Genomic DNA, 56,586 nt, shown 5'->3' with positions numbered 1-56,586 from the left:
CGCCTCCTCCGGGGACATCGCCGCGCTCGTGACGGCGGGCTGCGCCCTGGCGTTGCTGGGCATCGTCACCATGGCGGTCGTCTCCGGCCTGATGTACGCGACGGTCCCGGCCGTGCTGCAGGAGGCCGTCCTGGGCAGGCCCGTCGCCTTCGCGGCGGTATGGCACAAGGCCTGGGCCCACGTCGCCCCTGTGATCGGCACCCTGATCCTCACCTCCCTGGTCGCACTGGTGCCCGTGCTGCTCGTCATGGGGGTCTTCATCGCGGCGATCATCAGCCTCCTCACCATGGACAGCGGCGGTGGCGCCGCCGTCGCCATGTCGCTGGGCGTCATCGGCGCCCTGGTGACCGGGCCGCTCGCGGCCTGGATCTGGATAAAGGTCTGCCTGGCCCCGGCGGCCGTGGTCTTCGAGGGCCGGCGGCCCATCGCCGCGCTGCGCCGCTCGTCCGAACTGGTGCGCGGCGACTGGTGGCGGATCTTCGGCATCACCCTGCTGGCCGCCGTGATCGCGGGCACGGCCGGTTATGTCATCCAGATACCCTTCTCGGTCCTCGGCCTGTTCCCCAGCATGATCGGGACCGCGTCGCTGGACAACGATCCGAGCCCCACGGCAGTGATGGTGGCGATGAGCGGCTACCTGGTCGCGACCCTGCTGGGGCAGCTCGTGAGCCAGATCATCTCGACGACCTTCCCTCAGCTGGTGACAGGCCTGCTCTACGTCGACCGCCGGATACGCACGGAGAACCTGGGCCCGGCACTGGCCGAGGCCGCCGGCGTGCCCGCACAGGGTCCGGCGCCCGGGCCGTACGGAGGTGGCGCCCCGCAGTGGTGACCCGGCCGCCGGCAGGAGCCCGCGGCCGCGCCGGGGCGACGTCCGCCGGAGGTGAACGCACCGGCCGGACTTCCCCTGGCCCGGGCGCGAGCAGCCGCCCGAGGATCAGCTGTTCGCCAGCTGCTCGCGCAGCACCGCGTTCACGGCTACGGGTTCACGGCCGATCAAGGTGGCCAGTGCCGGGTCGACCGTCGCGAACTCGCCGGCACGGCTGGCTGTGAAGATGCCCAGCAACCGCTCCGCGGCCTCCGCGGGAACTCCCCGGCCCACCGTCTGCTCCAGGAACCGGTCGTCGGGTGCGGTGACCCTGGCGAGGGCGCGGCCCGTCACCTCGGTGGTTATGCCGACGAGGTCGTCGAAGGTGAGCGCCTGACTCCCGGTGAGCGGCGGCGTCGGGCCGTCGAAGCAGCCCTCGTCGGCCAGGACGGCGGCGGCCGCCTCCGCGAGGTCGGCATGGGCGGTCCAGCTGACCGGCCCGTCGGCAGGGAGCACGAGCCGGCCGGACTCCATGGCGTGGCCGATGAAGAGCGCCGCGCTGGCGGCGTAGAAGCCGTTACGCAGCGAGGTCCACGGCACACCGCAGGCACGCAGCGCCTCCTCCGTGGCGGCGTGGTCGCGGCATGCCTGGAAGTGTGAGGACTCGGCGGCCCCCATCTGACTGGTGTAGAGGATGCGACGGGCACCCGCCGCGACAGCCCCTTCGATCGCGACGCGGTGCTGCTCCACGCATTCGTCGCCCATCTTGTCGACAGAGACGATGAGCACCTGGGACGCGCCCTCGAAGGCGTGGGCGAGGCCGGCGGCGTCGGTGAAGCTGCCCTGCCGCACCCGCACCCCCAGGTCGGCCAGTGCCTTCGCCTTCTGCGGGTCACGGACGCTGACGCCGACCTGGTCCGCCGGCACGCGCGTGAGCAGCCTCTCGACGATCTGCCGCCCCAGCTGCCCGGCGGCTCCGGTCACAATGATCATGATGCGCTCCCCTACGTGGCAATGAATCGGTTCCGATGGAACCACAACAACGTTACCACCGATACTAACGATGGAACCAGCCAATCGGTATCATCGATACTAACGACGGAACCACCAAGGCGGTATCGTTGATGCATGGCATCACCTTCACGCGACAGGGACGGCGCCACCGCCGCCAGGCCCGGCACAGCGCCCCCAGGCCGTGAGCAGACCCGGCAGCGGGTCATAGAGGCCGCCGTCGACCTGCTGACGCGTGGGGGCCGCGACGCGGTCACCACCCGCGCGGTCGCGGATGCCGCGGGCCTTCAGCCGCCGGCCATCTACCGGCTGTTCGGCGACAAGGACGGGCTGCTCGACGCCGTGGCCGAGCACGGATTCGCCGCGTTCATCGCCACCAAGCACATCGACCCCGACCCCCGGGATCCCATCGAGGACCTGAGAGCCGGCTGGGACGTCTCGATCGAGTTCGGCCTGGCCAACCCCGCACTGTTCACCCTGATGTACACCGATCCCACCAGGACGGACTCGGCCGCGTTCAGGACCGGCATGGAGATCCTCATGGGCCGCGTCCGGCGCCTCGCCGCGGGCGGCTGGCTGCGCGTCGACGAGGAGATCGCGGCCCAGACCATCCATGCCACGGCTCGCGGCGCGGTGCTCACCTGGCTGTCCCTGCCCGAGGCAAGGCGCGACCCCGCCCTGTTCACCACCCTGCGGGAGGCCATGGTCACCGCGGTCACCAACCACCAGCCGGCCGTGCGGGAAGCGGGCCCCGCGGGCGCCGCCCGGGCCCTGCGCGCCGTACTGCCCGAGCAGACGCCGCTCAGCAGCGCGGAGGGACATCTGCTGAGGGAGTGGCTGAACCGCCTCGCCACCGAGGACTGACCGGCGAAAACGAAGGACGGCCCCCGGCGCAGTGCCGGAAGCCGTCCTGGAACGTCCTGGATCAGACGTTGAAGCCGAGCGCGCGAAGCTGCTCGCGACCGTCGTCGGTGATCTTGTCCGGTCCCCACGGCGGCATCCAGACCCAGTTGATCCGGAGCTCGTTGACGATGCCGTCCGTCGCGGACTTCGCCTGGTCCTCGATGACATCGGTCAGCGGACAGGCCGCGGACGTCAGGGTCATGTCGAGGGTGGCGATGTTGGCGTCGTCGATGTGGATGCCGTAGATCAGGCCCAGGTTGACGACGTCGATCCCCAGCTCGGGGTCGACCACGTCGTACAGCGCCTCGCGGACCTCCTCCTCGGAGGCCGGCTTGGTGGTGAGAGTCTCGTTGTCGCTCATGCGGTCTTCCCTTCGGACAGCGCCTGCGCCGTCGCGTCCTTCCACGCCATCCAGCTCAACAGCGCGCACTTGACCCGGGCCGGGTACTTGGAGACACCGGCGAACGCGACCGCGTCCTCCAGCACCTCCTCCATCGCGTCGTCCGGCTCCAGCTGGCCCTTGGACTGCATCAGTTCCAGGAAGGTCTCCTGGATCTTCTGCGCCTCGCCGAGCTGCTTGCCGACGAGCAGCTCGTTGAGCACGGAGGCGCTGGCCTGGCTGATGGAGCAGCCCTGGCCCTCGTAACTGACGTCGGCGATGGTGTCGCCGTCGTACTTCACGCGGAGCGTGATCTCGTCGCCGCACGTCGGGTTGACGTGGTGCACCTCGGCGTCGCCGTCCCGCAGGCCACGCCCGTGGGGGTGCTTGTAGTGGTCCAGGATCACTTCCTGGTACATGGAATCAAGCTTCACCAGTCAACCCTCTGCCGTCTAACCGAAAAAGTTCCGCACGTGCTCGAGCCCGTCCACCAGGGCGTCGACCTCGGCGGGCGTGGAGTACAGATAGAACGACGCTCGCGTCGTCGCAGGAATTCCGTACCGCAGGCAGACGGGCCGTGCGCAGTGGTGTCCGACGCGGACGGCGATGCCCTGCTCGTCGAGCACCTGACCCACGTCGTGGGGGTGGATGTCGCCGAGCGTGAAGGAGATCGTCGCCCCGCGGTCCTCGGCCGTGGCCGGACCGATGATCCGCAGGTCGGGGACCTCCAGGAGCCGGCGCACCGCGTACTCGGTGATGGCCTGCTCATGGCGGTGGATGTTCTCCATGCCGATGGCCGAGAGGTAGTCCACGGCCGCGCCCAGGCCGACGGCCTGCGCGATCGGGGGCGTACCCGCCTCGAACTTGTGCGGCGCGGGGGCGTACGTCGACGAGTGCATCGACACGGTCTCGATCATCTCGCCGCCACCGAGGAACGGCGGCAGGTCCTCCAGGAGCTCCTGCCGTCCCCAGAGCACACCGATACCCGTCGGGCCGACCATCTTGTGGCCGGTGAAGGCCACGAAGTCGGCCTGCAGCGCCTGCACGTCGAGCACCATGTGCGGGGCGGCCTGCGAGGCGTCGATGCAGACCAGCGCGCCGACCTGCTGGGCACGGCGGATGATCTTCTCGATCGGGTTGATCGTGCCCATGATGTTGGAGACCAGCGTGAAGGTGACGATCTTCGTCTTCTCCGTGATGATCTCATCGATGTTCGACAGGTCCAGCCGGCCGTCGTCCGTGATGCCGAACCACTTCAGCTTCGCGCCCGTGCGCTGCGAGAGCAGCTGCCACGGCACGATGTTGGAGTGGTGCTCCATCTCCGTGGTGACGATCTCCGTGTCGCTGTCGACCCGATAGGGCTCGTCCGCCCAGCCGAGCATGTTGGCGACGAGGTTGAGCGACTCCGAGGCGTTCTTGGTGAAGATCACCTCGTTGCGGCTGGGTGCGTTGATGAAGGCCGCGACCTTGTCGCGCGCACCCTCGTACAGCGCGGTTGCCTCCTCGGCGATGGTGTACACACCGCGGTGGACGTTGGCGTTGTGCCGCTCGTAGTACTCGTTGAGCGCGTCGAGAACCTGACGCGGCTTCTGCGAGGTCGCCGCGGAGTCCAGGTAAACGATCTTCTTGCCGTCGTGGACCGTGCGGTCCAGGATCGGGAAGTCCTTGCGGATCGCCTCGGTGTCGAGGAGGCCGGAGAGCCCCTGTCGGGCGTCAGTCACGCGACCGTACCTCCTGAGTTCGCTCCGCTCACGGGGCCACCCTTCGTGTAGGCCTCGTAGCCCTCGTTCTCCAGCTTGTCCGCGAGCTCGGCGCCGCCGGAGGCGGCGATCCGGCCGTTGGCGAAGACATGCACGTAGTCGGGCTTGATGTACTTGAGGATGCGTGTGTAGTGCGTGATCAGCAGGGTGCCGACCTCGCCGGACTCGCGCACCCGGTTGACGCCTTCGGAGACGGACTTCAGCGCGTCGACGTCCAGGCCGGAGTCGGTCTCGTCGAGGACGGCGATCTTCGGCTTGAGGAGCTCCAGCTGAAGGATCTCGTGGCGCTTCTTCTCACCGCCGGAGAAGCCCTCGTTGACGTTCCGCTCGGCGAACGCCGGGTCCATCTGGAGCTGGGTCATCGCCTCCTTGACCTCCTTCACCCACGTCCTCAGCTTGGGAGCCTCACCGCGGACGGCGGTGGCGGAGGTGCGCAGGAAGTTGGAGACCGAGACACCGGGGATCTCGACCGGGTACTGCATGGCGAGGAACAGGCCGGCGCGGGCCCGCTCGTCCACGGACATCTCCAGGACGTTTTCGCCGTCCAGGGTCACCGTGCCACTCGTGATCGTGTACTTGGGGTGACCCGCGAGCGAGTACGCGAGGGTGGACTTGCCGGACCCGTTCGGGCCCATGATGGCGTGGGTCTCGCCCTGCTTCACGGTCAGGTCGACGCCCTTGAGGATCTCCTTCGTGGCGTTGTCGGCCTCGACGGAGACGTGCAGGTCGCGGATTTCAAGCGTTGCCATGGGTGACTCAGGACTCCTGGGTGACGGAGACGAGCACATCGTCCCCTTCGATCTTTACGGGGTATACGGGGACGGGGCGCGTCGCGGGAAGACCGGACGGCTTGCCGGTGCGGAGGTCGAAGCTCGATCCGTGCAGCCAGCACTCGATCGAGCAGTCCTCCACCTCGCCCTCCGACAGCGAGACGTTCGCGTGCGAGCAGATGTCGTTGATCGCGAACACCTCGCCCTCGGAGCGGACGACGGATACCGGCGTGCCGTCGAGCTCCACCCGCTTCGGGGTGTCGTCCTCCAGCTCGCTCAGCGCACAGGCTCTGACGAAGGCCATCTCAGACCGACGCCTTCAGCTCGGTCTCGATCTTGTCGAGGAGACGGGCTTCGACGTCCGGCAGACCGATCTGCTGGACCAGCTCGGCGAAGAAGCCGCGCACGACGAGCCGGCGGGCCTCCTCGGCCGGGATACCGCGGGACTGCAGGTAGAACAGCTGCTCGTCGTCGAAGCGGCCGGTCGCCGAGGCGTGGCCGGCGCCGACGATCTCGCCGGTCTCGATCTCCAGGTTCGGTACGGAGTCGACACGGGCACCGTCGGTCAGAACCAGGTTGCGGTTCATCTCGTAGGTGTCGGTGCCCTCGGCCGCGGCCTGGATGAGAACGTCGCCGATCCAGACGGCGTGTGCGCCGTCGCCCTGCAGCGCGCCCTTGTAGGCCACGTTGGACTTGCAGTGCGGGGCGTTGTGGTCGACCAGGAGGCGGTGCTCCTGGTGCTGGCCCTTGTCGGTGAAGTACAGACCGAAGAGCTCCGCCTCGCCGCCGGGGGCCGCGTAAGCGATCCGCGGGTGGAGGCGGACCACGTCGCCGCCGAAGGTGACGACGATGGACTTGAAGGAGGCGTCCCGGCCGACCAGCGCGTTGTGCTGACCGACGTGGACGGCCTTCTCGTCCCAGTCCTGGACGGAGACGACGGTGAGCTTCGCTCCGTCGCCCAGGACGTAGTCGATGTTGGCGGCGAGCACCGCGTCACCGGTGTGGTCGATGACGACGACAGCCTCGGCGAAGGCTCCCAGCTCGATGACCTGGTGGCCGTAGGCCACACCGCCCTGGCCGTGCACGGCGATCCGGACCGGCTCGGTGAGCACGGCCTCCTTGGCGACCGTGACGACCGAGGCCTGCTGGAAGGACGAGTACGCCTGCGCGGCGACCCGGTCCACCGGGATGCCCGCCTTGCCGAGGCGGGCGTCGTCGCGGCCGACGGTCTCGACCGTGACGCCGGAGGGCGCCTCGATGACGACCTTGACACCGTCACCGGTGGCGACGGCGGTGCCGTCGTGCAGACCGCGCAGCCGCTCCAGCGGCGTGAACCGCCACTCCTCCTCGCGGCCGTGCGGGACCGGGAAGTCCGCGACGTCGTAGGACGGAGGGGCGCTCATGCGCGTGGCGACGGTGGACTCGGCCGCCACCGCGATGGAACCGGCGGTGGTGGAACCCACCGATGGGGGTCCCCCCGCTCGGGCGGAGCCGAGAGTGGGGGAATTCTGAGCCTCAGCCATGGCTGTCGTAGTGCTCGCTTTCTCAGTCAGGAACTCTGGGGACGCGTTCGGCGGGCGTACTAGCCGACCGAGCCCTCCATCTGCAGCTCGATCAGCCGGTTGAGCTCCAGGGCGTACTCCATGGGCAGCTCCTTGGCGATCGGCTCCACGAAGCCGCGCACGATCATCGCCATGGCCTCGAACTCCGTCATGCCGCGGCTCATGAGGTAGAAGAGCTGGTCCTCGGAGACCTTGGAGACGGTCGCCTCGTGACCCATCGACACGTCGTCCTCGCGGACATCGACGTACGGGTAGGTGTCGGAGCGGGAGATGGTGTCCACGAGCAGCGCGTCGCACAGCACGTTGGACTTGGCGCCCGGCGCACCCTCGCCGATCTCGATGAGACCGCGGTAGGAGGTGCGGCCACCGCCTCGCGCCACCGACTTGGAGACGATGTTGGAGGAGGTGTTCGGAGCCATGTGGACCATCTTGGCGCCGGCGTCCTGGTGCTGGCCCTCGCCCGCGAAGGCGATGGACAGGGTCTCGCCCTTGGCGTGCTCGCCCATCAGGTAGACGGCCGGGTACTTCATGGTGACCTTGGAGCCGATGTTGCCGTCGACCCACTCCATGGTCGCGCCCTCGTACGCCACGGCGCGCTTGGTGACCAGGTTGTAGACGTTGTTCGACCAGTTCTGGATCGTCGTGTAGCGGCAGCGGCCGCCCTTCTTCACGATGATCTCGACGACTGCGGAGTGCAGCGAGTCCGAGGAGTAGATCGGCGCGGTGCAGCCCTCGACGTAGTGGACGTAGGCGTCCTCGTCGACGATGATCAGCGTCCGCTCGAACTGGCCCATGTTCTCCGTGTTGATACGGAAGTAGGCCTGGAGCGGGATCTCCACGTGCACGCCCTTCGGCACGTAGATGAAGGAGCCACCGGACCACACGGCGGAGTTCAGCGAGGCGAACTTGTTGTCACCGACGGGGATGATGGTGCCGAAGTACTCCCTGAAGAGCTCCGGGTGCTCCTTGAGCGCGGTGTCGGTGTCCATGAAGATGACACCCTGCGCCTCGAGCTCCTCGTTGATCTGGTGGTAGACCACCTCGGACTCGTACTGCGCGGCGACACCGGCGACCAGGCGCTGCTTCTCCGCCTCCGGGATACCGAGCTTGTCGTACGTGTTCTTGATGTCCTCGGGCAGGTCCTCCCAGGACTCCGCCTGCTTCTCCGTGGACCGCACGAAGTACTTGATGTTGTCGAAGTCGATGCCCGACAGGTCCGAGCCCCAGTTCGGCATGGGCTTCTTGCCGAACAGCTTCAGGCCCTTGAGCCGGAGCTTCAGCATCCACTCCGGTTCGTTCTTCTTCTCCGAGATATCGCGGACGACAGCTTCGGACAGGCCGCGCTTCGCCGTCGCGCCTGCCGCGTCGGAGTCGGCCCAGCCGAATTCGTACGTGCCCAGGCCATCGAGCTCAGGGTGGGCAGTCTCCGTAGGGAGCGTCATGCGGGGTTCCTCCCGGCCGTACTTGCAGATGCTGATGGGGTGGTCTGTGGTGCCGTGGGGCTGCTGCGCGGAACGAACGTCGTGCACACACCGTCGCCGTGGGCGAGGGTGGCGAGACGCTGCACATGGGTCCCGAGCAGGCTGGAGAAGAATTCGGTCTCCGCCTCGCACAGCTGCGGGAACTGCTCGGCTACGTGCGCGACCGGGCAGTGGTGCTGGCAGAGCTGCTCGCCCTGCTGTTGACCCGGCGCGCTGCGCGCCGTAGCAGCGTACCCGTCGGCGGACAAGGCCTTGGCGAGGGCCTCGGTGCGCGCCTCGGGGTCCGCGGCCTCGATCACGGCGCGGTACGCCTCGGACTGGGCGGCCATCCTGGCGCGGGCGAAGGCGACGAGCGCCTCGTCCCCCGCCGTCTCGGCGATCCAGCGCAGAGCGTCCGCGGCGAGCTTGTCGTAGGACTGGTCGAACGCGTCCCTGCCGCAGTCGGTGAGGGCGAACACCTTGGCCGGACGGCCACGGGTCCGCGCCCCGTAGACCCGCTGCTCGCGGGCCTCGGCCACATCGTCCGAGACGAGGGCGTCCAGGTGACGTCGCACGGCGGCCTGTGTCAGACCGACGCGCTTCGCCAGATCGGCGACGGTGGACGGGCCGTGGTCCAGGATGGAGCGCGCGACCCGGTTGCGCGTCGAGCGCTCTCCGGTCGCGAGTTCCTCCTGAGGAGCCTCGCCAACGTATTTCACAACGCCATTGTTGCGTAATTCCTCGGGGCGTGACAACCCGCCGATCGGCCGGGTGCGGTGCCCTTCATCACTTAGGTAGACCTAAGTTGACCTGCGAAAACAGACGATCACAGCAGGCTGTCGCAGGTGGGCGCTCTCCGGACCGGCCCTCGGCCGAACCGCCGGGAACGCTCCGGGAACCTCGGGGAACCCGGCGCGCCGGACCCCTCACGTGCCAGCCTAGACTTGCCCGCCATGAGCAGCGAGCCCGTCGTACAGGCCAGGGGCCTTGTCAAGCGGTACGGCACCAAAGCCGCCGTCAACGGCCTCGATCTGGTGGTCGCGGCGGGTGCCGTGACCGCGGTCCTCGGCCCCAACGGCGCCGGCAAGACCACCACGATCGAGACCTGCGAGGGCTACCGCATGCCGGACGAGGGGTCCGTACGGGTCCTGGGCCTCGACCCGGTCGCGGACGCCTCCGCGCTCCGCCCACGTATCGGCGTGATGCTGCAGTCCGGCGGCGTCTACTCCGGCGCACGCGCCGACGAGATGCTGCGCCATATGGCGAAGCTCCACGCCCATCCGCTGGACGTGGGCGCGCTCATCGAGCGTCTCGGACTCGACAGCTGCGGCCGGACCACCTACCGCCGGCTCTCCGGCGGCCAGCAGCAGCGCCTCGCTCTGGCGATGGCCGTCGTGGGCCGCCCCGAGCTGGTCTTCCTCGACGAGCCGACCGCGGGTCTCGACCCGCAGGCCCGCCGCTCGACCTGGGACCTGATCCGGGAGCTGCGCGCCGACGGGGTGTCGGTCGTCCTCACCACCCACTTCATGGACGAGGCCGAGGAGCTCGCCGACGACGTCGCCGTCATCGACGCGGGACAGGTCATAGCCCAGGGCAGCCCGGACCAGCTGTGCCGCGGCGGAGCCGAGAACACCCTGCGCTTCACCGGCCGCCCCGGCCTCGACCTCGGCTCGCTGCTGAAGGCGCTGCCCGACGGCAGCGAGGCGGCCGAGCTCACCACCGGCGCTTACCGCATCACCGGGCAGATCGATCCGGAGCTGCTGGCGACCGTGACCTCCTGGTGCGCCCAGCACGGCGTGATGCCGGACGGCATCGCGGTGGAGCGGCACACCCTCGAGGACGTCTTCCTGGAACTCACCGGCAAGGAGCTGCGCGCATGAGCGCCGGTACGTACGCCCCGCGCCCCGGCGCCGCCCCGCTGCCCCGCATGATCGCCGCCCAGGCCGCGCTGGAGACGCGGATGCTTCTGCGCAACGGCGAGCAACTGCTGCTCACGGTGGTCATCCCGACACTGCTGCTCGTGCTGTTCAGCGCGGTCGACGTCGTCGACACCGGGACGGGTGATCCGGTGGACTTCCTGGCGCCCGGCATCCTCGCGCTCGCGGTGATGTCGACCGCCTTCACGGGCCAGGCCATCGCCACCGGATTCGAACGCCGCTACGGAGTGCTGAAGCGCCTGGGCGCCTCGCCCCTGCCCCGCTGGGGCCTGATGGCGGCGAAGACCCTCTCGGTACTGGTCACGGAGGTGCTGCAGATCGTCCTGCTGACCGTGATCGCCTTCGCCCTGGGCTGGTCGCCCGAGGGGAATCCGTTCGCCGTACTGCTGCTCCTGGCACTGGGCACCGTGGCCTTCTCCGGGCTAGGGCTGCTGATGGCGGGGACGCTGAAGGCCGAGGCGACGCTGGCCGCGGCCAACCTGGTCTTCCTGTTGCTGCTGGTCGGCGGCGGGGTCATCGTGCCCCTGGACAAGTTCCCGGACGCCGCACAGTCGGTCCTGGGCCTGCTGCCGATCTCGGCGCTCTCCGATGGGCTCAGGGACGTCCTCCAGCACGGCGCGGCGATGCCCTGGGGCGACGCGGCGGTCCTGGCCGTCTGGGCGGGCGTGGGGCTGGGCGCGGCGGCGAGGTTCTTCCGCTGGGAGTGAGCGGCCGGCCTCCGAAGATGTCCGGGCTCAGCCGGAATGCCCACCCCTCGTGAAAACATGCACAAGCCGTTCCCTACGATGGTGCGCGTGGAAACCCCCATCTCCCCCATCTCCTACATCGCCAAGCGCTGGACGCCGTCGCTGAGGACGGCCAAGCGTGCCGCGCTCTCCGCGGTGGTCATGAGCGTGTTCATCATCATCACCGGCGGCGCGGTCCGGCTGACCGGTTCCGGTCTGGGCTGCGACACGTGGCCCAAGTGCACCGACGACAGCCTCTTCGCGACGCCGGAGCAGGGTCTGCACGGTGCCATCGAGTTCGGCAACCGGATGCTCACCTACGTCCTGTCGGCCGCGGTCGGCTGGGCGATCATCGCGGCACGCTCCCTGAAGCCCCGTCGGCGCGGTCTCACCCGGCTGGCGTGGTCGCAGTTCTGGCTGGTGATGGGGAACGCCGTCATCGGCGGGATCACGGTCTGGGCCGGCCTCAACCCGTGGTCGGTGGCCGGGCACTTCCTGCTCGCCAACTGCCTGCTCACGGTGGCCGTGATCACCTGGGTGCGGATCGGTGAGGGTGACGGCGCACCGCGCCCGCGCGCACCGCGCCCGGTGCGGCAGCTGTCCTGGGCCGTCGTCGCCACGACGGTCGTCCTGATCGTGCTCGGCACCACCGTGACCGGGTCCGGCAAGCACGCAGGTGACAGCAGCGACGTACCGCGTATGCCGTGGGACTGGAGCTCCGCCGCCCACATCCACGCCATCGCCGCCTGGATCGTCTGCGCCCTGGCCCTCGCGATGTGGTTCGCCCTGCGCGTCGTCGACGCCCCCGCCGACACCCGGGCCCGCGCCCGCGATCTGCTGATCGTGCTGGTGGCTCAGGGCGGCATCGGATACGTGCAGTACTTCAACGACGTGCCCGAGCTCCTGGTCGGCCTCCACATGCTGGGCTCGGCCCTGCTGTGGATCGCGGTGCTGCGCCTGCTGCTGTCGCTGCGCGAGCGTCCGGCGGCCGAAGCGGGCGCTCCCGCACCGGCGTCCGGGGAAGAGCTGCCGGAGCCCGCAGCCGCGCACTGAGCGCCCCTCACGTACGCACTTGGCCCCCGGCCGACGAGTGGACGGGGGCCAAGGCGTACGTGTACGGCTCCGGGCCTCAGCCCTTGTTGTCGTTGGACGGGCCGCCGACCTGGATGCCTGCCATCCGGGACCACTCGTACGGGCCCGTGCGGACCTTGGCCGCGAATTCGCCGTCGAAGTCGTCGTGGACCGTGATGCCCGCCTTCTGCGTGGCGCTCTCGGCGACGGCGAAGGAGGGCGCGACCAGGTCGCCCCAGCCGCCGTCATCGCCGACCAGCACGATGCGGGTACCCGTCCGGCCGAGGTAGGCGAGCTGCCCCTCGGCGCCGCCGTGCGCCTTGGCGAAGGCGCCGATCTGCTTGGCGAGCTTCGCAGCCCTGCGCTCCGCGCGGGCCGCGTGCTTGCTGTCGTCCGACTGCTGGGTCCGGGGTTCTGCGGTCTCTGCCATGAAGTCTCCTAGCGAGGGGACCACCGGCCCCAGCCGGTGGGGGAATCGCTTCCCTGGTCGTAGTGATTTGCGCTCATCCCGCAAGGGATCGGTTCGGGCTGGACCGCGGCCTTCGGGCTGGAAGCCCTCTCCCCCGGGTGGAGGAGCGGAGTCACGAACAGGATGCTACCGACGAGTACGAGTAGCGCACACGCCGACGGGCGGGGTAGTGGCCGAAGCCACACCCCGCCCGTCGGCGTAGTGCTGCGTGCCGGCGACTACCTCAGGAAGGGGTCCACCGCGACGGCGACGAAGAGGAGCGAGACATAGGTGATGGACCAGTGGAACAGCCGCATCTCCTTGAGCTTGCTGCCCGTCACCCCGGACTTCGCCCTGTTCTGCAGGCCGTGCGCCTCCCAGAGCCAGAAACCACCGGTCAGCAGCGCCACCGCGGTGTAGAACCAGCCGGTGTAACCCAGCGGGGTGAGCAGCAGCGAGACCGCGACCATGACCCAGCTGTAGATGACGATCTGGCGGGCCACCACTTGGTTGGAGGCGACGACCGGAAGCATCGGGATGCCGACCCGGGCGTAGTCCTCCTTCACCTTCATCGACAGCGGCCAGTAGTGCGGCGGCGTCCAGAAGAAGATGACGGCGAAAAGGATCACCGCGGCCCAGGACATCGAATTGGTCACGGCGGACCAGCCGATGAGCACGGGCATGCAGCCGGCGATTCCGCCCCAGACGATGTTCTGCGAGGTCCGGCGCTTCAGGAGCATCGTGTAGACGACGACGTAGAACAGAAGTGCGCCGAGCGAGAGGGCCGCGGAGAGCCAGTTGACGAGGAGCCCGAACCAGAGCGTGGAAATCACCGCCAGGGCGATTCCGAAGGCCAGGCACTCTCTGGGGCTCACCATCCCCGTGACCAGCGGGCGCTGGGACGTACGGTCCATCAGCGCGTCGATGTCGCGGTCGATATACATGTTGAGCGCATTGGCACCGCCCGCGGAGAGATATCCGCCGATGGTGGTGGTAACTACGAGCCAAAGATCGGGCACGCCCTGAGCGGCGAGGAACATCACCGGAACGGTGGTGATCAACAGCAGCTCGATGATGCGCGGCTTGGTAAGAGCCACGAATGCCTTGATGCGGGCCCCGAACGGGCGATGGCCCACTGGGCTCGGAGTCAAGGCGACCCCTGCGGGTCGGGACTCGACGGCCGTCACGCACACCCCTGACAGAGAAATCCCAGCAAGCTCCGGGCGTGAAGGCCCAGTAAAGACTTGCGCGAACCAGACCACTGTAGACGTTGGACATACGCCGCCCTTCGCGGGGGTGGGGTCGTGTTGGGGTGGCGCAGAAGTGAACGGAGGCGCTCATACGGGAGGCGAACTCCGCAGGTCGCCCGCACTGTGGAAAGGGCAGAAGTACGGCCTTGGGACGGGGGTAGGCTCGACAATGCCCGGTGCGGTAACCAGTCACCGGTTTACAAACAGTGGAGAGGAGCCCTGACTCAGGGTGAGCACCAAGCCGACCACCACAGACCTCCAGTGGACCGAATTGGACCAGCAGGCCGTGGACACCGTCCGCGTCCTCGCCGCGGACGCCGTACAGAAAGTCGGAAACGGCCACCCGGGTACGGCGATGAGCCTCGCTCCTGCCGCGTACACCCTCTTCCAGAAGGTGATGCGCCACGACCCGGCGGACGCGGACTGGACCGGACGTGACCGGTTCGTACTGTCCGCGGGCCACTCCAGCCTGACGCTGTACATCCAGCTCTACCTCGCGGGGTACGGCCTGGAGCTGGACGATCTCAAGGCGTTCCGCACCTGGGGCTCGAAGACCCCGGGCCACCCGGAGTACGGCCACACCACCGGTGTCGAGACGACGACCGGCCCGCTCGGCCAGGGTGTCGCCAACGCCGTGGGCATGGCGATGGCCTCCCGTTACGAGCGCGGTCTCTTCGACCCGCAGGCGGCCCCCGGCACCTCCCCGTTCGACCACACCATCTGGGTCATCGCCGGTGACGGCTGCCTCCAGGAGGGCATCTCGGCCGAGGCGTCCTCGCTGGCCGGCCACCAGAAGCTCGGCAACCTGGTGCTGCTGTGGGACGACAACCACATCTCGATCGAGGGCGACACGGAGACCGCGGTCTCCGAGGACACCCTGAAGCGCTACGAGTCGTACGGCTGGCACGTCCAGCGCGTGGACCAGCTGCCCAACGGCGACCTGGACCCCGAGGGTCTCCACCTCGCGCTCCTGGCCGCCAAGGCCGAGACGGAGCGCCCGTCGTTCATCGCGGCCCGCTCGATCATCGCCTGGCCCGCCCCGAACGCCCAGAACACCGAGGCCGCGCACGGCTCGGCGCTCGGCGACGACGAGATCGCGGCCACGAAGAGGGTGCTCGGTTTCGACCCGGAGAAGACCTTCGAGGTCTCCGACGAGGTCATCGCGCACACCCGTGAGGCGCTGGACCGCGGCCGCGAGGCCAAGGCCGAGTGGGAGAAGTCCTTCGCCGCCTGGCGCACCGCCAACCCGGAGCGCGCCGCCGACTTCGACCGCATCGACGCCGGCGAGCTCCCCGCGGGCTGGGAGGACGAACTCCCCGTCTTCGAGGCCGGCCACGGGGTCGCCACGCGTGCCGCCTCCGGCAAGGTCCTGCAGGCGCTCGGCGGTGTCATCCCCGAGCTGTGGGGCGGCTCCGCCGACCTCGCCGGCTCCAACAACACCACGATCGACAAGACGTCGTCGTTCCTGCCCGCCGGCAACCCGCTGCCCGAGGCGGACCCGTACGGCCGGACGATCCACTTCGGCATCCGCGAGCACTCCATGGCCGCGGCCATGAACGGCATCGCGCTGCACGGCAACACCCGCATCTACGGCGGCACCTTCCTGGTGTTCTCCGACTACATGCGCAACGCCGTACGCCTCTCCGCGCTGATGCACCTGCCGGTGACGTACGTCTGGACGCACGACTCGGTCGGCCTCGGCGAGGACGGCCCGACCCACCAGCCGGTCGAGCACATCGCCTCGCTGCGCGCGATCCCGGGCCTGAACGTCGTCCGCCCGGCCGACGCCAACGAGACGGCCATCGCCTGGCGCGAGATCCTTCGCCGCTGGACCAAGGTGTTCGGCAAGGGCGCCCCGCACGGTCTGGCGCTCACCCGCCAGGGCGTGCCCACCTACCCGGCGAACGAGAACGCCGCCAAGGGCGGGTACGTGCTCTTCGACGCCGAGGGCGGCGAGGCACAGGCCGTTCTGATCGCCACCGGCTCCGAGGTCCAGCTGGCCGTCGGGGCCCGCGACGAGCTCCAGGCGGCCGGTGTGCCGACCCGTGTGGTCTCGATGCCGTGTGTCGAGTGGTTCGAGGAGCAGGACCAGGCGTACAAGGACAGCGTGCTGCCGCCGTCGGTGAAGGCCCGGGTCGCCGTCGAAGCGGGCATCGGCCTCACCTGGCACCGGTACGTGGGCGACGCGGGCCGGATCGTCTCGCTGGAGCACTTCGGTGCGTCGGCCGACGCCAAGGTCCTCTTCCGCGAGTTCGGCTTCACCGCCGCGCACGTGGCGGAAGCCGCCCGGGAATCTCTCGCCGCCGCCGCGCGCTGACGCGGTCATACGACTAGTAGGAGATGCAATTCTCATGACAGACGCACTCAAGCGCCTCTCCGACGAGGGCGTGGCGATCTGGCTGGACGACCTCTCGCGCAAGCGGATCACCTCCGGCAACCTCGCCGAGCTGATCGACCAGAGCCACGTCGTCGGTGTCACGACCAACCCGTCGATCTTCCAGAAGGCGATCTCCCAGGGCGACGGTTACGACCAGCAGCTCACCGACCTCGCCACCCGCAAGGTGACCGTCGAAGAGGCGGTCCGCATGATCACGACCGCGGACGTCCGTGACGCCGCCGACATCCTGCGCCCGGTCTTCGACGCCACCGGCGGCCAGGACGGCCGGGTCTCCATCGAGGTCGACCCGCGCCTGGCCCACCACACGGCGCCCACCGTCGCCGAGGCCAAGCAGCTGGCCTGGCTGGTGGACCGGCCGAACACGCTCATCAAGATCCCGGCGACCAAGGCCGGCCTGCCGGCGATCACCGAGGTCATCGGCAGGGGCATCAGCGTCAACGTCACGCTGATCTTCTCGCTGGAGCGCTACCGCGAGGTCATGGACGCCTACCTGGCGGGCCTGGAGAAGGCGAAGGCCGCCGGCCTGGACCTCTCCAAGATCCACTCCGTGGCGTCCTTCTTCGTGTCCCGTGTGGACACCGAGATCGACAAGCGCCTGGACGCGATCGGCAGCGACGCGGCGAAGGACGCGAAGGGCAAGTCCGCCCTCGCCAACGCCCGGCTGGCCTACGAGGCGTACGAGGAGGTCTTCGCGGGCGACCGCTGGGCCGCCCTGGACAAGGCGCAGGCCAACAAGCAGCGTCCGCTGTGGGCCTCCACCGGCGTCAAGGACCCGTCCCTCAAGGACACCCTGTACGTCGACGACCTCGTCGCCCCGAACACGGTCAACACGATGCCGGAGGCGACTCTGGAGGCCGTGGCGGACCACGGCGACATCACCGGCAACACCGTTGCCGGCGGCTACGACCAGGCCCGTGCCGACCTCGACGCGATCAAGAAGCTCGGGGTCAGCTACGAGGACGTCGTCCAGTTGCTGGAGGACGAGGGCGTCGAGAAGTTCGAAGCCGCCTGGATCGACCTGCTCAACTCCACCGAGGCCGAACTCAAGCGCCTCGCTCCTTCGGAGGGCTGACCACCTTGTCTGGTGTTCCCGGAGCCAACCCGCTCCGTGACGCCCAGGACCGACGGCTCCCGCGTATCGCGGGGCCGTCGGGCCTGGTGATCTTTGGCGTCACGGGCGATTTGTCCCGTAAAAAGCTGATGCCCGCTGTCTATGACCTGGCCAATCGCGGCCTGCTGCCACCGGGCTTCTCGCTCATCGGCTTCGCACGCCGCGACTGGGAGGACGAGGACTTCGCCCAGGTCGTCCACGACGCCGTCAAAGAGCATGCCCGCACCCCCTTCCGTGAGGAGGTCTGGCAGCAGCTCAGCCAGGGCATGCGTTTCGTCCAGGGCAACTTCGACGACGACGCAGCCTTCGAGACCCTCAAGTCCACGATCGAGGAGCTCGACAAGGCGCAGGGGACGGGCGGCAACTTCGCCTTCTACCTCTCCGTGCCCCCGAAGTTCTTCCCCAAGGTCGTCGAGCAGCTCAAGAAGCACGGGCTGGCCGACCAGAAGGAAGGCAGCTGGCGACGGGCCGTCATCGAGAAGCCGTTCGGTCACGACCTGGAGAGCGCGCAGGAACTGAACCACCTCGTGCACGACGTCTTCCCGCCGAACGAGGTCTTCCGTATCGACCACTACCTCGGCAAGGAGACGGTCCAGAACATCCTGGCGCTGCGCTTCGCCAACACGATGTGGGAGCCGATCTGGAACAGGTCGTACGTCGACCACGTCCAGATCACGATGGCCGAGGACATCGGCATCGGCGGCCGGGCCGGTTACTACGACGGCATCGGCGCGGCCCGTGACGTCATCCAGAACCACCTGCTCCAGCTGCTGGCGCTGACGGCGATGGAGGAGCCCGGCTCCTTCCACCCGAAGGCACTGGTCGCCGAGAAGCTGAAGGTACTCACGGCGGTGGAGCTGCCCGAGGACCTGGGCAAGCACACGGTGCGCGGGCAGTACGCGCACGCCTGGCAGGGCGGCCAGGAAGCGCTCGGCTATCTGGAGGAGGACGGTATCGACCCCAAGTCGAAGACCGACACCTTCGCCGCGATCAAGCTGACGATCAACAACCGCCGCTGGGCCGGTGTCCCCTTCTATCTCCGTACCGGCAAGCGCCTCGGCCGCCGTGTCACCGAGATCGCGGTCGTCTTCAAGCGCGCCCCGTATCTGCCCTTCGAGTCCGGTGCGACGGAGGAGCTGGGTGGGAACGCCCTGGTCATCCGGGTGCAGCCGGACGAGGGTGTCACGGTGCGGTTCGGCTCCAAGGTGCCCGGTACCTCCATGGAGGTACGGGACGTCACGATGGACTTCGCCTACGGCGAGTCCTTCACGGAGTCCAGCCCGGAGGCGTACGAGCGGCTCATCCTCGATGTCCTGCTCGGTGACGCCAACCTCTTCCCGCGCCACCAGGAGGTCGAGCTCTCCTGGAACATCCTCGACCCGATCGAGGAGTACTGGGACAAGCACGGCAAGCCCGCCCAGTACGCGGCCGGCACCTGGGGACCGGCCGAGGCCGACGAGATGCTCGCACGCGACGGACGGAGCTGGCGCCGGCCATGAAGATCGATCTCACGGAAACCACGTCCAGCAAGATCAACCAGTCCCTGGTATCGGCGCGCCGTTCCATCGGCACGCCTGCCATCGGCATGGTCCTCACCCTCGTCATCGTCACCGACGAGGAGAACGCCTACGACGCGCTCCGGGCGGCGAGCGAGTCCTCCCGCGAGCACCCGTCGCGGATCATCGCGGTCATCAAGCGGGTCAGCAAGTCTCCGCGGGCCCGGCGTGACGCACGGCTCGACGCCGAGATCCGGGTCGGTTCCGACGCGGGCTCGGGCGAGACCGTCGTGCTGCGCCTCCACGGTGAACTGGCCAACCACGCCCAGTCGGTCGTCCTGCCACTGCTGCTGCCGGACGCCCCGGTCGTGGTGTGGTGGCCCGAGGACGCTCCGGCGGACCCGGCCAAGGACCCGCTGGGCGCGCTCGCCCAGCGTCGTATCACCGACACCTACTCCGCCGAGCACCCGCTCGACGAGCTGTCGGTGCGCGCGGCGACGTACCGGCCCGGAGACACCGACCTGGCCTGGACACGCATCACGCCGTGGCGCTCGATGCTGGCGGCGGCGCTCGACCAGCAGCCGGCGAAGGTCGTCTCGGCGACGGTCGAGGGCGAGTCCGACAACCCGAGCTGCGAACTGCTGGCCATGTGGCTCGCGGACCGGCTCGGGGTACCGGTGGAGCGCACCCTCTCCGGCGGTCCCGGTCTGACAGCCGTGCGGCTGGAGACCAAGAACGGTGTGATCGTTCTCGACCGGCCCGACGGTTCGCTCGCGACACTCTGCATGGCCGGGCAGCCGGACCGTGCGGTCGCGCTGAAGCGTCGGGAGACGGCCGAGCTCCTCGCGGAGGAGCTGCGCCGTCTGGACCCGGACAACATCTACGAGGCCACGGTGAAGTTCGGCGTGGAGCGCCTCGGCGGGCCCACGGAGCCGTCCTCCGTCGGTACGGGGCAGAAGCGGCCGGAGGCTGCGGGTTCCGCCGCTCCTGCCGCCAAGAAGGCGGCGGCCAAGAAGGCGGCGTCGAAGTGAGTGCTCCGCAGCTCGTCGTGCACCGCGACAAGGAGCTGATGGCTCAGGCCGCGGCGGCCAGGCTGATCACGAAGATCGTGGACGCCCAGACCGCCCGCGGTTCCGCCTCGGTGGTCCTCACCGGCGGGCGCAACGGCAACGGTCTGCTGGCCGCGCTCGCCGGCTCGCCCGCCCGGGACGCGATCGACTGGTCGCGGCTCGATCTGTGGTGGGGTGACGAGCGGTTCCTGCCCGAGGGTGATCCGGAGCGCAATGTCACGCAGGCCCGCGAGGCCCTGCTGGACAAGGTGGAGCTGGACCCCTCCCGGGTCCACGCGATGCCCGCGTCCGACGGGCCGTACAGCGGCGACGCCGACTCCGCGGCAGCGGGGTACGCGGCGGAACTCGCCGCCGCCGCCGGCCCGGAGGACCACGGGCAGGTACCGGCGTTCGACGTGCTGATGCTGGGCGTCGGCCCGGACACCCATGTCGCGTCGCTCTTCCCGGAGCTGTCCGCGGTGCGGGAGACCGAGCGCACCGTCGTCGGTGTGCACGGCGCTCCCAAGCCGCCGCCCACCCGCGTCTCGCTCACGCTGCCCGCCATCCGGGCGGCCCGTGAGGTGTGGCTGCTGGCCGCGGGTGAGGACAAGGCGGAGGCGGCGGAGATCGCGCTGTCCGGCGCCGGGGAGATCCAGGCTCCGGCGGCGGGGGCCTACGGCCGCAGCCGCACTCTGTGGCTGATGGACGCCGCGGCGGCATCGAAGCTGCCGCGGGCGCTCTATCCGCCCGCGTCGGCGTAGAACGAGCAGCGCAGAGGCCGGTCCCGCTCCCCGGAGGAGCGGGACCGGCCTTCTCGCGTGCGGCGCGGGTGGTCCCGCCTCAGCCGGAGACCTCCGGCGCACGGCCGCAGTCGGGCCGGGCCGCCGTCGCGGGGTCGAGGGCGTTGCTCACCAGGCTCAGGACGACGTGGTCGTAGGGGCTGCCCATGTGCCCCGTCCGGTCCCGTGGGCACACGTCCTGGACGGTGATGTTGGTGACCTGGCCCGCGATGTCGCCGGGGCGGAGGTACTGGCGTTCGTAGGGGGTGACGATCCTGTCCCACCGGGTGACCAGAGTGGTGTACCGCACGCCCGGCATGGTGTCTCCGTCCGCGTCGAGCCGGCGGTTCACTGCTGAGCCGATCGTCTGGTCGGCCAGCGCCTGTCCTCCGAATTCGGCGACCGGGGCGAGGATGCGCAGCCGCTGAGCGAGCGTGGCCAGCCCGGACACGGTGCTGCCGTGGTTGGCCGGGGAGATGCCGATCAGGTGGTGCACCTTGTTGCGGCCGGGATCGTCCGGATCGGCGCCGCCCGCGAATCTGAGGTAGTAGCGCGGCAGGATCCCGCCGCCCTGGGAGTGGCCCACGACATCGACCTGGCGCGCTCCCGTCCGGCCGAGAACCCGGTCGACGAAGCGGGCGACCTCCTCGGCGGACCGGGGGACGGCGGCCCTGCCCTTGACGACATCGCCGCGCGGGGCACCGAAGTTGCCGGCGAAGACGCAGTACCCCTCCGCCTTGAGCCGGGGCGAGAGCGCGCTCCAGTTGCTGTAGGCGTTCTCGTACGTGCCGTGGACGAGCACGACCGGCCGGGGGTGCCGTGCGTCCGGTTCGCAGTCCCAGTCGTCGGCGCCCGGAGGCGGTGCGTCGGGATGGTCGACGGAAGCGAGGAACGCCCGCTTCCAGTGCGGGTGTCCGGTCTCCGGTCCGCCTCCGGAGCGGACCGTGCGCGGGGCGAGGCCGTCCGGCTCGGACGCGGCGACGAGGGGGAACAGCAGGCCGAGGGCCGTCAGTACGGCCAGTCGGCGAAACACCCGCCGGCTACGGGGCCTTCGTCCGGTGGGGAAGTCGGGCTCGGTGGTACGGGGACAGGGGACCCGCATGGTGCCTCCCGGATGGATTCTCACGGTGGTGTCAGGGATTCGAGCTGATGGGGTGTCACCCGCAGGGCGGTGACGCACACCGGTCGCCGCAGGGACCGCCGCGCTTTCGGGTGACGCCACCCCATGGACTGTTCACGGAGAGTGATGGTTCGGGTACGGTGACAGAGGTCGTGTGCGGGCCGTCCGCCCGTTCGTCCTCCGACCCAACACGTCATTTCGTGCCCGGCCGCAAGGAGATGGCATGCCCGCGAACTCAGTTGTCTTCGGTGCCGGTGGCTTCATCGGCCGCTCCCTCGTGGTGGAACTCCTGCGCCGCGGCCAGGAGGTCGCCGCCGCCGTGCACGGCAGCGGCGACCGGCTGACGCGATGGCTCGCGGACCAGCAGGTGGACACCGGCCGGCTCACCGTCGTCCGCGCCGACATCACCCGGCCCGGGCTCGGCCTGCCGGAACAGGGCATGGACGAGGTGCGTGACGTGTACAACACGGCGGCGCGGTTCGCCTTCGGCATGGACCCGGCCGAGGCCAGGGCGGTCAACGTGGACGGCGCCGTGCATGTGATCGAGTGGGCCGCCGCCCGCCCGCGCCTTCGCCGGGTGGTGCACATCAGCGGCTACCGCATGGCCGCGGCCGGCGCCGACTCGCCCGACTACCGGCGTGACGGCGCCTACGAGGCGTCCAAACGTGAGGGTGACGCCGCGGCGCGCCTACGCGCTCGCGAGCTGGGGGTCCCGCTGACCGTCGCCAATCCCAGTACGGTGATCGGGCAGGGGCAGTACGTCGGCCTGGCAGACCTGGTCGGGGAGCTCTGGCGCGGCCGCCTCGCCGCACTGCCCGGCGGCCCGGAGATCTTCCTGCCCGTCGTGGCCCTCGACTTCTTCGTCCGGTTCCTGGCCTCCCTTCCCGAGCATCAGGACAGCGCGGACAACACCTACTGGCTGCTCGACGACGCCACTCCCCGGCTGCCACAGCTCGTCGCGTTGCTCGCCGAGCACATGGGCGTGCGGGCTCCGCGCCGTTCCGTTCCCATCGGTCTCCTGAAGCGGCTGCCCCGCGCCCTCACCAGGGCGGACCCCGAAACCCTGTCCTTCCTCTCCACCGACCGCTACGACACGTCGTCCGCGCGGAAGTTCGCCGAATCCTGCGGGCTCGAGATGCCGCCGGTGCGCGATGCCCTGTGCGGCTGGGCCGACGACCTGGTCGCCGCCCGCTTCGGCCGGGTCCTGGCACCGCGCGGTCCGTACGGATTCCAGCAGGTCGGCAAGGACAGGACCTGGGTGACGGGCGACCGGGAGGAGCCGGGCTACGTGTTCCTGCACGGGCTCCCGGTCGACGCCGATTCCTGGTCGCGTGTGGCCGACCGGGTGGACGCCTCCGCACTCGCGGCCGATCTCCCGGGCTTCGGGCGGTCGGCACCCGCCGGGCAGTCACACGACGACTGGCTGGCGGCCCTCCTCGCACCGGTCCGGGGCCGGCCCGTCCTGGTCGCGCACTCCTACTCCTGCGGACCGGCCCTGCGTTACGCGCTGCGGCACCCCGAGCGGGTGGGTGCGCTGGTCCTCGTCTCTCCGGCCTTCCTCCAGCCGGCGTCCTCGTGGCTGACGCGCTCCCCTCTCGCCGTACCGGTTCTGCGCGGGATGTCGGCCGCAAGGCTGGCCGGATCGCTCGGGCTGCCGCACGACGGTTACCTGGAGGGCCCGGCGGCGGACCTGCGGCGAGCAGGGGCCGCGGTCCGGGTGGTCGCCGCCCTGCGCTCGGCGTACGGGCAGCGCGGTGCGCTCCGGAGCGCCCTGCACCGTGTCACGGTGCCGGTGGAACTGATCGTAGGAGCGCAGGATCCGCTGGAGGGGCCGAGCGGGCTGCCGGTCACCGAGATCGCGTCCGCCGGCCACTACCCCCAGCTCACTCATCCCGATGACGTCGCCGGTCACCTCGTCTCGGTGAGGGCGCAGGCAGCGGCCGGCTAGAGGCCGGGCGCGCGGCGGCCCCGGACTCACGTACCAGGGCCCGCCCTTCGGCCGGCCACCGCACGCGGCCCGCGTCCGGTGGTCAGTCACCGCGTGAAGGTCAGCACGACGTTGTGCCCGCCGAAGCCGAAGGACGTCGACAGAGCCGCGGTGGCATCGGCCTTCCGTGGTGCGCCGGTCACCAGGTCGAGTCCGATGCCGTCCCCGACCTCCTCCAGATTGCGTACCGGTGGCACCAGTGATTCCTTGAGCGCGAGCACCGTGAGAATCGCCTCCACGGCCCCCGAGGCACCCAGGAGGTGGCCCGTCGCGGACTTCGCGGCCGTGACCACCGGATGGTCGCCCACCGCGCTCGTCACGGCCCGGGACTCGGCGACGTCGCCCTGGGGTGTGCCGGTGGCGTGCGCGTTGACGTGGCCGATGTCGCCGCCGGTCAGCCCCGCGTCGCGCAACGACTCCTCGATGGCGCGCGCCTGGCCCGCGGCGTCGGGCAGTGTGATGTCGTGGGCGTCGGAGGTGACGCCCGCCCCTGCCAGCGCCGCGTGGACACGCGCACCGCGGGCCCGTGCGAAATCACCCCGCTCCAGCACGACCATTCCCGCGCCCTCGGACATCACGAAACCGTCCCGCCGGCGGTCGAACGGCCTGGACGCCCGGTCGGGTGCGTCGTTGCGCAGCGACAGGGCACGCATCTGCGCGAACGCGCCGAGGGAGAGCGGATGGATGCAGGCGTCGGTGCCCCCGGCCACCACCACATCGGCGCGGCCGGCCCGGATCAGCAGGGCTGCCACCGCGATCGCCTCGGCACCCGAGGCGCAGGCACTGGTCGGGGCATGAGTACCGGCGCGGGCTCCAAGCAGCAGACTGACCACGGCCGAGGCGCCGTTGGGCATCAGCCTCGGGACCGTGTACGGGGACACGGCGCGCTGCCCGCGCTCCCCCATACGGTCGTGCTGGTCCAGTATCGTCAGCGCGCCCCCGATCCCGGTGCCCACCACGACGGCCAGCCGTTCGGGTTCGACCTGCGGCGGCCCCGCGTCGGACCAGGCCTCCCTGGCCGCGACGATCGCCGCCGCCTGGCTGCGGTCCAGCCGGCGCCTCTGCACCCTGTCCACCTCGGCGTACGGATCCTGGAGCATGCCGCCGGCGATGCGGACCGGCAGCCGCGTGACCCAGGGAGCGACGATCGGCGAGATGCCGGACCGGCCGGCCAGCAGTCCTTCCCAGGTGGCCGGGACATCGGCGCCGAGCGGAGTGGTGGCTCCCATGCCCGTCACCAGTACGTCGTCCCTCAGCCGGCCGCGGGAACGCACGGCCTCACCGGCCGTACGCCGCACGGCCGGCCCCCTTGCCGGATCCGTCGGCCGACCATGTGCACGCGCCCAGCCCGGCCACGGTGAGCCTTGCCACCGCGAGCATCAGGTCACGGGTCCCCGCCACCTGCGCGAGGTTCTCGTGGACACCCTGGCCCGCCGGGGAGCCCTCCCCGCCGTTAAATGCATTCGTTTCCACAGTCACACACATACCATCTCCCCATTCCTTTGTACGGATGTGGCTTGAAAATGCCGTAGTCCCCGCACGATGCACGGAATGCCACAGCGGCACAGATGAGTTACCGGCCACGGATTTCTCTCGCCGCAACCACGACCCAATCTATGCGCCGCACCTCCTGTCCACCTCAGCTTTTCTGTCGAATTATCGACTCCCCCTTTTAGCGGACTCTCCCCCATCAGGGGGACACAGGGGGCGCAAGTGGCGGCAGATGGGCGGGTTTCACCCCCTCTGCGCTTACAGTATGCCCAGCTCAGCGCCATGATCAAATTCTTTCTCATTTGTCGTACAATGCCTTCGATTGTTGCTTATTGCCACAACACTCAGGAATGCTGCATAGTGAAGAAAGAGGCTGCAGAGAACAGTTTTCCAGCGCCGACCCCGGACGCCAGTGCACTTCAAAAATAAATCAATGCGCAGTAGGGGCCAGGGCAGCTCACGGATGACTTTCCCGTTCTCCTGCAAAATCCGGAAAGGGAGATTCGTGCCGCACACCATAAGGCCTCAACCATCCTCGGCCGAGGAGCAGGTTCACGTAGTCCGCTGGCCCCTCGAAGCGTCGAAGCTGGAGCACTTCCGGCACAAGGGCGCCCTCCGTCTCCTCGTGATCGAGAACGGCTCGACGCCGCCCGTGTCGACGGACGTGCGGGAGGACTGGGTCCGGTCACCGATCACCCGCGAGGACTTCGCCGCACGTCTCTCGGCCCTGCGCGCCAGAGCCGCGTCGCACGAGGTGCCGGCGCTGGACCACGACGGACTGCTCAGGTACGGCAGCCGGGTCGTACCGGTGTCCCCCACCGAGACATATCTGCTGCGGCCCCTGGTGCAGCGCTTCGGAAGCCTCGTGGGCCGTGACGAACTGCTGACGCTGCTGAGTACACGGGGCAGCACCGCGAGCCGGAACGCCCTGGACCTGCATGTGATGAGGATCCGGCGGCGCGTCCTGCCGCTGGGGCTGCGGGTCCGCACCGCCAGCAGACGCGGTTATCTGCTGGAGGGCCTGGGCTGACCGTGGAGCCCCTGCAGGACGTCGGTCCGGCAGGGGCTCCACGGTCGTGCGGGGCCCTCCGTGCTCAGCACGCCCCGGACGGCGGCGGCCCTGCGCAGGCGCAGAGCGCGGGCGCCAGTCCCGTCCGGTGTGCGTAGATCACCGCGTGCACCCGGTTGCGCAGATGCAGCTTGTCGAGCAGGTTCTGCACATGCGACTTGACGGTGCTCTCGCTGACCACGAGTTCGGCCGACATCTCGGCATTGCTGAAGCCGCGGGCGAGGAGCTGCAGCACCTCGCTCTCCCGGCGCGTGAGCAGCCCGGCACGTGCGCGGTCCGCCTCCGTTCCCGGGCGGCGCAGGGCGCTCGCGGGCCACGGATCCTCACCGCCCGGGCCGTCCCTGAGGCCGGTGGCGGCGTGGACGGCGTATCCCGCCGCGACCATGTGGACGGCGGAGACCAGCTGCTCCGGGGTGGCGCTGCTCAGCACCACGCCCTTGGCACCGGCCCGGAGAGCTTCCCGCGCGATGCCGTCGGTGTCCTGGGCGGTCAGGAGGACCGCCGGCATGGTGTCCCCGCACCGTGCGGACAGCGTGGCGACCATGCCGACGACGTCGAGGCCGGGTGACTGCGCGTCGGCGAGCACCACTCCGGGGCTGAGGCGGAGCACCTCGCGCTCGGCTTCCGCCGCGTCGGCGGCCTCCCCGACCACCTCGACGGCCCGGTCCTGATCGAGGATGGCCCGGATGCCGGTCCGGGTGATGGCACGGCCGTCGACGAGCAGGACGCGGACGGATGCAGTGATCGGTCTCTCCTTTCCTGAGTACTGCGGGAACACGCTGTTCCGGCCCGGACCATCTGCCCGGGGGCGCGGACGGATCAGTCGCGGCGGGTCAGGCCCGGGCGCTCCCGGCGCGGGGGATCTTCGTGCTCGCGTCCTTTCCGGCGGCCCGTGCCGCGCTCGGGCGCCTCGGTGTCGCAAGGACCGCGAGGGCGCCCACGGCGATGAGGCACGCACCGGTCCACAGGGCGGGGATCATTCCGTCGGTGAACCTGCCGGCGGTGGCGAGGTCGCCGTGGGCGGTGAACACGGAGGCCAGCACGGCGACTCCGAGGACACCGCCCAGCTCACGCAGCGAGTTGACCGCCCCCGAGGCCATTCCCCGGTCCTGGGCGTCGACCGAGCTCATCACCAGGTTCGCGGTCGGGGAGAAGTAGAAGGTCATGCCGAGCCCGCACAGGACCAGGGCCGGGACCAGGGACACGTAGTCCACGTCCGGTGAGACGCGGGCGGCGATCCAGCCGAGTCCGCAGGCCTGGAAGGTCAGGCCGATCGCGACGATGGACCGGCTGCCGATCCGGTCGGAGAGGAATCCGACCAGCGGTGCGACGAAGATCGGCACCGCCGTCCAGGGCAGGATGCGCAGACCCGCCTCCATCGGGGAGTAGCCGCGCGGGCCCTGGAAGAACTGGGTGAGGAGGAAGACCGAGCCGAACATGCCCGCGAACATCAGGAGCCCCGCGGCGTTCATTCCGCTGAAGGTCCGGTGGCGGAACAGCCTCATCGGGAACATGGGCATGTCGGTACGCAGCTCCCAGGCGACGAACGCCGTCACGACCAGGGAGCCTCCGGCCAGTGCGGTCAGGACGTGCGGGCTGGTCCAGCCGTCCGTGGGGCCCTGGATGAGGCCGAACACGATGCCGAACAGTCCGGCACCGGCCAGAACGGTCCCGGTGAGGTCCAGCCGGGAGTTGGGGCCACGGCTCTCGGCGAGTTTCCACCGGCCGAGCGGCAGCAGGACGAGCCCGATCGGCACATTGATCCAGAAGATCCACTGCCAGGTCAGGTGCTCGACCATCACCCCGCCGATGAGGGGCCCCATCGCGATCGCCAGGCCTTCGACCGCGCTCAGCGCCCCCAGGACCGCGCCACGGCGGGCCGCCGGAGCGACCGCCGTGAGCAGGGTCAGGTTGAGGGGCATCAGCGCGGCGGCGCCGAGGCCCTGCAGGGCGCGGGCAGCGATGAGCTCTCCGATGCCGGGGGCGAGCGCCGCCGCGGCGGACGCCGCTGTGAAGACGCCCAGACCCACCACGAACATCCGCCGCCGCCCGAACCGGTCGCCCAGGGCGGCGCCCGGGAGCATCAGGACGGCGTAGGTGAGTGTGTAGGCGTTGACGGTCCACTCGAGTTGCTGGATGTCGCCGCCGAGGCTCTCGCGGATCGCGGGCAGGGCGGTGATGACGACCAGATTGTCGAGGGACACCATGGCCACGCCGAGGCCACAGCAGAGGAACGTCCACAGGACGCTCCGCTTGGAGACATGCATGATTGCCTTTTCCTGGAAGGTGGACCGCGGCCGGTCACCGGCGGCGGTCCCACGGGATCCCGCGGGGCCGCCGCCGGTGACGCGTGCGCGGTCGCGTTCAGCGCGCGCCCGGACGGCGCATGAGGCGGAGCATCGGCGGTAGCAGGGCCGCCAGTTCGTACGGCCATCGCAGGCGGGTCAGCCACCGCTCACCGAGCGGCCGGGCCATCTGGTGCACGTCCAGGCCGATTTCGGGGCGTACCCGCTTACCGGCGAGGACGCGTACGGCCATGTGGGAGCTCAGCACCCCGAACGCCGTCGCGGTGTAGGCGACCTGGGGGAAGCTGTAGTCCGTACGCAAATGGTTCGCCCGGATCTCCGCCAGCATCTCGGCCGGCACCCGGCGCAGCGGCACCGCGCGGCGCAGCAGTTCCCAGGTGTCCACGCGCTCGATGTCGGCCAGGGTGATGGCGCCTGCGAAGGGCTCCCGGATGCGCCTGTAGTCGTAGCAGCGCACGTACTGGGTTCCGGCCATGTCCCAGCCGGTGATGAGGGGGAGCCTCCGCTGGACCGCCACGCGGTGCAGCAGGTGTTTCGCCTGCCATCCGTCGGCGGTGGTGACGTCCACCCCGTCGATGATGATCTGGCTGGGCGCGGTGAGCCGCTGCACCGTCGACGGTGTCACCCCCTCGGTGAACACCGTCACCCGGGCGTACGGGTTGATCGACATGATGCGTTCCGCCGCCCCGGCGGCCTTGTTCTGCTCGATGTCGGCGGCGACCGCGCTCTGGCGGTTGAGGTTGTTCAGCTCGAAGGTTCCGGGGTCCGCCACCAGGAAGCGCTGTGCGCCGAGCCGGGTCAGCGGCTCCACGGCCGCACCGCCGATCGACCCGCAGCCCGCCACCAGGATGGTGGCGTCGCGCAGCGCCAGCTGCTCGTCGGCCGAGACCACACCCGCGTTGCGGGTCACCAGCTCCTCGTAGAAGGCGCGGTGCGGCTCCGACTCCCCGCTGCCCGCCGGCGGCAGGCCCGTGTTCTCCGGGATCATGCGGTACCTCCGCGCTGACGGGGGATCATGGAGCCGTCCACCGCCAGCCTGCGTCCGGCGAGCCGGGCGACCATCTCGTGGTACGAGGTCAGGTCGCTGCTGCCGTCCATGTAGGAGCGGACGACGTCGCGGTACCAGGGCAGGTCCTGGGGAACCGGGGCGACGAAGGGCTTGGCGAGAACGCCTTGGTGGTAGATGGGCGCCAGCGGGTCCGACGAGGGCAGGCTCGGGGAGGTGTCCTCGACGACATGGAGGTCGAATCCGGCCAGCCGCAGGTGGCGCAGGGCCACGTGCTCCTTGGCGTCGCCGAGCACGAGACGGATCCCGTCGTCGAGCTGGATCATCGCCTCGCCCATGCCGAGCATGAGGTGCCACGGCACGCGGTCGTGCTGGATCCCGAGGGGCATGGACTGGTCGCGCAGGAAGCGTTTGAGCTCGAAGACCTGGTGGGTTCCCAGGCCGAGGCGCGCGTACTGTCCCAGCAGGTCGATGCCGTGGGCGGCCTCGGTGGGGAACAGCGCCCGCCGTGGTGAGTCCAGGGGCAGGCTCACGGTGTCCGCCGAGCAGCTCAGCCCGACGTAGCCACGGATCCTTCCGGTGCGCGAGCAGAGGGTCACCGTGTGGATGCTCTCCATCCGGCCCGGCCGGGGCAGCGGTTCGTGGTACGCCGCCGTCCGGTAGACGAGGTCGGCCGAGATCCAGCTCAGCCGCAGGTACTGGGCCAGCCGGAAGCCGAGGATGCCTCTGAGGTACCGGGCGGGGAACTGGCTGTCCCGGGCGGTGAGGGTGATCAGCCCGCTGTGTACGTCCTCCGCGTGGTACAGCGGTGTGCCGGCGATCTCCGCCGGCAGCTGCCGGTAGCTGAGCCGCTCGTGGAGTTCGATGATGTCGGCCACGTAGCGCAGGGCGCGGGAGCCCGCGGGGTCCGCGGAGGTCGGGATGGTGGTGCGGGCGGGCCCGTCACCGCCCGTGAACGGGGAGGCGGTGTTCATTCGGCGTCGTCCTCGGCGTAGAGGCTCTCGGTGATCGTGAGCGCCAGGACCTCGGGCGTGCCCTCGTAGACGCGGGTTCCGTAGGCGTCGCGGAGCATCTTCTCCACGCCGTGGGTGCGCAGGTAGCCGCGTGCGCCCACGAGGGAGAGAGCGGCGTCGGCCACGTCGATGGCGGCCCGGTCGGCGAAGAGTTTGGCGACGGCCGGTTCGTAGGCGGGCGGTGGCAGCTGGGTGTCCACGGTGTTCGCCGCGTGCAGATACAGCAGGCGGGCCGCGTCCACCTTGGCGCTCATGCCGGCCAGCTTCGCCGCGGTGAACTGGTGCCGGTGCAGCAGTTCACCGCCCTGGACGCGTTCACCGGCCCAGGCGACGGCCTGTTCCAGGGCGCCGCGGGCGACACCGGTGGAGATCCCGGCGACCGCGGCGCGGGCCATGTTGCTCTGGGCCATGTTGATGGGCATGCCCTCGCCCTCGCCGCCGATCATGTTCTCGGCGGGCACCCGGACCTCGTGGAACTCCAACTCGCTGCCCAGGCAGGCCCGGTAGCCCATCTTGTCGGCGACCGGGCCCCGCACCACGCCCGGGAGGTTCAGCGGCACGATGAAGGAGGTGAGGCCGGTGGCTCCGGGGCTGCCCTCCATGTTCGCGAACACGGAGGCGAACGCGGCGAAGCGGGCGTTGGTGATGAACCGCTTCCTGCCGGTGAGCACGTACTCGTCGCCGTCCCTGCGTGCGGTCATGACGTTGCGGGCGTGCGGCGCGTTGGCCGGAATGATCAGATCGCATCCGGCGTCCTCCTCCGTCACCGCGTTGCACGCGAGCACCGGCTCGTCACCGGAGAAGAGCGGGAGGTAGCGCGCCTGGAGGCGGGGGTCACCGGAGAGCAGGAGCGGGGCCTGGCCGAGCATGGTGGCACCGAAGACGAGTGCGGTGCCGGGGCACACGGCGGCCACTTCCTCGAGGGCGGTGGCGACTCCCAGCATGCCGAGCCCGAGGCCGCCGTAGTCCGTGGGGACGGCGGCCCGGGTCAGACCGATCTCGTGGCCGCGCCGCACCACGTCCCAGTCGAATTCCTCCGCCGGCGCCTGGTCGAGCTGGCGGACCCGGGGCTTCACGGTCTCCTGTGCGAACCGCCGCGCCTCGTCCTTGAGTTGCCGCACATCAGGGGGCAGCACGTCGAAGTTGAGCTCCGGGGAGAGGTCTGCCGGTACGTCGATGGTCATGACTGTCGTGGCTCCTTGGGGCAGGGGTGATGTCGGGGATGAACGCGAGGAGTCAGGCACCGACGCCCGATTCCGCGGCGATCGCCGGGTAGCCGTCGAAGGCGGGCTGGAGCATCGGCACCAGCTCCAGGACCTTGGCGATGCGGCCGCGGATCCGGACCTTGCCGGTCGCGATGGCGGCGGGCACCAGCAGCCGGCCCATCCACAGCGCGTGCGCGGTGTCGCAGGACATCTTGAGAGTGATCGCGGCCTTGAACGGCGCCTCGTCCCCGAGGACGACGCCCTCGGACGAGACGAAGATCCGGCAGTCGGGCCTGCTGTGCACCAGCTGCACCGACAGGCCCTCCCTGCGCGCCTTCTCCACGAACTGCTCGTCCTCCAGCAGCACACCGAAAAGCCGGCCGAACACATCGGAGGCCATTTCGCTGGACGAAAATACGGACATGCTTCCCCTTCGAAATTACGGGCGGTGCGACACCCGGAGCCGCAATGAATGGGCACGTCGCCTGGCTGCTTCGCCTGCTCATCGGGTGTCGATGTCCGCACGTTATGACACCTCCCGGATCGCATCGACCGCATCGACAGGTAGCCGAAAAAAGACTGAAAGAAATAAGTAAGCAGTCGTCACATAACGCTCTGACCAGCAACTATCACCCACACCTCGCCCGCCTTACCCGCATAGGGAGAAAGCTGACAGCACGTGATAACGCTCCCCATGAATGCGACTCGAATGAAAAGCGAGGGCCATGGTTCCCACCACGAAAGAGTGATCAGAGGAATCTTCTCTTGCATGTGGCGAATCCGTACTGCGTCATGGGTATGCCGCCACCGCGGCGTACGGAGCGAGCGATTCGAAAGGAGGTGAAGAGCAATGCGCAGGATCGAGATGAAGTACCGGACCGCCGTCCGGGCCGACCGCCCCAGGGCCGGTGAGGGTTCCACCTGGAACTGGACGTGGGCCTACCGCCAGGCGTGACCGCGCGCGTGGGGCCGGACTTCCCCCTTGCCCGGCCCCACGCGTATGTCCCGGCCTTTCCCCTCTTCCCGTACGCCGAGGAGTCTCCGTGCGTCTACGCCGTTCCCGCTGCCTGACCTGCTACTGGCACGACAGTGCCTTTGTCGTCCACCCTCACCCGCACGGCACGCCCACGGCCCTGCACCCCGCCGCCGCGGAGATCCTGGCCGCTTTCGAGGACTGGAGCACCCCCGGTGAGGCCGCGGGACATCTCGGCCATCTGACTCCGGACACCGTCGAGGAGGCCGTCACGGCGCTGGTGCGGAGCGGAGCCCTCCTGGCCCAGGGCAGCGCGGCCGCGGACCGCGACGAGCGGATCGCCGCGCAGTGGGGCGCGTGGATGCCCGAGGCGTCCTTCTTCCACTACGCCACCCAGGACGTGTACGGCCCGCCTCCGGCCGGGGACCCGCCCGCCGACGCGCGGGACCCTGGCACCGCACCGCCCGTACAGGGGCCGCTGCCTCCCCTGTTCACGGGGTATCCGCGGGCTCCCCGGCTCCTGCTGCCGCGCAGGCCCGCCGGGCTCCGGGCACCGTTCGAACAGGTTCTGTACGACCGCCGTACCCACCGGGACTTCACCGGAGCGCCGGTGCCGGTGGAGACCCTGGCCACCTTGCTGGCCGTGGTCTTCGGACCGGTCGACTTCATCGACTGCGGCCGGGGCGCGCTGTACCGGCGCACCAGTCCCCAGGGCGGCTCCCGGCAGGAGATCGACGCCTACGTCGGCGTCCTCGACGTCGACGGCCTGTCGCCCGGCTGGTACCACTACAACAGCTTGCAGCATGCGCTCGAACTGCTCTCCGAGGGCCTCACCCCCGCGGAGGCCGCCCGTCTCTGTGCCGACCAGTCATGGGCCGGGCGCCCCGCCTTCCTCGTCGTGCTGGCCGCGCGCCTGGAGCGGATGAGCGTGAAGTACCCCACGCCGCGCGCCTACCGGGTCTGTCTGCTCGACGCAGGGCATCTGGGGCAGACCTTCGCGCTGACCGCGACCGCCCTCGGGCTCGGCCCCGCCCAGACCGGCGCCTTCGGGGACTCCGCGATCGCCGGCCGGTGCGGCCTGGACGACACCGGCCACACCCCGCTGTACGTACTGGCCGCCGGGCATCCCGCTCCGGCACCGCGGGACGCTCCCCCACCGGCCGGCGTTCCCGCCTTCGGCTCCACCACGCTGCTCGCCCCGTGACCTCGGGCCGGGGCGGACCGGTGGGCGCCGCACGACCGGTTCAGCCACGCTCCAGGAAGGGCTCCAGCAGCCCTGGCACGGCGTCGGCGGCGAAGGCGAGGCCCTCGGACGCGTCGGTGTCACGTGCCGTGTAGGCGCCGCCTCCGCCGGCCGTCGTGGCCGTGACGTCGATCAGCCCGGCTCTGCGCTGGAACCAGGACTGCTTCACCGTCCAGCCGATCACCCCGGCCCGCTGCAGAGCCGCTGTGGACCGCCGTACGGTGCCCGATCGGGTCACGAGGTAGCCGCCGCTGAGTGTGTGTCCCAGTGAGCGGTAGGCGTCGAGGGCCAGGAACACCGCGACGGGCACGGACACCACCGCGCAGGCGAGCGCCGTCCAGAGGAGTACGGGCGTCAGCAGGGCCCCCAGGACGACCTGGACGAGCACGGGTACCAGGGCGACGGACAGGGCACGGCGAAGCCGCCTGTCCCGGGCGGCTCGGGGGTGGCCGGTCAGGAGGGCGCCCGTCGGGGAGGCCGGTTCGCGCAGCACTTCGGCGGCGATGGATTCGGCCAGTGGGCGCGGCACGGCCGGCAGCAGGGTGTTGTGGTCGGCACTCCGCTCCTCGTCCTTGGTCAGCCCCGTGGCGATCGCGTCGACCCGGGCAGCGCCCGCGAGCCGCACGCCGAGGGGCTCCACCAGGTCCACCCCGTGCAGCCGCCGTTCCTCGACCGACAGGGAGCGCGAGGTGAACAGTCCGCGCCGCACCCGCAGGGTGCCGCCCGGTTCCCGCTCGAGGCGGTAGTTCCACCACATCTCGACCCACAGTCCGAGCGCTCCGATCACACCGGCGACCAGGGCGGCCACGATCAGGGCGGCGATCGTCCAGACCGGTGGGGTGTCCCGGAAGCGGTCGGCGATCCAGTGGATCACCTCGGCCTGCGCCCCGACCCAGTCGCTGACCTGCATCACACCGCCGGCGGCAGCGCCACCGAGCAGGGGCGCGGCGAAGGAGACCGGTGCGTAGCGGATCCACCGGGGATCGAGCGTGGCCAGTTCGCCGTCGCGGGGGGTCCCGGAGGTGCCGGACGCGGCACGGTCGAGGAGGTCACGGCGCAGCCGCTCGCCCTCGGCGCGGGCAACGGGGTCCAGCGTGAGCGTGGAGTCGCCGCCCGTGTGCTCACCTGTGCCGATGCGGACCGAGACCAGCCCCAGGATCCGCAGCAGCGGATGGGCGGTGAGGTCGACGCTGCGGATCCGCTCGCGGGCCAGCGAGCGGCGCTTCACCAGGAGGAGCCCGGTGTGCAGGTCGACGCGCTCGGTTCCGACCCGGTAGCGGGTGCGCCGCCACCGCACGTGGTCGCCGACGGCGGCGCAGCCGATCAGCACGGCGGCTCCCCCCAGGGCCCAGCCGACGGCCGCCGCGTATCCCAGACGGCCGGACAGCGCGACGGTGACCGGCACGGCCGCGCCCGCGGCCACTCCCGCCGTGACGAGCGCGGTGACCAGGACCGTACGGGGATGGAGCCGTTGCCAGCCGGGGCCTCCGTCGGCGGCCGTGCTCATGTGGCGTCCCCGGGGGTCTCATGGGTGATGCGGGTCAGCCGCTCGGCGAGCTCGGCGGCGACCTCGTGGGCGAGCCCCTCGATCTGTACGGCGCCCTTGGCGGAGGCGGTGGTGACGGTGACCGTGGCCAGTCCGAAGAGCTGTTCCAGGGGGCCCCGCACGGTGTCCACGGTCTGGATGCGGGACATCGGCGCGATCCGCCACTCCCGCAGGAAGGCCCCGGTGCTCACGTAGACCGCCTCGTCGGTGACCTCCCAGCGGTGGGTGCGGAACCACCAGAGGGGGAAGAGGACGGCACACAGCAGGCCGACGGCGCCGAGCACCGCGGCGGGCATCAGCAGCCAGAATCTGGCGGGCTCGATGAGCGCGCCCAGGATGCCGAGGACCGCGACCGGGGCCGCGGTCAGCAGCAGCCACTGGGCCCCCCACCAGCTGACGGCCCGGCGGTCCGGTGCGTTGCGCGGCGGCCTGAGCCGTATCGTCCCCTCCCCCGTGGCCATCACTCAGCGGCCACGCAGCGAGCGATACGTCGAGACGAGTGCGGCGGTGGAGCTGTCCAGCTGTTCGCCGCCGGTGCCCTCGGTGAGGACCGGCTCGATCTTCTTGGCGAGGACCTTGCCGAGCTCGACGCCCCACTGGTCGAAGGAGTCGATGTTCCAGACCGCGCCCTGGACGAAGACCTTGTGCTCGTACAGCGCGATGAGCTGGCCGAGCACCGACGGGGTGAGACGGTCCGCGAGGATCGTGGTCGTCGGGTGGTTGCCCTGGAACGTCTTGTGGGGCACCAGCTCCTCGGGCACACCCTCCGCGCGGACCTCCTCGGGCGTCTTGCCGAAGGCGAGGGCCTGGGTCTGGGCGAAGAAGTTGGCCATCAGCAGGTCGTGCTGGGCGATCAGCCCGGGCAGCAGGTCGTGGACCGGCGCGGCGAAGCCGATGAAGTCAGCCGGGATGATCTTGGTGCCCTGGTGGATCAACTGGTAGTAGGCGTGCTGCCCGTTGGTGCCGGGGGTACCCCAGACGACCGGGCCGGTCTCCCACTCCACCGGATCGCCGTCCCGGTCGACGGACTTGCCGTTGGACTCCATGTCCAGCTGCTGCAGGTACGCCGTGAACTTGGACAGATAGTGGCTGTAGGGCAGCACCGCGTGCGACTGGGCGTCGAAGAACTGGCCGTACCAGATGCCCAGCAGGCCGAGCAGCAGCGGGGCGTTCTCCTCGGCGGGGGCGGTGCGGAAGTGCTCGTCGACGAGGTGGAAGCCGTCCAGCATCTCGCGGAACCGGTCCGGGCCGATGGCGATCATCAGCGAGAGGCCGATCGCCGAGTCGAAGGAGTACCGGCCGCCGACCCAGTCCCAGAACTCGAACATGTTGGCCGTGTCGATACCGAAGTCCGCGACCTTCTCCGCGTTGGTCGACAGCGCCACGAAGTGCTTGGCGACGGCGTCCTGACCTGCCCTCAGCTCGGTGAGCAGCCAGTCGCGGGCGGAGGTGGCGTTGGTGATGGTCTCGATCGTCGTGAAGGTCTTGGAGGCGACGATGAAGAGCGTCTCGGCCGGGTCGAGGCCCTGCACCGCCTCGTGGAGGTCGGCGCCGTCGACGTTCGACACGAAGCGGACGGTGAGCGAACGGTCCGTGAAGGAGCGCAGCACCTCGTACGCCATGGCGGGCCCCAGGTCGGAGCCGCCGATACCGATGTTGACGATGTTCTTGATCGGCTTACCGGTGTGACCGGTCCACCCGCCCGACCGGATCCGGTCGGAGAAGGCGGCCATCCTGTCGAGGACGGCGTGCACGGCCGGCACCACGTTCTCGCCGTCGACCTCGGCCACGGCGCCCCGCGGGGCACGGAGCGCGGTGTGCAGGACGGCACGGTCCTCGGTCGTGTTGATCTTGTCGCCACGGAACATGGCGTCCCGCAGCGAGGCCACGCCCGTGGCGGCGGCGAGCTCGCGCAGCAGCCGCAGCGTCTCGTCGGTGACCAGGTGCTTGGAGTAGTCGATGTGGAGGTCGCCGACCCGCAGGGTGTACTGCTTCCCCCGGTCCGGCGCGTCCGCGAACAGCTGCCGCAGACGCGTCCCCCCGAACTCCTCACGGTGCTTGCCGAGAGCCGTCCACTCAGGCATCTGGTTGAGCTTGGTTCGGCTTTGTGCGTTCATCCCGGAAATCGCCCACTTCTCTCGTACTGCAACCATCCCCGCTGCCCCTCCAACCTAATTGATCTGGAGGGCGCGACGGGGCACCGGCGAGCTGGTGGACGGCATACGGATTCCGGCCGGGCACCCAGGGGGTGACCGGCCGGTGAAGAGTGAGAGGTCCTAGATCTCGCCGCGGAGTTTCGCGAGGGCTTCGGCGAGGATCGCCTCGCCGTCCGCGTCGCTGCGCCGCTCGCGTACGTACGCCAGGTGCGTCTTGTACGGCTCGGTGCGCGGCGGAGCCGGCGGGCTGTCCCGGTCCTGTCCGGCCGGGAAGCCGCAGCGCGGGCAGTCCCAGGTCTCCGGTACCTGCGCGTCATGGGCGAAGCTCGGCTGCGTCTCGTGCCCGTTCGAGCACCAGAAGGAGATGCGGGCCCGTGGCGCGGACTCGCCGCGCTCGGCCTCCCCCATCGGCCCCGCTCCGACCCGGCTTCCCCGGATCGCGTTGCCACTTGCCACGGTCGTAACTCCCTGCGTGATGGTGCTCGAAGATGCCCCAGTCTACGTAAGGCCCAACGCGCGTCCAGTGAAAGGAGTTACACCCTCACCAGGAATCGCGAACGACGCGTCAGCCGTCCAGCTTGATGAGCAGAGCAAGGACGACAATGCACGCGAACCAACTCAGACCGACGACGACGGTGATGCGGTCGAGGTTCCGCTCGGCGACCGACGAGCCACCCACGGAGGACTGCATTCCACCACCGAACATGTCGGAAAGGCCGCCGCCCTTCCCCTTGTGCATCAGCACCAGCAGCATCAGCAGCAGGCTGAAGACGATCAGGGCGATCTCGAACGCCAAAACCACGGCTGGTCCCTACTTTCCGGAATTCCTAGGTCTGCATGTACGAACAGCGGGGGCCAGGGGGTAGACCCCCCTCGGCCCCCGCAAGGGTACGACGGATCCGCGCTACCGCATACTCACTGGTCGCGGAAGCGAACGATCTTGACGAACTCGTCGGCGTCGAGAGCGGCGCCGCCGATGAGGGCACCGTCGACATCGGGCTGAGCCATGATGGCGGCGACGTTGCCGGACTTCACCGAGCCGCCGTACTGGATACGGACGGCGTCGGCCAGCTCCTGCGAGTACAGCTCGGCGAGACGGCCGCGGATCGCGCCGCAGACCTCCTGGGCGTCCTCGGGGGTGGCGACCTCGCCGGTCCCGATGGCCCAGACCGGCTCGTAGGCGATCACGACGGACTCGGCCTGCTCGGCCGGGATGTCCTTCAGCGCGCCGTCGAGCTGCGCCAGCGTGTAGGAGACCTGGTCACCCGCCTTGCGGATGTCCAGGCCCTCGCCGACACAGAGGATCGGGGTCAGGCCGTGCTTGTACGCGGCCTTCACCTTGGCGTTGCAGATCTCGTCGTTCTCGCCGTGGTACTGCCGGCGCTCGCTGTGGCCGACGGCCACGTACGTGCACTTCAGCTTGGCGAGCATCGGGCCGGAGATCTCACCGGTGTACGCGCCGGAGTCCTGGGCCGAGATGTCCTGGGCGCCGTACTTGATCTTCAGCTTGTCGCCGTCGACCAGCGTCTGCACGGAGCGCAGGTCGGTGAAGGGCGGCAGGACGGCGACCTCGACCGCGTCGTAGTCCTTGTCGGCCAGGGCGAAGGCGAGCTTCTGGACGTGGGCGATGGCCTCGAGGTGGTTGAGGTTCATCTTCCAGTTGCCCGCCATGAGCGGGGTGCGGGTGGTCATGAAAGGTCAGTCCTCCAGTGCGGCGAGGCCGGGAAGCGTCTTGCCCTCGAGGTATTCGAGGCTGGCGCCGCCACCGGTCGAGATGTGGCCGAATGCGTTCTCGTCGAAGCCCAGGATGCGGACGGCGGCCGCGGAGTCCCCGCCGCCGACGACGCTGAAGGCCTCGGAGTCGACGAGGGCCTGGGCGACCGCCCTGGTGCCCTCGGCGTAGTCGGGGTGCTCGAAGACGCCCATCGGGCCGTTCCAGAAGACGGTGGCCGCGTCGGCGAGCTTCGAGGCGTAGAGCTTGTTGGTCTCCGGGCCGTTGTCCAGGCCCATCGCGCCGGCCGGAATGGCGTCGGCGGCGACCGTGGCGGGGTGGCCCGGGGTCTTGGCCTTGAGGTCCGGGAACTGCTCCGAGACGACGACGTCGACGGGGAGCACGAACTCCACGCCCTTCTCCTCGGCGCGCTTGAGGTATCCGAGCACCGCCGGGATCTGGTCCTCCTGGAGGAGGGAGCTGCCGACCTCGTACCCCTGGGCCTTGAGGAAGGTGTAGGCCATACCGCCACCGATGAGGATGCGGTCGGCCTTCTCCAGCAGGTGGTCGATGACACCGAGCTTGTCGGAGACCTTGGAGCCGCCGAGGACCACGGCGTAGGGGCGCGTGACGTCCTCGGTGAGCTTCTTCAGGACGGCGACCTCGGTGGCGATCAGACCTCCGGCCGCGTGCGGCAGCCGGGCCGGGAGGTCGAAGACCGAGGCGTGCTTACGGTGGACGGCACCGAAGCCGTCGCCCACGTACACATCGGCGAGCTCGGCGAGCTGGTCGGCGAAGGCGCCGCGCTCGGCGTCGTCCTTCGACGTCTCGCCGGCGTTGAAGCGGAGGTTCTCGATGACGGCGACCTGGCCGTCGGTGAGAGCGGCGACCGTGGCGCGGGCGGACTCGCCGACGGTGTCGGTCGCGAAGGTGACCTCGGCGCCGAGCAGCTCGCCCAGGCGCGCGGCGGCGGGCCCCAGCGAGAAGGCCGGGTCCGGAGCACCCTTGGGGCGGCCGAGGTGCGAGGCGACGACGACGCGCGCACCGGCTGCGGCGAGCCGGGTGATCGTCGGCTGGACGGCGCGGATGCGGCCGTCGTCGGTGATCGTGGTGCCGTCCAGCGGCACGTTGAGGTCGGCGCGGACGAATACCCGCTTGCCCGCGACCCCTTCGGCGAGAAGTTCGTCGATCGTCTTCATCTCTGTTCCCATACTCCTTGGAAGGACGATGAGCATGCGAGGGGGCTCGAACGGCGCCGCGTCGCGCCGTCCGAGCCCCTCACATCACACCTGGATGCCTGCCGATCCCAGGATCAGAGCTGGCCGCCGACGAAGACGGTCAGGTCGACGAGGCGGTTGGAGTAACCCCACTCGTTGTCGTACCAGCCGAGGATCTTCACCGAGTTGCCCTCCTGGACCATGGTCAGGGAGGAGTCGAAGGTGCAGGACGACGGGTCGCCGACGATGTCCGAGGACACGATCGGGTCCTCGGTGTACGTCAGGAAGCCCTTGAGGTCGCCGTCGTCGGACGCCTTCTTGAACGCGGCGTTGACCTCGTCCTTGGTGACCTCGCGCTGCAGGGTCACGACGAGGTCGGTGGCGGAGCCGGTCGGAACCGGGACGCGCATCGCGATGCCGTCGAGCTTGCCCTTGAGCTGCGGGAGCACCAGGGCGGTCGCCTTGGCGGCGCCCGTCGTGGTCGGAATGATGTTCTCGGCGGCGGCGCGGGCGCGACGCAGGTCCGAGTGCGGGAAGTCCAGGATGCGCTGGTCGTTCGTGTACGCGTGGACCGTCGTCATCAGGCCCCTGACGATGCCGAAGTTCTCGTCGAGAACCTTGGCCATCGGCGCCACACAGTTGGTGGTGCAGGAGGCGTTGGAGATGACGTGGTGGTTGGCCGCGTCGTACTTGTCCTGGTTGACGCCCATCACGATGGTGATGTCCTCGTCCTTGGCCGGAGCCGAGATGAGGACCTTCTTGGCGCCACCGGCGATGTGCTTCTCGGCGTCGGCCTTCTTGGTGAAGATGCCGGTCGACTCGATCACGATGTCGACGCCCAGCTGACCCCAGGGGATGTCGGCCGGGTTGCGCTCGGAGAGCACCTTGATGGTGTGACCGTCGACGGTGATGGTGTCGGCGGTGTGGCTGACCTCTGCCTTGAGACGACCCAGAATGGTGTCGTACTTCAGCAGGTGAGCCGTGGTCGCAGTGTCACCCAGGTCGTTGACAGCCACGATCTCGATGTCCGCACCCTGCTCCAGCAGCGCGCGGAAGTAGTTACGACCGATGCGGCCAAAGCCGTTGATGCCTACGCGGATCGTCACGAACCGATCTCCTCGTTAGGAACGCCGGTTTCGATGCCGGCGAGTTTTATAGGGATGTCCCCGACCGCCTCCGACCCTACCTCTCCGAAGGCTCCGGAGTGACATCGAGAGCGGTGGTGCGAATAGGGATCCCCTTACTCGCGAGTAGGAGTAAGGGATTCCGCCCGGGGGGAAACAGCGGGGACGGCCGCCGCGCCACCCGGCCGCCGGGCACCAACACCCGCCGTGGCCAGGCCCTTTGCGGCGGAGGAGTGCCTGCCAAAGCCTCACCACCGGAAGTGACTGACGTCGGCTCAGCTGTCGCGGTTCCCTCCACGGCGGGCGACGGCAATGACCTCCGGGGCATATTCGACGGAGGCCGATGCGGTGAACCGCGAGCTCCATGCTCAATTGTGCGGAGTGGCACTCAATCGATGAAAGCGGTAGCCCGACTGCATGCTTCCAAGGGCATGGACGGGGAAACGCGGAAGGTGAAACTACGGAGATCGGCCGCTCGGTCGTGCGTGACGGCGCTCGAAATCCATCCGGAAAAACTGTCCGTCGCGGCGCGGCCCTGCGCGGAAACACCTCCCGCAGCCGGGAGGGGGACAAAAGCCCCCGGCCGCGCCCGGAGGGCGGACGGGGGCCTCCTGCGACTCTCAGCCCACGAGGCCGTCGGCCAGCTCCTCGCTGAGGGTCGATTCCGTGCCGGGGATACCGAGGTCCTGGGCCCGCTTGTCGGCCATGGCCAGCAGGCGCCTGATCCGGCCGGCGACCGCGTCCTTGGTCAGCGGCGGGTCGGCGAGCGCACCCAGCTCCTCCAGGGAGGCCTGCTTGTGCTCCATGCGCAGCCGTCCGGCCGCCGCGAGGTGCTCCGGGACCTCCTCGCCCAGGATCTCCAGCGCGCGCCCGACCCGGGCGCCCGCGGCGACCGCGGCGCGGGCCGAGCGGCGGAGGTTGGCGTCGTCGAAGTTGGCGAGCCGGTTGGCCGTGGCACGGACCTCGCGCCGCATGCGGCGCTCCTCCCAGGCGAGCACCGCGTCATGGGCTCCCAGGCGGGTCAGCAGCGCACCGATCGCGTCGCCGTCACGGACGACGACACGGTCCACTCCCCGCACCTCGCGCGCCTTGGCGGCGATCGAGAGCCTGCGGGCCGCGCCCACCAGGGCGAGGGCGGCCTCCGGGCCGGGGCAGGTCACCTCGAGCGAGGAGGAGCGGCCCGGTTCGGTGAGCGAGCCGTGGGCCAGGAAAGCTCCGCGCCAGGCGGCCTCCGCGTCGCAGGTGGCCCCCGAGACCACCTGCGGGGGCAGGCCTCGGATGGGCCGGCCGCGGCCGTCCACCAGGCCGGTCTGGCGGGCCAGCTGATCGCCGCCCGCCACCACCCGTACGACGTAGCGGGAGCCGCGGCGCAGTCCGCCGGGGGCCATCACGATCAGCTCCGAGCTGTGCCCGAAGATCTCCAGGATGTCCCGCTTGAGCCGGCGTGCCGCGCTCCCGGTGTCCAGCTCGGCCTCGATCACGATCCGGCCGCTCACCAGGTGCAGCCCACCCGCGAACCGAAGGATCGCCGAGACCTCTGCCTTTCTGCAGCAGGTGCGGGTCACGGGAAGATGAGAGATTTCGTTCTTCACCGCTGGCGTCATCGCCATGGGCCGATCCTTCCATGCATCCGAAAAATACGGTCGTACGCGGCGGCCAACAGCTCCGGATCATGAATCGGAACACCGTCGGGTGAGGCCACGGGGGCCAGCTCGACCGCGGCTCCGAGCCGCTGTGCGGCGTCGGCGAGGGACTCGCGGTCGGGCACGGCGGCCTCGTCGGCCAGCACCACGTCCATGGTGAGTTTAGGGGCGTGTCGTCCCAAAACCTCCAAATGACGCTGCGGTGAGAACCCTTCTGTTTCACCGGGCTGTGGTGCGAGGTTCAGCGAGAGGACCTTTCGGGCCTTCGTGGTCACCAGTGCGTCGAGCAGCTCCGGGACCAGCAGATGCGGAATCACGGAGGAAAACCAGGACCCTGGGCCCAGAACCACCCAATCGGCGTCGAGAACGGCTGCGACCGCCTCGGGAACCGCCGGCGGATCAGCCGGCACGACGTGGACCGACTGCACCTCCCCCAGGGTCAGCGCCACCGTGGCCTGCCCGCGCACGGTGACCGTCTCCTCGGGGCGCTCCGGGTCGTGCCCCCGCACGAGCGCCTGGAGCTCCAGGGGGACAGCGGACATCGGCAGTACCCTGCCGTGTGCTCCGAGCAGCTTGCCGACCAGGTCGAGTGCCTGGACGTGGTCGCCCAGCTGTTCCCAGAGGGCGACGATGAGCAGATTGCCCACCGCGTGTTCGTGCAGATCGCCCTTGGACTCGAAACGGTGCTGGATGACCCGGGACCAGGTCTGGCCCCATTCGTCGTCCCCGCAGAGCGCGGCGAGCGCCTTGCGCAGGTCGCCCGGCGGGAGGACGCCGAGCTCCTCGCGGAGGCGGCCGCTGGAACCTCCGTCGTCGGCGACGGTCACCACGGCCGTGAGATCGCCCGTGATGCGGCGCAGCGCCGTGAGCGAGGCCGACAGCCCCATGCCGCCGCCGAGGGCGACGACCTTGGGCTGTGCGCCGCGCTTACGGCCGGAGAGCGCGGCCGTGGCCCTGCTCAGCCGGCGCTGACGCAGATTGCGGCTGGTCACTCTCGCCCCATGTCCCGGTGGACGAGGACGGTCTCGATCCGTTCGTTGGCCAGCCGGGAGGCAAGCTTCTCCGACATCGCGACGGAACGGTGCTTGCCGCCCGTGCAGCCGACCGCGATGGTCACGTAACGCTTGCCCTCACGGCGGTAACCGGCGGCGATGAGCTGGAGCAGCTCGGTGTACTGGTTGAGGAACTCCTTGGCGCCCGGCTGGTCGAAGACGTAGTCGGACACCTCCTCGTTGAGCCCGGTGAAGGGACGGAGCTCCGGGACCCAGTGCGGATTCGGCAGGAAGCGGCAGTCGACGACGAGGTCGGCGTCGACCGGCAGCCCGTACTTGAAGCCGAACGACATCACCGTCGCCCGCAGCTCCGGCTCCTCGTCACCGGCGAACTGGGCGTCCATCTTGGCCCGCAGCTCGTGCACGTTGAGGCTGGAGGTGTCGATGACGAGGTCGGCGTCGCCGCGCAGCTCACGCAGCAGGTCACGCTCCGCCGCGATGCCGTCGACGATGCGGCCGTCGCCCTGGAGCGGGTGCGGACGCCGGACCGATTCGAAACGGCGTACGAGGGCGTCGTCGGAGGACTCCAGGAAGACGATCCGCCGGGTGACGTGCTTGGCCTCCAGGTCGGCCAGGGACTCCCGGAGGTTGTCGAAGAAGCGGCGGCCCCGCACGTCGACGACGACCGCGATGCGCGCGACGTTGCCCTGGGACCGGGCGCCGAGCTCCACCATCGTGGGGATCAGCGCGGGCGGCAGATTGTCGACGACGAACCAGCCGAGGTCCTCCAGACACTTGGCGGCAGTGCTGCGCCCGGCGCCCGACATGCCGGAGATGATCACCAGCTCGGGGATGGCGGGCGGGGTGGCCTCGGCCTTCTCCGTGGTGCTTCCCGTACTCACGTGTGCTGCTCCGTCTGCTCGGCCGCGTTCGTTCTGCTCTTCGTTCTCGTGCTCGGTCATGTCCTGCTGCCCCCGTCGTCCTCTTCGATGATCTCTCCAGTGGCTGTGTTCACGGCGGGCGCGGCCGGGGCGGCCGCCGCGAAGGCGACGGCCACCGATTCCGCGGTCCTGCGCCCTATCCCCGGCACTTCGCAGATCTCGTCGATTGTCGCCTGCCGCAGCTTCTTGACGGAGCCGAAATGCTTGATCAGCGCCTGTTTACGCGTCTCGCCGAGGCCCGGGACGTCGTCCAGGGGGCTGCTGCGGATGCGCTTTGCCCGTTTGGCCCGCTGGTAGGTGATGGCAAAGCGGTGGGCCTCGTCACGAATGCGCTGGAGGAGATAGAGGCCCTCACTGGAGCGTGGCAGGACCACCGGGTCGTCGTCATCGGGCAGCCAGACCTCTTCGAGGCGCTTCGCGAGACCGCAGACGGCGATGTCGTCGATGCCCAGCTCGTCCAGGGCACGTTTGGCGGCGGCGACCTGGGGCTGCCCTCCGTCGACGACGACGAGCTGCGGCGGGTACGCGAAGCGCTTGGGTCGGCCGTCGTCCTCACGGGGCTCCTCCCGGACGGGGCCGGAGTCCTGTGCCGGGGGCGTGGAGTCCGGTACCGGAGGCGTGGAGTCCGGTACCGGAGGTGCAGGGACGGTGGGCGCCGGGACGGGACCGGTGGTCGCCGGGGTCTCCTCCCACTCCCCCGTCCGCTCCCTCTCCTGGAGGTAGCGCCTGAAGCGGCGGCCGATGACCTCGTGCATCGACCGGACGTCGTCCTGGCCTTCGAAGCCCTTGATCTGGAAGCGGCGGTATTCGCTCTTGCGTGCGAGCCCGTCCTCGAAGACCACCATGGACGCGACCACGTCGTCACCCTGGAGGTGCGAGATGTCGAAGCACTCGACGCGCAGCGGAGCGGTCCCGAGACCGAGTGCCTCGGCGATCTCCTCGAGGGCGCGTGAGCGCGTCGTGAGGTCGGAGGCGCGCTTGGTCTTGTGCAGTCCCAGCGCCTGCTGGGCGTTGCGCTGGACCGTGCCCATCAGGTCCTTCTTGTCGCCTCTCTGCGGGATGCGCAGGCTGACCTGGGACCCCCTGCGGCCCGCGAGCCACTGGGACACGGCGTCGGGGTCCTCGGGGAGCGCAGGGACCAGCACCTCCTTGGGGACCGAGTCACCCGACTCCTCCCCGTAGAGTTGCTGGAGCGCGTGTTCCACCAGGCCCGCCGTGTCGACGGCCTCGACCTTGTCGGTGACCCAGCCCCGCTGGCCCCGGACCCGCCCGCCGCGGACGTGGAAGATCTGGACCGCCGCTTCGAGCTCGTCCTCGGCGACGGCGATCAGATCGGCGTCGGTGGCGTCGGCGAGGACCACGGCGCTCTTCTCCATGGCCCGCTTCAGCGCCTCCGCGTCGTCACGCAGCCGGGCCGCCCGCTCGTACTCCATCTCCTCCGCCGCCTGCATCATGTCCTTCTCCAGGCGGCGGATGTACGTCCCGGTGCGGCCTGCCATGAAGTCGCAGAAGTCCTCGGCCAGATCCCGGTGCTCATCGGGCGTGACGCGGCCGACGCACGGGGCGGAACACTTGCCGATGTAGCCGAGTAGGCAGGGGCGGCCGGTCCGCTCGGCGTTCTTGAACACACCGGCGGAGCAGGTGCGGACGGGGAAGACCCGGAGCATCAGGTCGACGGTCTCGCGGATCGCCCAGGCGTGCCCGTACGGACCGAAGTAGCGCACGCCCTTCTTCTTCGCGCCGCGCATGACCTGGACGCGCGGGAACTCCTCGTTGAGCGTCACCGCGAGGTAGGGATAGCTCTTGTCGTCGCGGTACTTGACGTTGAACCTGGGGTCGTACTCCTTGATCCAGGAGTACTCCAGCTGAAGCGCCTCGACCTCGGTGGAGACCACCGTCCATTCGACGGAGGCGGCCGTGGTGACCATCGTGCGGGTACGCGGGTGCAGACCGGCCAGGTCCTGGAAGTAGTTGGCCAGGCGCTGGCGCAGGTTCTTCGCCTTCCCGACGTAGATCACCCGTCGGTGCTCGTCGCGGAACTTGTAGACCCCCGGGGAGTCGGGGATCTGTCCCGGCTTGGGGCGGTAGCTGGAGGGGTCTGCCATGTCTCACAGCCTACTTGCGGGCAGTGACAGAGCGGCATTTCCGGGGACCCGGGGCCCGGGAGGGACCGTGGCGCCCGGGACCGTACGCCTGCTCAGGCTCCGGGGCCCACGACCAGCTTTCCGCCCTCGATCTTCAGCGGGACCGAGGGCAGTGGCACGGTGGCGGGGCCCTGCACCGCCTTGCCCGTGGTCATGTCGAAGCGGCTGCCGTGGCAGGGGCAGTCGCCCTCGTTGCCCTCGACCTTGTCCAGGAGGCAGCCGGCGTGGGTGCACTGAGCGCTGAAGGCCTTGTACTGCCCGGCGGCCTGACAGCTCACGACGACCCGCTGCTCCCGGTAGAGCTTCGCCCCGCCGACCGGGACCTCGTCCGCTGCGCCGAGTTCCACGGGCGCGGTGGGTGTGGGCGTCTGCGCGTGGCCGAGCTTGGAATCGGTCGAACAGGCTGCCGCTCCCAGCCCGGCGGCACCGGCGAGAGCGGCGCCCTTCAGGACGGTGCGGCGGGCGGCGGGCAGGCCGGACATGCGGTCTCCACTGGTCGGGGGGACAGAGAGCCGCCGTCACCGTCCGGGGCACCGGGTGCCGCGGACTCCGGGCACGGGCCGACCTGAAGGCACGGGCGACAGACCCGACGATACCGGCGGAGAACGGCGGCCCTCCGACCGGCCCCGGAGAGTGCCGGCCGGACGGACGGGCCGACGGAGGGGAAGACCGCCCGGACCGGCCGGCCCCGGTGTGCGGAGCCGACCCGTCCGGGCGGTGTCAGGCCTTCCGCGCGCGGGCGGCCTTCTTCGGCGCGGCCTGCTCGGCCGCCGCCTTTCCCGTCGTCCTGGCCGTGGCGGTCCTGCGGGCCGTGGGCGCCTTCGCGGCGACCGCCTTCTTCGCGGGCGCCTTACGGGCCTTACGGGCCGCGGGCACAGCGGCCTCACCGATCCGGTCCGCACCCAGGACTCCCTGGAGGAACTTCCCGGTGTGGCTCGCCGGCACCGAGGCGATCTCCTCCGGGGTTCCCTCGGCGACGACCAGACCGCCGCCGTTGCCACCCTCGGGGCCCATGTCGACGACCCAGTCGGCGGTCTTGATGACATCGAGGTTGTGCTCGATGACGATCACCGTGTTGCCCTTGTCGACCAGCCCCGAGAGGACCGAGATGAGCTTGCTGATGTCCTCGAAGTGCAGACCGGTCGTCGGCTCGTCCAGGACGTAGACCGTGCGGCCGGTGGAGCGCTTCTGCAGCTCGCTCGCCAGCTTCACCCGCTGCGCCTCACCGCCGGAGAGCGTCGGTGCGGACTGGCCGAGCCGGACGTAGCCGAGGCCGACCTCGTTGAGCGTGCGGAGGTGACGGGCGATCGTCGGGACGGCCTCGAAGAACTCCAGGCCCTCCTCGATCGGCATGTCCAGCACCTCGGCGATGGACTTGCCCTTGTAGTGGACCTCCAGGGTCTCCCGGTTGTAGCGCGCGCCGTGGCAGACCTCGCACGGGACGTACACATCGGGCAGGAAGTTCATCTCGATCTTGATCGTGCCGTCGCCGGAGCAGTTCTCGCAGCGGCCGCCCTTGACGTTGAAGGAGAAGCGGCCCGGCAGATAGCCGCGCACCTTCGCCTCCATCGTCTCGGCGAACAGCCGACGGACGTGGTCGAAGACTCCGGTGTACGTGGCCGGGTTCGACCGGGGCGTACGCCCGATCGGCGACTGGTCGACATGGACGACCTTGTCGACGAGGTCGTCGCCGTCGACCCTGGTGTGCCTCCCGGGGACCGACTTGGCACCGTTGAGCTCACGCGCGAGGTGGGTGTACAGGATGTCGTTGACCAGGGTCGACTTCCCCGAACCCGAGACACCGGTGACCGCAGTGAGCACACCCAGCGGGAACGAGACGTCGATGTCCTGGAGGTTGTTCTCCCGGGCGCCGTGCACCGTGAGCCGGCGCTTCGGGTCGACGGGACGCCGGATGTCCGGCATCTCGATCACCCTCCTGCCCGAGAGGTACTGGCCGGTGATCGACTCCTTGTTCGCCAGCAGTTCCTTGAGCGAGCCGGAGTGGACGACCTTGCCGCCGTGCTCACCGGCGCCGGGGCCGATGTCGACGACCCAGTCGGCGACCTTGATGGTGTCCTCGTCGTGCTCGACGACGATGAGCGTGTTGCCCATGTCCCGGAGCCGGACCAGGGTCTCGATCAGCCGGTGGTTGTCGCGCTGGTGCAGGCCGATGGACGGCTCGTCCAGCACGTACAGCACGCCGACGAGCCCGGAACCGATCTGGGTGGCGAGCCGGATGCGCTGTGCCTCACCGCCGGACAGGGTGCCCGCCGCGCGGTTCAGCGAGAGGTAGTCGAGGCCGACGTCGACGAGGAACTTCAGCCGCTCGTTGACCTCCTTGAGGACCCGCTCGGCGATCTTCTTGTCACGGGCGTTCAGCTTGAGGCGGCCGAGGAACTCGGCGCACTCGCTGATCGACATCGCGGAGACCTCGGCGATGGACTTCTCCATCACCGTGACCGCGAGGACCAGCGGCTTCAGCCGGGTGCCCTCACAGGTCGGGCAGGCCACCTCGCGCATGTAGCCCTCGAAGCGCTCGCGGCTGGAGTCGCTCTCGGCCTCGGAGTGGCGCCGCTTGACGAACTGGAGCGCACCCTCGAAGCGGGGGGTGGTGTAGGCACGCTCGCGCCCGTACCTGTTGCGGTAGCGAACCTCGGTCTGGATCTTGTGGCCGTGGAGCAGAGCCTTCTTGGCGCGCTGCGGCAGTCCGGCCCAGGGGATGTCCGTACGGAATCCGAGCGCGTCGGCCAGCGCGTGGATCTGGCGCCCGAAGTACTCCTTGGTGTGCCCGTGCGACCAGGGGTGGATCGCACCCTCGTCCAGCGACTTGTCCTCGTCCGGGACGATCAGCTCCGGGTCGACCTCCATGCGCGTACCGATGCCCGTGCAGTCGGGGCAGGCGCCGAAGGGGGAGTTGAAGGAGAAGGAGCGGGGCTCCAGCTCCTCGAAGGAGAGGTCGTCGTACGGGCAGTAGAGGTGCTCGGAGTACATCCGCTCGCGCTCGGGGTCGTCCGCGTCGAGGTCGACGAAGTCGAGCACGACCATGCCGCCGGAGAGGCCCAGTGCCGTCTCGACGGAGTCGGTCAGCCGGCGCTTGGCACTGTCCTTCACCGTGAGGCGGTCGATGACCACCTCGATGGTGTGCTTCTCCTGCTTCTTCAGCGTGGGCGGCTCGGACAGCTGGATCGTCTCACCGTCGACCCGTGCCCTGCTGTAGCCCTTGGTCTGGAGGTCGGAGAAGAGGTCGACGAACTCCCCCTTGCGCTCACGCACCAGCGGCGAGAGCACCTGGAAGCGGCTGCCCTCGGGCAGGCCGAGCACCTTGTCGACGATGGCCTGGGGCGACTGGCGCGCGATGGGCCTCGCGCACTCCGGGCAGTGCGGCTTGCCGATCCTGGCGAAGAGCAGCCGGAGGTAGTCGTAGACCTCGGTGATGGTGCCGACCGTCGAGCGCGGGTTGCGCGAGGTCGACTTCTGGTCGATGGAGACGGCGGGCGAGAGGCCTTCGATGAAGTCCACGTCCGGCTTGTCCATCTGGCCGAGGAACTGCCGGGCGTACGAGGAGAGCGATTCCACGTAGCGCCGCTGGCCCTCGGCGAAGATCGTGTCGAACGCGAGCGACGACTTGCCCGATCCGGAGAGCCCGGTGAAGACGATGAGGGAGTCACGGGGGAGATCGAGCGAGACGTTCTTCAGGTTGTGCTCGCGCGCGCCACGGACGATGAGACGGTCGGCCACGCCGGTCCGCACCTTTCTGGAGAGAAATGGGGAACTGAGCCCCTCTCCCAGGTTATGGGGGGCGCCACAGCGATGTACGAAGCTTTCGACTCCGAGCGTATAGCACGCGCATTCGATTTACGGTCGGCCGAAGACTCCATCACCCGAATGAGTGGCGGGGTCTACCCTCGGCTCATGACTGATCATGCGCGCGACCTGGAAGCTGTACGTGAAGCGACCGATCGGCTGCTCAGTGCCACGGGCGAGATGGACGACGGCGCCGTCGGGGAGCCGTCGCGTCTGCCGGGCTGGAGCCGCGGCCATGTTCTCGCCCACCTGTCACGTAACGCCGAAGCCCTCGTAAATGTTCTCCAGGGGCGCCCGATGTACGCGAACAGCGAAATCCGGGACGCCGACATCGAACGCGACGCGCCCCGGCCCCTGGCCGGACAGCTCGCTGACCTGCGCGTGAGCGGAGCGGCTTTCCTGTCCGCGGCCGAGGCGACCACCGACTGGTCGAGCACGGTCACGATGCGCAACGGTGTGACGGATTCGGCCTCCCGGATCCCCTTCCGCCGCTGGATCGAGGTCGAGCTCCACCACGTGGACCTCGGGGTGGGATACGAGCTGGAGGACCTGCCGGAGGATTTCGTGATCCGGGAGAACGACTTCCTGGCGGAGCGGTTCTTTGGGCATCCGGATGTCGTCGCCACCACGGCGGTCGCCCCGGACGGCCGGTCGTGGACCACGGGCGGCGGCAGCGACGGAGCCCCGGTCACCGTCCGGGGCACGGCCCCCGGCATCCTCGGCTGGCTCTGCGGACGCCGTGACGGCTCCGCACTGACCGTGGAAGGCGGCGGCCTTCCCGCGCTGCCCCCGCTATAGGCTGCGTCACATGACGTACAGCGGAACGGTCAAGGTCGGCGGACCTGCTGATGTGCACGAGCTGACGGATCTGATGATCTCCAAGGTCGCCGTCGGGCCGATGAACAACAACGCGTATCTGCTGCGCTGCCGGGCCACCGGCGAGCAGCTCCTGATCGACGCGGCCGGCGAGGCCGGGACGCTGCTGCGGCTGATCGGCGAGGACGGCATCGCGTCCGTCGTCACCACGCACCGGCACGGTGACCACTGGCAGGCGCTCGGCGAGGTGGTCGCGGCCACCGGCGCACGGACGTACGCCGGGAGGTACGACGCCGAGGGCATCCCGGTGCCCACCGACGAACTCGTCGAGGACGAAGGCACGATCCGGGTGGGCCGGGTCTCCCTGACCGCCAGGCATCTGACCGGCCACACCCCGGGGTCCATCGCCCTGGTCTACGACGACCCGCACGGGGCCCCGCACGTGTTCACCGGCGACTGTCTCTTCCCGGGCGGCGTGGGTAATACGAACAAGGACCCGGAGGCGTTCGCGAGCCTGCTCCATGATGTGGAGACCAAGCTCTTCGACCGGCTGCCGGACGAGACGTGGGTCTACCCGGGCCACGGGCATGACACCACGCTCGGCACCGAGCGCCCGCAGCTGCCGGAGTGGCGCGCGCGAGGCTGGTGAACCGCCGAACGCCCGACGGCCGGGTGCCCCTCACGGGGCCCCGGCCGTCGGCATGTCCGTACGGCGCTACTTCTCCGCGCCGATGCTCTCGCTGTCGTCCTTCTCCTCGGCCTCCCGTGCCGCCTGCTTCTTGTTGGCGATGAGACTGGTGATCGTGGTGACCACCAGGACGCCGCAGATGACGGAGAGGGAGAACGGGATGGAGATCTCCGGGACGTGCACCCCGGACTCGTGCAGGGCGTGCAGCACCAGCTTGACGCCGATGAACCCGAGGATCACCGAGAGCCCGTAGCTGAGGTGGACCAGCTTCTTCAGCAGACCGCCGATGAGGAAGTACAGCTGACGCAGGCCCATCAGGGCGAAGGCGTTCGCGGTGAAGACGATGTACGGGTCCTGGGTCAGACCGAAGATCGCCGGGATCGAGTCCAGCGCGAACAGCACATCGGTGGTGCCGATGGCGAGCATGACCACCATCAGGGGGGTCATGACGCGCTTGCCGTTGTTCCGGATGAAGAGCTTCGTCCCGTGGTACCTGTCGGCGACACCGAACCGGTGCTCGATCGACTTCAGGAGACGGTTCTCCTCCCAGTCCTCCTCGTCCTCGTCGGCCCGCGCCTCCTGGATCAGCTTCCAGGCGGTGTAGATCAGGAACGCGCCGAAGATGTAGAAGATCCACGAGAAGTTGGCGATGACCGCGGCACCGGCGGCGATGAAGATCGCACGCAGCACCAGGGCGATCAGCACACCGATGAGCAGCACCCGCTGCTGGAGGTGGCTGGGCACCGAGAACTTCGCCATGATCAGGACGAACACGAAGAGGTTGTCGACACTGAGCGACTTCTCGGTGATGAAGCCGGCGAAGAATTCACCCGAGGCCTGGCTCTCGCCGAAGACCAGCAGGCCGAGCCCGAAGAGGCCGGCCAGGGTGATCCAGACGATGGTCCAGATCCCGGCTTCCTTGGTCGACACGTCATGGGGCTTCCGCCCGATGACGAAGTCGACGGAGATGAGGGCGACGAGACCGAGAATGGTCAGCGTCCAAAGAGTCCATGAAACGTCCACTGCGCCTCCGGCAGTTCGCTACGGCTATAGATCAGCGTCGTCGCTGCCGGAGGTCTCTTCCACCCGGGAGCGCGGGATGCGCGCCGGGCCGACGCCCCGGGACCGGTCACAGTCCGTACTGACGGGAACGCCGCGATCGGGAGTACTCCCCTCCGCACCAAGAACAGTACATGAATCACCAAGAAACAGTAAAGTCCGTGCCAAGGTGTGATCAAAATGCCAGGTCAGAAGGCATGCGCGGGTAGTTGACCCACCGTCATCCGGCTCAGCGGTGACCGCTTCGCCGCGCCGCGGCCACCAGCGCGAGCACCTGCTCCAGGACGCGGCTGCCCTGCGGCGCCCTCAGCGGCTCGTACGTCCACGCGTGGCCCACCCAGGGGTCGGCAAGGTGGTCGTCGGCCACGGGGGTGATCCGCAGCAGGGAGCGCCACAGCGGGTCGAGCACCGGGCCGTAGTCGCGGGCGTCCTCGCGGTCGGCCACCATCAGCAGGTGCACGCCCACCGAGGGGCCCTCGTCGGCCAGATAGCGCAGCTGGGTGACGGCCCTGTCGTCGAAGCCGTGCGGGAAGTCGTTGACGATCAGCAGTTGCTCACCCGTGTCGACGTCCGGGGGCAGCGCGTCCGCGGCGCCGGCCCTGATCGCCATCTGCACCAGGTCGACGCGTCGGGTGAGCTGGGCGAGGACCGAGGCCACGCCTTCCGCCCCGGCGGCGGGCGGCCCGGCGAGAACCCCGGAGACGGAGAGGGGGGAGAGCTGAGCGGCGGCGGAACCGGCAGGGTCGATCACGTGGACGGAGAACTCGTCCGCCGGGTAGACGGCGAGCAGCCGCGCGGCCAGAGCGACCGCGGTGTCCATGGCCGGCGCGCGCAGCTGGTCCCCGGCCGTGGCGGCGGCCGCCTCCGAGGCCGTACGTCCGCTGTCGACCCAGATTCCGCGCTCCAGGGGAAGCCGCACCAGCAGCGGGATGCGCAGGCCTATGCCCTCGGGCAGATGGAGGTCGCCGATGCGCATGGCCATCGGGGTCTCCATCGGGACGCGGTAACCGTGCCAGACGGGGTTGCCCCAGTCCGCGTATGCGGCGGGAAGTGCCGGTTCGACGACGGCGGACTCGGCGGCGAGCTGGGCGAGATCGCGCTCGAGCGCCTCGCGCGCCCGGCCGGTGAGTTCATCGCGCTTGGCCCGGGCTTCCTCGCGGGCTCGGTCGCCGGCACCGCCGATGCGGCTACGCGGGTCGGAAAGGGTCCGGTCGATCTCCTGGTCCATCCGGGACTCGGCGAAGTCGACGGCGCTCCGGTAGGCGGCGACGGCGCGGGCCAGGTCCTCGAACATGCCCCAGATCTGGTTGTAGAGGCGCTCGTCCATGGACCAGCCGGTGGCGTCACCGGCGACGGGCTGTGCGGGCCGGCCAGGAGCCGTGGGCGGGGCCGCCGGCGGCGGCGGGGGCGGCGCCGAGGTCTGACGCCGTGGGTGCGCGTAGTTGACGGGGCCGCCAGGAGCGTCCGTGGGCGCGGACGCGGGCTCTGCCAGCGGCTCGGGGGCCTGCGCCGGGGCGGGCGGCCTGCCGCCGCCTCCAGGAGCGCCGCCGCCTCCAGGAGCGCCACTGCCTCCAGGAGCTGCGGGACCCGCGGGGTGGTGTACCCGCTCCCCGTCCGGAGAACGGGGCGGTGGCGTCACGGAGCGGGCGAGCCCGGAGGCGACGGCCTCCTGTATGGAGGCGGCCAGCTCCGCCGCCTCTGCCACCCCCTGGTCGGCGAGCATCTCGGCGAGCCCCGCGGCGTACCCCTGGCCGACGGCGCGGACCTTCCAGACACCCTGGCGGCGGTAGAGCTCCAGGGCCGACACGGCGGACTCGGTGTCCAGGCCGGTAAGGGTGAACGTGGCGATCTCGGTGCCGTCGAGTCCGGTGACGGCGACGAAGGGGGCGGCCACCGCGCCGAATCTGCTCGGCCGCCCGGCCCCCATGGGCAGGGCGAGGAGCACGGTGACGCGGTGCACCGAGCCGGGCAGGGCGTCCAGGTCCACGGCCAGCCGGTGGTCGGCCGCCGCCTGCCGGGACACCTCCAGCCCCGGCACCCGGTGCGAGGCGGGGTGGGCGATCCAATCGGCGCCCTGGACGGTGCCCCGCTCGTCGCCCAGCGTGGCGCCGGCCACGACGGGCGACCCCGCCGACACCCTGATCTCCAGACGGGTCTGGGGCAAGGTGTGGTTCTGCCCCCGGACCAGCTCGGCCGTCATCGCCCTGTCCCCTCGACGTGCGGTGTGGTGCCCTGCTATGGGTGCAGCTCCCGGCGGCGGATGCCGCCGGGAGCTGCTCGTACGGGTCTGCGGGTGCTGCCCGCCGCCGCCTCTAGAGGTGCGGCAGGATCGCCGGCATCAGGTCCTGGAACGTACGGCCGTTGGCCGGGTTGCCGAGGGCGGTCATCTGCCATCCGCTGCCCGCTCGGTGCACC

Annotated in this window: 52 protein-coding genes (2 of these 52 running past the window's edge); 15 read left to right on the top strand and 37 right to left on the bottom strand. The window is 69.8% G+C overall.

Annotation, left to right across the window (positions count from 1 at the left end; translation table 11 throughout):
- A protein-coding gene (locus ACIREO_RS16460) for a hypothetical protein (RefSeq protein ID WP_404109950.1) crosses the window boundary here: on the top strand, positions 1-832 show its 3' portion. 317 nt of this gene lie to the left of the window's left edge; the window shows 832 of its 1,149 coding nt (coding positions 318-1,149); its start codon lies beyond the left edge, outside the window; the stop codon is at positions 830-832.
- 105 nt (positions 833-937) lie between these two features.
- Here ACIREO_RS16460 and ACIREO_RS16455 read toward each other — a convergent pair whose 3' ends face one another.
- A complete protein-coding gene (locus tag ACIREO_RS16455) occupies positions 938-1,801 on the bottom strand; it encodes an NAD(P)H-binding protein (RefSeq protein WP_404109947.1) in 864 nt (287 codons plus the stop codon).
- Between the two features lie 135 nt (positions 1,802-1,936).
- On the opposite strand from ACIREO_RS16455, the gene ACIREO_RS16450 reads away from it, so the two are divergent.
- Entirely contained in the window at positions 1,937-2,683 is a 747-nt protein-coding gene (locus tag ACIREO_RS16450) for a TetR/AcrR family transcriptional regulator (RefSeq protein ID WP_404109945.1), read from the top strand.
- A 61-nt stretch (positions 2,684-2,744) separates the two neighbouring features.
- On the opposite strand, the gene ACIREO_RS16445 is transcribed toward ACIREO_RS16450, so the two are convergent.
- From ACIREO_RS16445 to ACIREO_RS16410, 8 genes are read right to left on the bottom strand one after another with little or no spacing between them, the layout of a single operon-like run.
- The gene (locus ACIREO_RS16445; protein WP_093539690.1) at positions 2,745-3,083 is read right to left on the bottom strand and encodes a metal-sulfur cluster assembly factor; all 339 of its coding nucleotides are present in this window, start codon (positions 3,081-3,083) and stop codon (positions 2,745-2,747) included.
- A complete protein-coding gene (sufU, locus tag ACIREO_RS16440; RefSeq protein WP_104789963.1) occupies positions 3,080-3,535 on the bottom strand; it encodes a Fe-S cluster assembly sulfur transfer protein SufU in 456 nt (151 codons plus the stop codon). The genes ACIREO_RS16445 and sufU overlap by 4 nt, the downstream gene beginning before the upstream one ends.
- Before the next feature lie 18 nt (positions 3,536-3,553).
- Positions 3,554-4,822 (bottom strand): cysteine desulfurase, encoded by a 1,269-nt coding sequence (locus ACIREO_RS16435; RefSeq protein ID WP_404109941.1) that lies wholly within the window; start codon positions 4,820-4,822, stop codon positions 3,554-3,556.
- Positions 4,819-5,610, bottom strand: a complete 792-nt coding sequence (gene sufC, locus ACIREO_RS16430) for a Fe-S cluster assembly ATPase SufC (RefSeq protein WP_404109938.1) — start codon at positions 5,608-5,610, stop codon at positions 4,819-4,821. The genes ACIREO_RS16435 and sufC overlap by 4 nt, the downstream gene beginning before the upstream one ends.
- 7 nt (positions 5,611-5,617) lie before the next feature.
- Positions 5,618-5,935, bottom strand: coding sequence for a bifunctional 3-phenylpropionate/cinnamic acid dioxygenase ferredoxin subunit (locus ACIREO_RS16425; RefSeq protein WP_404109935.1), 318 nt, complete (start codon positions 5,933-5,935; stop codon positions 5,618-5,620).
- A 1-nt stretch (position 5,936) separates the two neighbouring features.
- Positions 5,937-7,154, bottom strand: coding sequence for a Fe-S cluster assembly protein SufD (sufD, locus tag ACIREO_RS16420; RefSeq protein WP_404109932.1), 1,218 nt, complete (start codon positions 7,152-7,154; stop codon positions 5,937-5,939).
- Between the two features lie 59 nt (positions 7,155-7,213).
- On the bottom strand, positions 7,214-8,635 hold the full coding sequence (gene sufB, locus ACIREO_RS16415; RefSeq protein ID WP_404109929.1) for a Fe-S cluster assembly protein SufB: 1,422 nt from the start codon (positions 8,633-8,635) through the stop codon (positions 7,214-7,216).
- Positions 8,632-9,372, bottom strand: coding sequence for a helix-turn-helix transcriptional regulator (locus tag ACIREO_RS16410; RefSeq protein WP_404109926.1), 741 nt, complete (start codon positions 9,370-9,372; stop codon positions 8,632-8,634). The genes sufB and ACIREO_RS16410 overlap by 4 nt, the downstream gene beginning before the upstream one ends.
- 234 nt (positions 9,373-9,606) lie before the next feature.
- Here ACIREO_RS16410 and ACIREO_RS16405 point away from each other — a divergent pair, with 234 nt between their 5' ends.
- From ACIREO_RS16405 to ACIREO_RS16395, 3 genes are all read left to right on the top strand, one after another.
- Complete coding sequence (locus ACIREO_RS16405; RefSeq protein ID WP_404109923.1) at positions 9,607-10,533, top strand: ABC transporter ATP-binding protein; 927 nt, start codon at positions 9,607-9,609, stop codon at positions 10,531-10,533.
- Positions 10,530-11,297, top strand: coding sequence for an ABC transporter permease (locus ACIREO_RS16400; RefSeq protein ID WP_404109920.1), 768 nt, complete (start codon positions 10,530-10,532; stop codon positions 11,295-11,297). The genes ACIREO_RS16405 and ACIREO_RS16400 overlap by 4 nt, the downstream gene beginning before the upstream one ends.
- Positions 11,298-11,375: 78 nt before the next feature.
- Entirely contained in the window at positions 11,376-12,368 is a 993-nt protein-coding gene (locus tag ACIREO_RS16395; protein ID WP_404109917.1) for a heme A synthase, read from the top strand.
- 76 nt (positions 12,369-12,444) lie between these two features.
- On the opposite strand, the gene ACIREO_RS16390 is transcribed toward ACIREO_RS16395, so the two are convergent.
- Complete coding sequence (locus ACIREO_RS16390; RefSeq protein WP_404109914.1) at positions 12,445-12,816, bottom strand: hypothetical protein; 372 nt, start codon at positions 12,814-12,816, stop codon at positions 12,445-12,447.
- Between the two features lie 257 nt (positions 12,817-13,073).
- The gene (locus ACIREO_RS16385) at positions 13,074-14,027 is read right to left on the bottom strand and encodes a heme o synthase (RefSeq protein ID WP_404109911.1); all 954 of its coding nucleotides are present in this window, start codon (positions 14,025-14,027) and stop codon (positions 13,074-13,076) included.
- Positions 14,028-14,313: 286 nt separating this feature from the next.
- On the opposite strand from ACIREO_RS16385, the gene tkt reads away from it, so the two are divergent.
- From tkt to pgl, 5 genes are read left to right on the top strand one after another with little or no spacing between them, the layout of a single operon-like run.
- On the top strand, positions 14,314-16,401 hold the full coding sequence (gene tkt, locus ACIREO_RS16380) for a transketolase (protein WP_404109908.1): 2,088 nt from the start codon (positions 14,314-14,316) through the stop codon (positions 16,399-16,401).
- Positions 16,402-16,435: 34 nt separating this feature from the next.
- Positions 16,436-17,554 carry a transaldolase gene (tal, locus tag ACIREO_RS16375; protein ID WP_404109905.1) on the top strand — a complete coding sequence of 373 codons (1,119 nt, stop codon included), beginning with the start codon at positions 16,436-16,438 and terminating at the stop codon, positions 17,552-17,554.
- Between the two features lie 5 nt (positions 17,555-17,559).
- A complete protein-coding gene (gene zwf, locus ACIREO_RS16370) occupies positions 17,560-19,092 on the top strand; it encodes a glucose-6-phosphate dehydrogenase (RefSeq protein WP_404109902.1) in 1,533 nt (510 codons plus the stop codon).
- Positions 19,089-20,120, top strand: a complete 1,032-nt coding sequence (opcA, locus tag ACIREO_RS16365) for a glucose-6-phosphate dehydrogenase assembly protein OpcA (RefSeq protein ID WP_404109900.1) — start codon at positions 19,089-19,091, stop codon at positions 20,118-20,120. Before zwf ends, opcA begins: the two co-directional genes overlap by 4 nt.
- Positions 20,117-20,899: a 6-phosphogluconolactonase gene (gene pgl / locus ACIREO_RS16360; RefSeq protein WP_404109897.1), complete on the top strand. Its 783-nt coding sequence runs from the start codon at positions 20,117-20,119 to the stop codon at positions 20,897-20,899. The genes opcA and pgl overlap by 4 nt, the downstream gene beginning before the upstream one ends.
- A 79-nt stretch (positions 20,900-20,978) precedes the next feature.
- On the opposite strand, the gene ACIREO_RS16355 is transcribed toward pgl, so the two are convergent.
- Positions 20,979-21,950, bottom strand: a complete 972-nt coding sequence (locus ACIREO_RS16355; RefSeq protein ID WP_404109894.1) for an esterase/lipase family protein — start codon at positions 21,948-21,950, stop codon at positions 20,979-20,981.
- A gap of 310 nt (positions 21,951-22,260) precedes the next feature.
- Between ACIREO_RS16355 and ACIREO_RS16350 the strand changes: the two genes are divergently transcribed.
- On the top strand, positions 22,261-23,985 hold the full coding sequence (locus ACIREO_RS16350; RefSeq protein ID WP_404109891.1) for an alpha/beta fold hydrolase: 1,725 nt from the start codon (positions 22,261-22,263) through the stop codon (positions 23,983-23,985).
- An 86-nt stretch (positions 23,986-24,071) separates the two neighbouring features.
- Here the strand turns inward: ACIREO_RS16350 and ACIREO_RS16345 are convergent, their stop codons facing one another.
- Together ACIREO_RS16345 and ACIREO_RS16340 are read right to left on the bottom strand one after the other, a co-directional pair.
- A complete protein-coding gene (locus ACIREO_RS16345; protein WP_404109888.1) occupies positions 24,072-25,322 on the bottom strand; it encodes a beta-ketoacyl-[acyl-carrier-protein] synthase family protein in 1,251 nt (416 codons plus the stop codon).
- The gene (locus tag ACIREO_RS16340) at positions 25,303-25,503 is read right to left on the bottom strand and encodes a hypothetical protein (protein WP_404109886.1); all 201 of its coding nucleotides are present in this window, start codon (positions 25,501-25,503) and stop codon (positions 25,303-25,305) included. The genes ACIREO_RS16345 and ACIREO_RS16340 overlap by 20 nt, the downstream gene beginning before the upstream one ends.
- Before the next feature lie 517 nt (positions 25,504-26,020).
- Between ACIREO_RS16340 and ACIREO_RS16335 the strand changes: the two genes are divergently transcribed.
- The gene (locus ACIREO_RS16335) at positions 26,021-26,545 is read left to right on the top strand and encodes a winged helix-turn-helix domain-containing protein (protein WP_404109883.1); all 525 of its coding nucleotides are present in this window, start codon (positions 26,021-26,023) and stop codon (positions 26,543-26,545) included.
- Positions 26,546-26,609: 64 nt separating this feature from the next.
- Here ACIREO_RS16335 and ACIREO_RS16330 read toward each other — a convergent pair whose 3' ends face one another.
- The 6 genes from ACIREO_RS16330 to ACIREO_RS16305 all read right to left on the bottom strand — a co-directional run bounded on the left by ACIREO_RS16330 (position 26,610) and on the right by ACIREO_RS16305 (position 32,538).
- Positions 26,610-27,362: a LuxR C-terminal-related transcriptional regulator gene (locus ACIREO_RS16330; RefSeq protein WP_404109880.1), complete on the bottom strand. Its 753-nt coding sequence runs from the start codon at positions 27,360-27,362 to the stop codon at positions 26,610-26,612.
- 55 nt (positions 27,363-27,417) lie between these two features.
- Positions 27,418-28,851 carry an MFS transporter gene (locus ACIREO_RS16325; RefSeq protein WP_404109877.1) on the bottom strand — a complete coding sequence of 478 codons (1,434 nt, stop codon included), beginning with the start codon at positions 28,849-28,851 and terminating at the stop codon, positions 27,418-27,420.
- Between the two features lie 97 nt (positions 28,852-28,948).
- Positions 28,949-29,878 (bottom strand): ThiF family adenylyltransferase, encoded by a 930-nt coding sequence (locus tag ACIREO_RS16320; RefSeq protein WP_404109874.1) that lies wholly within the window; start codon positions 29,876-29,878, stop codon positions 28,949-28,951.
- Positions 29,875-30,870, bottom strand: a complete 996-nt coding sequence (locus ACIREO_RS16315; protein ID WP_404109871.1) for a hypothetical protein — start codon at positions 30,868-30,870, stop codon at positions 29,875-29,877. The genes ACIREO_RS16320 and ACIREO_RS16315 overlap by 4 nt, the downstream gene beginning before the upstream one ends.
- Positions 30,867-32,093: an acyl-CoA dehydrogenase family protein gene (locus ACIREO_RS16310; RefSeq protein ID WP_404109868.1), complete on the bottom strand. Its 1,227-nt coding sequence runs from the start codon at positions 32,091-32,093 to the stop codon at positions 30,867-30,869. Before ACIREO_RS16310 ends, ACIREO_RS16315 begins: the two co-directional genes overlap by 4 nt.
- A gap of 52 nt (positions 32,094-32,145) precedes the next feature.
- Positions 32,146-32,538 (bottom strand): hypothetical protein, encoded by a 393-nt coding sequence (locus ACIREO_RS16305; protein WP_404109866.1) that lies wholly within the window; start codon positions 32,536-32,538, stop codon positions 32,146-32,148.
- Between the two features lie 619 nt (positions 32,539-33,157).
- On the opposite strand from ACIREO_RS16305, the gene ACIREO_RS16300 reads away from it, so the two are divergent.
- Positions 33,158-34,291, top strand: a complete 1,134-nt coding sequence (locus tag ACIREO_RS16300; RefSeq protein WP_404109863.1) for a SagB/ThcOx family dehydrogenase — start codon at positions 33,158-33,160, stop codon at positions 34,289-34,291.
- 40 nt (positions 34,292-34,331) lie between these two features.
- On the opposite strand, the gene ACIREO_RS16295 is transcribed toward ACIREO_RS16300, so the two are convergent.
- The 14 genes from ACIREO_RS16295 to uvrA all read right to left on the bottom strand — a co-directional run bounded on the left by ACIREO_RS16295 (position 34,332) and on the right by uvrA (position 51,542).
- The gene (locus tag ACIREO_RS16295) at positions 34,332-35,837 is read right to left on the bottom strand and encodes a PH domain-containing protein (RefSeq protein WP_404109860.1); all 1,506 of its coding nucleotides are present in this window, start codon (positions 35,835-35,837) and stop codon (positions 34,332-34,334) included.
- Complete coding sequence (locus ACIREO_RS16290) at positions 35,834-36,337, bottom strand: PH domain-containing protein (RefSeq protein WP_404109857.1); 504 nt, start codon at positions 36,335-36,337, stop codon at positions 35,834-35,836. Before ACIREO_RS16290 ends, ACIREO_RS16295 begins: the two co-directional genes overlap by 4 nt.
- Positions 36,338-36,340: 3 nt before the next feature.
- Positions 36,341-37,993, bottom strand: coding sequence for a glucose-6-phosphate isomerase (pgi, locus tag ACIREO_RS16285; protein ID WP_404110011.1), 1,653 nt, complete (start codon positions 37,991-37,993; stop codon positions 36,341-36,343).
- 159 nt (positions 37,994-38,152) lie between these two features.
- Complete coding sequence (locus tag ACIREO_RS16280) at positions 38,153-38,488, bottom strand: RNA polymerase-binding protein RbpA (protein WP_099176117.1); 336 nt, start codon at positions 38,486-38,488, stop codon at positions 38,153-38,155.
- Between the two features lie 109 nt (positions 38,489-38,597).
- Positions 38,598-38,834: a preprotein translocase subunit SecG gene (secG, locus tag ACIREO_RS16275; RefSeq protein ID WP_404109854.1), complete on the bottom strand. Its 237-nt coding sequence runs from the start codon at positions 38,832-38,834 to the stop codon at positions 38,598-38,600.
- Between the two features lie 113 nt (positions 38,835-38,947).
- Positions 38,948-39,724 carry a triose-phosphate isomerase gene (gene tpiA / locus ACIREO_RS16270; RefSeq protein ID WP_404109851.1) on the bottom strand — a complete coding sequence of 259 codons (777 nt, stop codon included), beginning with the start codon at positions 39,722-39,724 and terminating at the stop codon, positions 38,948-38,950.
- A 6-nt stretch (positions 39,725-39,730) separates the two neighbouring features.
- The gene (locus ACIREO_RS16265; protein WP_404109848.1) at positions 39,731-40,942 is read right to left on the bottom strand and encodes a phosphoglycerate kinase; all 1,212 of its coding nucleotides are present in this window, start codon (positions 40,940-40,942) and stop codon (positions 39,731-39,733) included.
- Positions 40,943-41,055: 113 nt separating this feature from the next.
- Positions 41,056-42,066 (bottom strand): type I glyceraldehyde-3-phosphate dehydrogenase, encoded by a 1,011-nt coding sequence (gene gap / locus ACIREO_RS16260; RefSeq protein WP_404109845.1) that lies wholly within the window; start codon positions 42,064-42,066, stop codon positions 41,056-41,058.
- 638 nt (positions 42,067-42,704) lie between these two features.
- Positions 42,705-43,694 carry a DNA-binding protein WhiA gene (whiA, locus tag ACIREO_RS16255; RefSeq protein ID WP_404109842.1) on the bottom strand — a complete coding sequence of 330 codons (990 nt, stop codon included), beginning with the start codon at positions 43,692-43,694 and terminating at the stop codon, positions 42,705-42,707.
- Complete coding sequence (gene yvcK, locus ACIREO_RS16250) at positions 43,685-44,719, bottom strand: uridine diphosphate-N-acetylglucosamine-binding protein YvcK (protein WP_404109839.1); 1,035 nt, start codon at positions 44,717-44,719, stop codon at positions 43,685-43,687. Before yvcK ends, whiA begins: the two co-directional genes overlap by 10 nt.
- Entirely contained in the window at positions 44,716-45,681 is a 966-nt protein-coding gene (rapZ, locus tag ACIREO_RS16245; protein WP_404109836.1) for an RNase adapter RapZ, read from the bottom strand. The genes yvcK and rapZ overlap by 4 nt, the downstream gene beginning before the upstream one ends.
- Positions 45,678-47,765, bottom strand: coding sequence for an excinuclease ABC subunit UvrC (gene uvrC / locus ACIREO_RS16240; protein ID WP_404109833.1), 2,088 nt, complete (start codon positions 47,763-47,765; stop codon positions 45,678-45,680). Before uvrC ends, rapZ begins: the two co-directional genes overlap by 4 nt.
- A 92-nt stretch (positions 47,766-47,857) precedes the next feature.
- Positions 47,858-48,286, bottom strand: a complete 429-nt coding sequence (locus ACIREO_RS16235; protein WP_404109829.1) for a Rieske (2Fe-2S) protein — start codon at positions 48,284-48,286, stop codon at positions 47,858-47,860.
- A gap of 238 nt (positions 48,287-48,524) precedes the next feature.
- Entirely contained in the window at positions 48,525-51,542 is a 3,018-nt protein-coding gene (gene uvrA / locus ACIREO_RS16230; protein ID WP_404109826.1) for an excinuclease ABC subunit UvrA, read from the bottom strand.
- Positions 51,543-51,716: 174 nt separating this feature from the next.
- Between uvrA and ACIREO_RS16225 the strand changes: the two genes are divergently transcribed.
- Together ACIREO_RS16225 and ACIREO_RS16220 are read left to right on the top strand one after the other, a co-directional pair.
- A complete protein-coding gene (locus ACIREO_RS16225) occupies positions 51,717-52,406 on the top strand; it encodes a maleylpyruvate isomerase family mycothiol-dependent enzyme (RefSeq protein ID WP_404109823.1) in 690 nt (229 codons plus the stop codon).
- A gap of 10 nt (positions 52,407-52,416) precedes the next feature.
- Positions 52,417-53,073 (top strand): MBL fold metallo-hydrolase, encoded by a 657-nt coding sequence (locus tag ACIREO_RS16220; protein WP_404109820.1) that lies wholly within the window; start codon positions 52,417-52,419, stop codon positions 53,071-53,073.
- A 66-nt stretch (positions 53,074-53,139) separates the two neighbouring features.
- Here the strand turns inward: ACIREO_RS16220 and ACIREO_RS16215 are convergent, their stop codons facing one another.
- The 3 genes from ACIREO_RS16215 to ACIREO_RS16205 form a co-directional block, all read right to left on the bottom strand.
- On the bottom strand, positions 53,140-54,135 hold the full coding sequence (locus ACIREO_RS16215) for a TerC family protein (RefSeq protein ID WP_404109818.1): 996 nt from the start codon (positions 54,133-54,135) through the stop codon (positions 53,140-53,142).
- 265 nt (positions 54,136-54,400) lie between these two features.
- On the bottom strand, positions 54,401-56,371 hold the full coding sequence (locus tag ACIREO_RS16210) for a TerD family protein (RefSeq protein ID WP_404109815.1): 1,971 nt from the start codon (positions 56,369-56,371) through the stop codon (positions 54,401-54,403).
- A 112-nt stretch (positions 56,372-56,483) separates the two neighbouring features.
- On the bottom strand, positions 56,484-56,586 hold the 3' portion of the coding sequence (locus ACIREO_RS16205; protein ID WP_404109812.1) for a TerD family protein. 476 nt of this gene lie beyond the right edge of the window; only the last 103 of its 579 coding nucleotides appear in the window; the start codon falls outside the window, past its right edge; the stop codon is at positions 56,484-56,486.

The organism is Streptomyces sp. NPDC102441 (assembly GCF_044765585.1).
In the GTDB taxonomy this organism is placed as follows: Bacteria; Actinomycetota; Actinomycetes; order Streptomycetales; family Streptomycetaceae; genus Streptomyces.
This window is presented reverse-complemented; position numbering and strand designations above follow the sequence as displayed.

What these genes read in the sequence shown, in the direction of transcription:
- ACIREO_RS16455 (WP_404109947.1), bottom strand. Translation starts at nt 1,801, where the DNA reads ATGATCATTGTGACCGGAGCCGCCGGGCAGCTGGGGCGGCAGATCGTC.
- ACIREO_RS16450 (WP_404109945.1), top strand. Translation starts at nt 1,937, where the DNA reads ATGGCATCACCTTCACGCGACAGGGACGGCGCCACCGCCGCCAGGCCC.
- ACIREO_RS16445 (WP_093539690.1), bottom strand. Translation starts at nt 3,083, where the DNA reads ATGAGCGACAACGAGACTCTCACCACCAAGCCGGCCTCCGAGGAGGAG.
- sufC (WP_404109938.1), bottom strand. Translation starts at nt 5,610, where the DNA reads ATGGCAACGCTTGAAATCCGCGACCTGCACGTCTCCGTCGAGGCCGAC.
- ACIREO_RS16425 (WP_404109935.1), bottom strand. Translation starts at nt 5,935, where the DNA reads ATGGCCTTCGTCAGAGCCTGTGCGCTGAGCGAGCTGGAGGACGACACC.
- sufD (WP_404109932.1), bottom strand. Translation starts at nt 7,154, where the DNA reads ATGGCTGAGGCTCAGAATTCCCCCACTCTCGGCTCCGCCCGAGCGGGG.
- sufB (WP_404109929.1), bottom strand. Translation starts at nt 8,635, where the DNA reads ATGACGCTCCCTACGGAGACTGCCCACCCTGAGCTCGATGGCCTGGGC.
- ACIREO_RS16405 (WP_404109923.1), top strand. Translation starts at nt 9,607, where the DNA reads ATGAGCAGCGAGCCCGTCGTACAGGCCAGGGGCCTTGTCAAGCGGTAC.
- ACIREO_RS16400 (WP_404109920.1), top strand. Translation starts at nt 10,530, where the DNA reads ATGAGCGCCGGTACGTACGCCCCGCGCCCCGGCGCCGCCCCGCTGCCC.
- ACIREO_RS16395 (WP_404109917.1), top strand. Translation starts at nt 11,376, where the DNA reads ATGGTGCGCGTGGAAACCCCCATCTCCCCCATCTCCTACATCGCCAAG.
- ACIREO_RS16390 (WP_404109914.1), bottom strand. Translation starts at nt 12,816, where the DNA reads ATGGCAGAGACCGCAGAACCCCGGACCCAGCAGTCGGACGACAGCAAG.
- tal (WP_404109905.1), top strand. Translation starts at nt 16,436, where the DNA reads ATGACAGACGCACTCAAGCGCCTCTCCGACGAGGGCGTGGCGATCTGG.
- opcA (WP_404109900.1), top strand. Translation starts at nt 19,089, where the DNA reads ATGAAGATCGATCTCACGGAAACCACGTCCAGCAAGATCAACCAGTCC.
- ACIREO_RS16350 (WP_404109891.1), top strand. Translation starts at nt 22,261, where the DNA reads ATGCCCGCGAACTCAGTTGTCTTCGGTGCCGGTGGCTTCATCGGCCGC.
- ACIREO_RS16325 (WP_404109877.1), bottom strand. Translation starts at nt 28,851, where the DNA reads ATGCATGTCTCCAAGCGGAGCGTCCTGTGGACGTTCCTCTGCTGTGGC.
- ACIREO_RS16320 (WP_404109874.1), bottom strand. Translation starts at nt 29,878, where the DNA reads ATGATCCCGGAGAACACGGGCCTGCCGCCGGCGGGCAGCGGGGAGTCG.
- ACIREO_RS16315 (WP_404109871.1), bottom strand. Translation starts at nt 30,870, where the DNA reads ATGAACACCGCCTCCCCGTTCACGGGCGGTGACGGGCCCGCCCGCACC.
- ACIREO_RS16310 (WP_404109868.1), bottom strand. Translation starts at nt 32,093, where the DNA reads ATGACCATCGACGTACCGGCAGACCTCTCCCCGGAGCTCAACTTCGAC.
- ACIREO_RS16305 (WP_404109866.1), bottom strand. Translation starts at nt 32,538, where the DNA reads ATGTCCGTATTTTCGTCCAGCGAAATGGCCTCCGATGTGTTCGGCCGG.
- ACIREO_RS16295 (WP_404109860.1), bottom strand. Translation starts at nt 35,837, where the DNA reads ATGAGCACGGCCGCCGACGGAGGCCCCGGCTGGCAACGGCTCCATCCC.
- ACIREO_RS16290 (WP_404109857.1), bottom strand. Translation starts at nt 36,337, where the DNA reads ATGGCCACGGGGGAGGGGACGATACGGCTCAGGCCGCCGCGCAACGCA.
- pgi (WP_404110011.1), bottom strand. Translation starts at nt 37,993, where the DNA reads ATGAACGCACAAAGCCGAACCAAGCTCAACCAGATGCCTGAGTGGACG.
- tpiA (WP_404109851.1), bottom strand. Translation starts at nt 39,724, where the DNA reads ATGACCACCCGCACCCCGCTCATGGCGGGCAACTGGAAGATGAACCTC.
- ACIREO_RS16265 (WP_404109848.1), bottom strand. Translation starts at nt 40,942, where the DNA reads ATGAAGACGATCGACGAACTTCTCGCCGAAGGGGTCGCGGGCAAGCGG.
- whiA (WP_404109842.1), bottom strand. Translation starts at nt 43,694, where the DNA reads ATGGCGATGACGCCAGCGGTGAAGAACGAAATCTCTCATCTTCCCGTG.
- rapZ (WP_404109836.1), bottom strand. Translation starts at nt 45,681, where the DNA reads ATGACCGAGCACGAGAACGAAGAGCAGAACGAACGCGGCCGAGCAGAC.
- uvrC (WP_404109833.1), bottom strand. Translation starts at nt 47,765, where the DNA reads ATGGCAGACCCCTCCAGCTACCGCCCCAAGCCGGGACAGATCCCCGAC.
- ACIREO_RS16235 (WP_404109829.1), bottom strand. Translation starts at nt 48,286, where the DNA reads ATGTCCGGCCTGCCCGCCGCCCGCCGCACCGTCCTGAAGGGCGCCGCT.
- ACIREO_RS16225 (WP_404109823.1), top strand. Translation starts at nt 51,717, where the DNA reads ATGACTGATCATGCGCGCGACCTGGAAGCTGTACGTGAAGCGACCGAT.
- ACIREO_RS16220 (WP_404109820.1), top strand. Translation starts at nt 52,417, where the DNA reads ATGACGTACAGCGGAACGGTCAAGGTCGGCGGACCTGCTGATGTGCAC.
- ACIREO_RS16210 (WP_404109815.1), bottom strand. Translation starts at nt 56,371, where the DNA reads ATGACGGCCGAGCTGGTCCGGGGGCAGAACCACACCTTGCCCCAGACC.